Consider the following 57,671-nt stretch of genomic DNA (forward strand, 5'->3'; position numbering starts at 1 on the left):
CCCAACGCATGGCATTTTTCATTCCATCGTTGGGTTTTGTGTTTAAGGTGGTATGGTTAGGTTCAGTGGTGGCGTTGCTCACTACTTAACGCGGCGTTAGCTAACATGAGAGCAAGCTTGAATATGAGTAAGAAAAAGAACAACATTATGTCAGCGCATGTCATCTTTACAATTTTACAAACGAACAACAGAGAAAGACAGCGAGACAATTTAAAAAATGTCCACAAAAACGAGACGTAGTGATTAATTATTATGATATTTCTGAGCAAAAACATTCATGTAGAAGCATAAAAAATATCGCTACAGAATCGTATCTTTTTTCATATCTTCAAGATGATGGTAGCTATAATCACGATGTTGACAATGCGTTGGAGTCACTAGAAACAAAAGTAGCCAAGGCATTTGATTACCTGAATGAGCTGTATTTTGAAATCATAGATCAAAAGGCAAGCTCCATAGAAGTGATTGATGAGCATATTGATATTATTTTGGAGTTTGTTTCATGGCAGTGGAAGCGCGATCCTCTATTAGTAAATCGGCTCGTTGAGGACATATCTGATAGGCTTAATACTTCTCTTGGTGAAGCAAAAGCTCACGCTTTAGATGTCTTAGCTAAAGTTGAGAAAAATGATGATAGGCGTGTCATCGATTGGCTTAAAAAGAGAAACATAATGTTCATTATGTTGGGGAATGATGATGAATTTATTCTACCCGACAGACCTTTTGTAAGGTTTAACCCTAACAAGGGGGAATACGATGGGCTAGCTATAAACGGAACTGAAATCTATTTCCCTATATCTCCTAAAATTATGCTCACGTTACTTCATGATACGCCAAACAAGTTTATACATATGGTGTTTGATTCAAGCCTAGTATTAGAGCTAAATCAATGTTTAATATCAAAAGCAGAGAAGTATATCTTTTACTCAGATCGAAGAGATTTCGAGCAATCTTGGAAATGTTAGCTAACAAGTATTTAAGAGTGATTCCCAACTCTTGGTATTCTCCATTCCATCGTTGGGTTTTGTGCTTACGGTGGTTTGGTCAAGTTTTGTGGTAGCGTTGCTCACTACTTAACGCGGCGTTAGCCCTAAAGCATCATAGCTAACCTTGAATTTCTAGTAATGTGTCCTCATGTTCATATAAACAATTAAGAATGAAAGGAATTAAGAATGAAAGGAATTAAGAATGAAAGGAATTAAGAATGTATGAGCTAGGGCAAGTATTGAAAATCCAATATACAGGTTTTAAACATTACGGAATTTATGTTGGTAACAATACTGTTATCCATAATTCTAAAAAATATCATCGCGTCGAAGAGATAGCTCTAGATGCTTTTGCTGACAACAGAACCATACAGAAAAGCTCAATTAAGGCAGAAAACCCAGCTTTAGCAGTACAAATAGCACGAAAATACTTAGGTATTCCTTACAGTTTGTTTTCTGAAAATTGTGAGCATTTTGTTCGAACTGCATGTGGACTAGTAAAAGAGAGTACCCAAGTACAGAAATACTTAATTTCTGCTGTTGGAGTAGGTGCGTTGCTCAAGTCTGATAATACTGTAGTACAAGCGGCTGGGGGTGCAGCTGCGTTAGCTTCTATGCTTACACCAACAGAGCAAAGTCCAGTCAAAAATGTGGCTGTAGCTGCTTGTTTAGCCGCTGGTATTGCGTTCTTAGCGTCCAAATAGGGCTAAAAAACTGTTTAAGAGTGATTCGCAACGCGTAGCGTTTTTGCTATGCGTTGCGTTTAGTGTTTAAGGTGGTATGCGGTGGCTTCGGTATTGCGTTGCTCACACATATGGTCTCCCCCAGTTTTGCAAGTCCAGTAGTGTGATAAAAACGCAGGTTAACTACCATATATACGGCCTGTTTGAACGGCTATTGCCTTGGCTAAGATGAGGCAGTCGAACATGTCGTCTTAATCACCTTATCGACTTAAAAAGCCGGTGTGAGCAGAAGGTTTTCAACATGTAGGATTTATCCTGTTATTCATCTCACTATGTACTTTGCAAAGGGTGGGTGATAGTCGTTGTTTTATGTTGGTTGATACTCTTCATTTTTGGTGATGACTGCCCATGCTATTCGCATGAGTTTGTTTGCTAAGGCGACAGCAGCGCGGTTTGGGCCTCGTCGTTCTTGGAGGTCTAACATCCACTTACTGAGGCTATCGGATTTAAACTTAGCACGCCTTAATGCCGCTCTCGCCCCGTGTACAAGTAACGAACGGCTTCGTCTTCGGATTTTGGTACGTAGATAGGAGTGAGTTGCTCCGCTTTAAATAGCGTGGCCAAGACTAGTGAGTAAACGATATGTCCAGTACCCGCATGGCCCAGCTTCATAGACAAAATGGGACGATGCTTTCGGATACGTTGATTGAAGCTGTTGAGGGAGTTTTACCAACGCAGATTTATTGGATTTAATACGCCCACGGTGTTGAGGTTGTGCGCCTCTATGTTCTTTCAATACAGCGACTTGGATAAACGATTTATGCGTATCTAAGCCAATGAAAAGTATGCTATCGTTATTCATGCTAGCCTCCAAATTGGGTTGTTTGATCACACTAATTATGGCTCTGGCTTTAAGCTAACCCACGATATTGGAGGTTAGCACTTCGTGGGGACATTATGTCTATTCGCACCGAAAAATGAAGCTTCATAGGAGGAAGTATAAGTGGACGATTTTTACATAGATCCAAAAGGATTGGCGGCATACTATGAAGTTCAATGGCTTGATAAACTTCGCTCAAGTGGAGTATCTGAACAATTAGAGAGTAAATCTAAGTACGTACCTGACTCGTTTATCTCCTCAAACCACACACAAAATGTGGCCAAGTTTATTATTGATTCTCTAGAAGCGGAAAGTATTAATCCTATTAACGCATTAGAGGTTGGGGCCGCTTTGGGGCGAAATAGCTACGAGTTAGTTACTAACATACCAAGCATTAGTTCTGTCACAGTCGTTGAACCGTCTCACCGTTTGCTATCAAATTTCAAACAAATACTTATTGACGGGACTAAATGTGAATTTCCTTATATCAAGAGCTTGGAAGAGTTGGGGTATTTGGACTTTGATGTTTCAACAATAGCAAAATCGTGTGATCATGTATCATTTACTTTAGTTGAAACACCTTTCGAGCCTGGTGTGGTTACGAAAGAGTTTGATTTAACAGTTTGCCTCAATGTACTGGATCAATGTGAATCCCCTAAAATTTTAGTAAATGCATTAATAGATGCAACTGCTTTCAATGGAGTGTTAGTTTTATCATGTACTTATCAGTGGAACAAAAAGCATTTAAAAGAAGAAAGTGAAGCTGTAAATGATATAAACGACTATTTTGGAGACGGTTGGGAAAAGCTATCTGAAGATGAGCATGAATATAAGATAAGATTTAACGAAAGGTATTCATTACTATTTCTTTCCCATATAGTCGCTTACAAAAAAGTTAGTGGCTAATATTTGGTACAAGTAATGTCGTCGGTTTCAAGCTGATATACTACGTGGATTTCTCATCGTGATGAGCAGTGCCTACCTTACTTGTTTTGTCGTGACACCTGTTTTCCGTCTATGCTCGTGGTTCAATAAAGCGGATGCCTTATTACCATCCTAACGCCGTCGGTGTTTGTGCCACACTCGGTGCTTTATCTAATGCGATAACACTAATTATGGCTTTAAGTTAACCCACGATATTGGAGGCTAGCACTTCGTGGGGGCATTATGTTTATATTCTAGGAGAGATTGATGCAGCTTTATGAAAATAGACCAGACGTACTAGAGATGGTAGTTGATGAAGATCTTCTTTCTTCTCTCAAAGTACAGCAAGTCGAATATCCGTTTGGCCTCAGTAAAGAAAGGTTCTGCTATTTCGATGGAGTGCTAATTGGTTGTCTTTCTGCTAAGGCAACAGATTACAGTGGTTACTACAAGGGATTGAAAGTTGAACATATTGGTCGTTATGTTTTGACTCTGGCTCCTGTCATTGAAGTTAATGAGTATTTGGAGAAACCAACACTTTCATCGTTTATAAGTTCACTATCCAAACTACTGGCTACAACAAGGGGCTGGGATTTAATATGTGAAGCAAGTTGTGATCAAGACACGGTTGAAGAGGTTGAAAATGTAGGTGCTGAAATTGCTCCTGTGCTTCATGCGTTAGCGTGTTATTTCAACGGTGAAAAATATGAATGCCCAACTTTTATCATTCGTGCAAGGAATGTAAAAAGTAATTAAACAAACACGAATATTCGGCAGTTTAGATTTTAATTAGCTCCGTGATTAAGGTGTTAAAGATGGGTAAGTGAAGTACGCGCTGTTTATTGCAGGCGTTATACATTAAGAGGAAAGATCATGGAATTCATCAAGAAATTGTTCGAGAAGAAGGGGGATCAGGAAGATATAAATATCTTCGAAGGAGAGGAGCTTGGAATGAGGAACGCCATCCAAGAAGCTCAAAAGCACTTTCCTCAGTTTATTGAAGAGATTAAGCTCGAATCTCGACGCATAGTACCTGCATTTGAAGAATGTTTTATTAAGTATGCCTTTAAAGCGGAAAAGCAAGGATTAGCTTATGAGCATATGTTTGTAACAGAGCTGTATCACGATGGCTCCCAGCTGACGGGGGTATTAGCTAGCTCCCCTGAATATACCGATGCCGTAGTTGAAGGAGATAAAATCATCGTTAAGCCGGAAATGGTTTCTGATTGGTTATTTGTTCTTAATGGTGAGGCTAAAGGCGGCTTCACTTTTGTGTATATGTGGTATTGTTTTTCTAAAGAAGAAAGGCAAATGTATGTAAATGAAGCGCCTTTTTGCTATTTGGGTTTAACTGTATAACAAGGTACTCAACCTGACACCAAAAGCTCCTTCTACCTAAATAGACGCATGAACATTCGGCGTTTTTGATTCTAACAGGCGTTATGTGTAATAGGGATATTTATGTCAAAACTAATATTGAAAGGTTTTATTCTAGTTCCTGAATCGGATCTTGACGTTGTCAAAAGTGAGTTGGTATTGCATAAGCGCCTTACTCTCGAAGAGCCGGGTTGTATAACGTTTAGCGTCACTGAAAATTCAAATAATCCTCTTCGCTTTGATGTCTATGAGGAATTCACAGATAAATCAGCATTTGAATATCATCAAAAGAGAGTCAGAGCATCCCACTGGGGTAAAGTAACGGTGAATGTTAAACGTCACTATGAAATTCTTGAGTAAACGCATACAAGCCGCTTAAGATTCTCCCATAGTAACAGTATATGGCGGTTTATTGGCTATGCAGCTAAGTAATTTATTGCGCAGAAGTTTTTACGTTCAATGCTCCTTCCTTTATGATTGATGTCAAAAAGAAAGAAAATATGTTTTGCTAAATCGATGCCGATGACTTTCTGGTGAATCATGATCTTCTCCCTATGCTTTGGATCTTAACACTCCCAGCATGGCTGATGGTCATGTGAAGTGGTAGAGGAGACTATCTCATTACCTTAGTACGGCATTAATCACTGAATTCGCAACATTACACCTTTTCATTTTACGGAGTAATAAACATGGGATTTTTCGATAAGTTAAAGTCTATAAAAAATGTTATCACTGGTGGTGCAGCAGAGGTTTACATTGATTGTGAAAAAATGTCCTTCGATGAACCGTTTCGTGTTGTCATTAGAGCAACAACAGATGACGCACCAGTTAAAATTAGTCGCGTCTACCTAAAAGTGGTTGGTAACGAAGAAGTCAACGTTCCTGATGTGGATATTGAATTTGAAAACAATGGTCAAGTTCACAGAAAAGTAGAGAATGTACAAGCAGAGCAGCAGACAGTAAACCTGGAAATAACCGTCGCCGAAGAACAGGAGCTGGCAGCAAACCAAACCTTTGAGTGGGAAGTTGAAGTAGAACTTCCTTCAAATGCTCCACAAGTCTATAAAGGCCATTTTTGCCAGCACATATATGTCGCACAAGCAGGGTTAGACTGCTTCGGAAATGACCCTGACTCGGGGTGGGTTGAACTCAGCGCTTAACCCTACGTGATCAAGGTATTAATAGGAAAATATTACAAGCAGCTGTTGGTACTGCGAACTTTGCAATCCGTGTAATATTGGCGTCCGTCACCTGTAATATGTCCTATTCTCCCAAACGTAATGGGTTTGTCTCTAGAATAACAAGATGAGAGCTTTCCATGGAAAAGAGCGAAGAAAATATGAAAATCAGAACTTCTAAAGAAGTGGCTGAGCGTGCCTTGGGAATTATTGCTTCTATAGGAAAGGTGCACTTCCCTGAAGAAAATCAAAGATGGATCGAAGAGAATAGTATCAAACAATATTTATCTCCTTTGGAGCAAGAATTCATCGAAGACCCTAATCCAGAACATCAAGATCTAGTTAATTTTTCTTGGAAGGCGGAGGCTCTCGTATCTTTACTTTGGTGCTTAAAAGGCTTGGATGAAATTCCAGCTTTCGATGAGCAGTTCGATATTTGGAATAATGATTTAGTTATTAAAGCAGTAAAAAATACCAATGAGTTTCTTGCAAGATCCGAATTAAGAGCAGATCAAGATTTGGAGCAAATGGAATCATTCTTATACCATCAACATTGGCGAGTTAGAGATCGAGATCTGGGCTTTAATGTTGACCAACCAGATGAAAATGATCCAGATATTGATGAGCTTAACTCCGGTATCGTTTATGAACGACGTTATGGTATGAGTTGGGTATCAGGCTTTGGTAAGTCATGGGATGAGGTTCCAACAGACACATAATAAACGACGAGTTTCTTGGGTATTATCATTCTTACTTATCTAAAGGCTGGATTTAACCTTATGGTGTAACAGTCAACAAGCAATTCTTAAATAAGAAAGCCTAATAAGTTGCTTAAAGCGTACCCCTCTGTTTGGCATTAACCCAACGAATTCAATAGCTAAAAATTTTATAAGACCTTTGGGTTTGTTGAGGTGGGGATGGATGAACAACACGGTGATATGCTGCAGAAATAGGGTTATAAACCGAGTTTTAGATATTTTGACGTTCATTTAAGGTTGTTTTTCAAGCCGAGTCACTTTTATACTCGGCTTGATTGCTTGAAAAGTGTAAGTATTTAACCTAAATGAAAATTAACCATTGTAATAATGCTGCTACAGTACCGTAACATAAGCTTACCGATACTGCAGAACATAACTATATTAATCATGCCCTATGGTTTTAAATCGATCATCAACTAAAGTTTGTAAATATGAACAATATTCATCATTACATTGTTCATCTGTATCTATCCCTTTAATTATGAATATAGCTCTAGGCCCGTGAGCCCCTTCAATATCCGAGTAGGATAATTCATATGCGTTAACTAATATCTTTTGAGTGCTAAGTGGAAGTGTTTTTAATGCTTTAAGTTGAAGCATTAAATTATCTTTATCTAAAGTATTCCACATTGCTTGGGCTAATAATGGGTAATTGTCGATATCAAATAGTCCTGCGAGGTTTGATAAAGTGATCTGATACCATTGAATCGCATTTTCTTTTGAAAATAAGCTTTCCCAATGATTCATTATTTTTTCCATCTCATTTCTTGATACTGAGTATCGACCAGTGCAATATAAAGAGTCACCATTTTCTCTTTTTAGATAAGATGAGTGAAACATCCTATTGTAATGCTCATGGTTACTTGGAAATACCGCTATAAATTCTTCAAATGTAGCATTTCCACCTAATATCACTTCATCATTAACATAAGCTTCTAATGGAGGAGGGCAAGTTGAGTCACCAGAATTAATTATTGTAGAGTAATTGATTTGGGTATTAGCAAAAGTCAATGGAGTAAAAAATAGGCTACTTATTATAGTGACTTTTAATTTCTGTTTAATTTTTTTTATCATTTTAATGCCTTCGTATTTTGATTGGTGTCTGTAACTAATACGTACTTCTTATCATTATCATCGCTACCATACTCATAAGTGTCATTCATTTCGGTATCAGTGATTGAAATTTTCAGTTGAGGATAAAAATCAGTGTTATAAGTTGAATCTCCACCGTCGTAAGTGTTTAAATTTTTTTGAATAAGTAACTTTTGATGTACGCTTATTTCCTTTATAAAGTCATCAACAGTATCTTTGCTAGTACCAATAAATGGGTGTTCAAACTCGGAGTGAAGAGTTTTGGTACCATCTGCCTTTTTTTTAGCTTTATCTACAATAACAGTTGAGGTGCCTTTTTTTCCTAAAAGTATACAACCTTCGAGACTCCAAGGATAATTACCCCGATGAATGTTTATAGTTGTACGGGTTCCAAATGCATCTTTTGCTACTTTTTTATCGGTATGAACTAGTCTGTAGGGCATCCATTTGGCTCCAGGGTTTTTTATCATACGATAAGTTCCTATTGGTATATATGAGTCGGAGCCAGATTCTGTTGGTGTGTAATCGTCAGCTTCTAATGTGACCCCTTCAAGTAATACTTTATCGTCATTATATAAATCGATAAACTTGAACTCGCCTAAGGTACCGCCTTGCTTTGCTCGAACTGTTATATCTTTGTCTTTATTGCCTATAAAATCATTAATGCTACTGTGCCGACGATAGAGCTTTTTTCTTGAAATACGTAATTCATAGCGTATGCAACTCCAGCCGTCTTGTAACGCTTCATCTAGAGCCAATAAGGTGTTTTTACCTACAATACCATCGGCGCTTCCGATAGAATAGTCAGCATGAGTCTTATGGCTTGGTTTGTAAAGTTTCTGAAACAATGTAAGAGTTTGTTTTGTCATTGAGCCGAAATTTTCAGTTGCTTCAGTAACCCCTAATTCAAAACCTAGTGTTATCAAGGCTTTTTGAATTGCCTTTACTTCGGGTGCTTTGTTGCCTTCTTTAAGTAATATTCCTTTGCCTTTTGCAAGCATTTCTAATGCATCAGAATTGGATAGTAGCTCTGATGTTAAAACTACTTGGTTGGTTTTTATAACAGGTGTATTTTTATCTACTTGGGTAAAGCTAATGATCGGTAATACATTGAAATGTGTTTTGTCACTTGCAGTGCACTGTGCGTTTGAAAATGCATAAACTTTTTTGTCTGTAGTTACATCTTCTGCAGGTAGCGTGCTACGCTTTTTAAAAGTTTTAATGTCTTGGCTTTTTGTATTTACACTCAGTTTATCACCTACCGCTAACGTTGTTGGATCACGGTTGTAATGTTTGTTTAACTCTAATAATTCCTTAGGAGAAATACTGTATTTGGCTGCAATCTTTGACCAAGTTTCACGTTGGTTAGTTTCTGGGTCAATTTGACAAGTGTGAAACTTTAGCTGGGGAGTGTCTTCCAGCTTTGTCTCAATAATTATTTTTTCACCAATATTAATGGTGTTTGGATTTTTTTTATATTTTGGATTGAGCGAAATTAAATTACTAAGAGTCACGCCATGTCTATGGGCTATTTTTAAAAGTGTATCGCCTTCTTTTATAATATAAACTATGTTATCGCCATCTTGTTTTTCTTTATTAAGTATTGGTGCGGTGCGTGTTGAAGCAACTTCATTCATATCCAGTAAACAAGCGTGTTCATCTAACCAGAGAGGAGTGAACTCAGTATCTAAAAATGCCTTGGTTACTTTTTCTTTCTTAAACAACAGATGCTGGCGTTCAATTACTTGCCCATTAATTTTAAAAGGAAGCAAAATGGTCGTTAATTGAATAGACAATAGAGAGTCACTGAGTACTTCTTTTGTTGACTCTGTAGGAGAGAATGCCCATTTTCCATCGCCTTGAATTTTGTATTCACGGACAAATTCATCATCGATGAAATGGTAAAAGTATCCTTCCGTAGGCCAACCTAAACGCTCTCCAATTTGAACTGACGGTTTTACAGGGATAAAGGATTCAGAATGCGATAGATCCTCTTTTTTTACTGGTTTTACATTTTTGTAACTAAGGCCAGTACTTGTTGTTCCTGCAAACTGGTAGTGTAGTTCTTTGGGTTCATTAACATAAACAGCCGTGGAGAGTATTATGCTTGTTGAATCTTGGTTTGGTGACTCTGCCCAAGAAGTGTTGGCTGCCATTTCTTGGTCAGTAGAAGCTAAGAGGAAAGACTTTATTTTATAATATTTAATTTCAGAAGATGAGCAAACCAACTCAATGTTATATTGATACTTAGCCTCTTCTTCGTTTTTTACTTTAACTATTGAAGGTGACAGCTCTGTCGATTTAGTTTTAAAGCTACCTTCAGGATCTGTTAAAAACTCAGTATATTGTGGTTTGCTATGGTATCTCATTAACTTTTATATATCCGATAAAATAAAATGATTTTATAGTAAAGGATGGTTTCAGTGTGTTCGTTTGTTTAGGTAACTTTACGGAAATGATAGTTAATTTTCGTAAGCGGCTAATTAGTTTTATGTACTACGTGAGAGCATGATTTAATAGGGAGCCTGTAATAGATATCTTCGTTCAGCTACGTAAGAATATACTGACCATCCATGTAAGCGTTGATTCAGGTGTGTCATAGCTCAATGGAGCCTTTTCTACCATGTTATTGGATAGCTCGTACTTATAGCATTTGATAAGCGAACCAGTCCTTTTATAAAGACAAATTGACAACCGACCATATTTATATAAAAGTGGTTGTATGAAATTTAATCCATTGCCACTTAATAATCGAATTATCATCATTCCATAGGGATGGTGGGGTTCTGGTATGCTTTGGATAAATCGCCCCACCCTAGAAGGTGGGTTTTCTATTTCTACCTTTTGGGAATGAGTCTCTTGGAGGTATTTAAATGAAAAAGGTAGCCGTTTTTGGAAAGCCGGGTAGTGGAAAATCAACTGTAAGTAAAGCGTTGGCACGAGCAAATGCTTTACCGCTTCATCAATTAGACTCGATCGTTTACAAACCAAACGGTGAGTTCGTGGCACGAGAAAAATTTGATGCTGCCCATAGCGATATTTTGAGCTCTGAATCATGGGTTATTGATGGCCTCGGTCCAATCAGTTCCTTTAAGGAGCGTTTAGCAGCCGCAGATACTCTTGTGTACATAGATCTACCATACTCTGTTAGCTACTGGTTTGTGACCAAGCGTTTTCTGAAAGGCCTCTTTGTAAAACCTGAAGGTTGGCCTGATGGAAGCTCAATACTAAAGGGCACATTAAATAGCTACAAGACACTCAAGCTGTGCCCTAAGTTCTGGAATGAGGACTTCTCATCTAAGTTAATGGAATACTCTAGCTGTAAAAAAGTCTACATAATCAAAACAGTGTCTGAGTTAAATGACTTTTCGTTAGTGTGCGAGAAATGACACGTTATGTTTATGTATAAAGCAGTTAAGGGTAATGCGCTTTAATAGGACGTTATATTTAGTCAGCTATATACATAAGAAAAATTGCGGAATAGCTTCAAAGTGTTCGAAAATAGTAGATTCATTATTCAGGTGAGACCATTATACGCGGCTTTTTGGGTATGATTTGTTAGTGTGGAGAGATATACCTTATTGCAGACATCAGTTGAAAGGGGCATGTATGAATCTGTTTGACGTTATTGCTGGAATAGAGTCTTTCGATGAAGAAGCAACTATCTTTGTTGAAAATGAACCGAACAAAATATCAAGCCAATCGGAAGCCGAAGTCATTTACCTTTCGGATGGAGAGTTATATGAAGATCTTGCTGTGGTTGCAGAAAGGCGATGTAAAGGAAAAAGTTACTTCTTAGAAGTTTCTATCGTTCTTGAAATCAATGAAGACTGGGCTGCAAATCATTATGGTATTTTTCCCACTCGTGAGCAGTTAGTAGCGTGTGCTATTTATTATGCAGAATTTGATTCGTACCCGAGAGAGTTTTTTAATTAACCGTGAACCCAAAGGCCAAGAGGAAAAATGTTTTTTGGGAAAATTTAGTGAATGGATTAAAGGTTGTTCATGGAGATTACTTTAGCTCGCGAAGAGCATAAGGAAAAAATTTGGAATTTATTTGTTAATACGATGAAGCCGTATGTAGAGAATATTTGGGGCTGGGAAATCGATTGGCAAATCAATAACTTTCAAAGTAGCTATAAAACATTAAATACGTCTCGCCTGAGAATTGATGGGTTTGATGTTGGTTATATTCAGTATGAACTGCGAGAAAACGCCACATACTTAAAAATGCTGATTATTGCACCAGAGCATCAAAATAAAAATCTCGGCTCGCGTGTTTTGGATTTGGTTCAGAATTTTCAAATTGGTAAGCCTTTGGAGTTGAGGTGCTTTAAAATTAATACGCGGGCAATTAAGTTCTACTTATCTGAATCATTTGAACAAATAGCTGAGGAAGACAACTTTATCGTTTTTCGTCGTGAAGCTACTGCATAATATTCAAATGAGAGCGGAGCCTAAGGTAATGATTTGTGAGTATCTCAATCGAAACATTGCTTTATTGCTATTCATGTTAACGTTCGTTTGGTTGCTTATTCTGTGAATTGGGCTTTTGCTAACCCACGATATTAGCAATTTATCACTTCGTGGGGGCATTCTGCCTAGCAAAAATGATAGAGGTGAAAGATGAATAATGAAGAATTGGTTATGAGAAACAACATAGGTGAGACTCTCCTTATTACTTTGTATATGAAGTCAAGGGAGTCAAAGCTGGATAATCCAATTATCAGTGATTCAATGGCATGCGATTTGGTAGAGAAGCTGGATTATGATTTCGCAAAATTCAATAAGGCCATTGCAAGCTCTGTAGGAATAGCCATCCGTTCACGTTATTTTGACGACAAGCTGAAAGCTTTCATAAACAGCTCAGAGAACCCCGTGGTTGTGTTGTTGGGAGCTGGACTCGACAGCCGTTACGAGCGCATCGGTCCAATTGCACAAAAGGCGACTTTTTATCAGCTAGATATTCCAGAAGTCATTCAAGCAAGGGAGCAGCTGATACCACCTCATGAGAATGAAACTTTGATTGCTTCTTCCATGTTCGAAACTGAGTGGATGGATGACATCTCGAAAGCTCATCCAAAGGGAGAGTTTTTGTTCATCGTTGAAGGTGTGTTGATGTACTTTGAGCGAGATACAGTGAAGAAATGGTTTCAAGATATGGCGGCGCGTTTTCCACAAAGCGATATTTTGTTTGATGTTGTTAACGTTTGGCTAAGTAATAATTCACACAGACATGACTCGCTAAAGTTAATGAATGCCAAGTTTATTTATGGTTCTGACGACGATGGGGAAATAGCATCATGGGCGAGTAATCTAGAGCACGTTTCTACAAAACTGTATCTTGATTTCCCAGAATGGAAGCGCGTTGGCCGGATAAAAGTGTGGCTAATGAAATTGATCCCGACGCTGAAGTATTCAGGAAGAATGTTGCACTATAGAATCAAGTGAATGGCGTAAGTGCGTGATCCAAATTCAGCATATAGAATGTCGCACTTGGTAGTTGAATTCGTACAACAGTCGGTGTACTTAAGGTGGGTGAGCCTTCATATGCGGTTCAAATATAATCGCGCTGACATTTTCGGGTGGAACGAGAATAATGGATAAAATCCAATTGCAAAGTAAGACCAAAGCTTTAAAAGGTACAATTGAAGCCTATTGGTTCGAGAATACAAATATCGGTTTAAAGAACACTTTGTTCCACCGTATTACCATTCCTTTATCTGCTTTTGACTCAGGTTTAGATTATGAGGCTCAGCCTGTGAACACTTGTATCGTTTTAGACTGGTATGAATTGGGGTTGGCTGAACCTGAGCGACTTGATGGCTTGAGCTTAACTCATGAATCCTACCCCGGCTCAGAAGGGTCAATTTATGTTGGAAATGCACATAATTGGTGTGATGTTAAGAAGTTTAACTTAACTCAAAAAGGTGATGGCGATTATGTGGCTGCGGTTGAGCTAATCGTGGAATTTGAGAATGAGGGAGTTGCCGAGAATGAACCGTTTATTTTTGAAGTCTGTCTTGAATTAATAGAGGCTTAACAAATTCCTCTTTTTGAGTTACGGTGTCACCAACCATTTGTTGCTAATGAATTTATACTCTCTAGTGTTGAAATTTTGGGTTTCACAGTTACTTGGGGCTCATATTTTCATTTATTGAATACACCATTTAGTGGTTTTAGGCTCATTCTGTTTGGGGAGGTTAATTCGTATTTTCAGAACATTTGGCGTTTTTGGCTCTCAGAGATATTGGCGTTGGGAATTAAGTTAAAGCGCGGTTTTATAGAGCGTTAGGAGAGAGGTAGTTCGTGCAAAAGTTATTGGATATGGAAGAAAAAATAGTTTTATCAGTGAGAGACTTTGCCAGCTCGCTTAATGCGGGAGGTAAAGTGGTGGCTGATATGTCGGCACTAGTTAATGTCACTAATCAATTACCATTGGCAAATTTGGATTACTGGGAAAGGTTGATTCGATCTGAATTTTCCAGTGCGTCTGCATGCTCTGCTCAATCAAACTGGAAATTTTTCTCACAACCCCAGCAGTTATTGACTTGGTTGGATTTAATTAGTTGGGATGGGTATAAGCGAGAGAAAACCTTGAGAACACTTTCTGGTTCTGCACCTAATTCTTTTTTCTTTTCTATGGCTCTACGGAGACTCAATGATTGGGTACCTCAAGTTCGTTTGGCTGCAAGAGAGCAATTGCCTCTGATCGCACAAGAAACTGATCCTAAAGCGGTGGCTGATGCCATCAGTATTGCAGTTGTCAGTTGGAGTTCATGGGGACGAATTGAAGATGCAGATAAAGAGGCTTTTCTGCAAATAATGAATAGGGAGGAAGTTGCTGAATCACTCAAAACTAAATTGATCGTGTCTGCCTCGGGTCCTATGCCATTTGTATTCTCTCAGCTAGGCAGAACCAACATATTAGATGACAGTCTTTATGAAATAGCACGGAACGCCATTCAGCCTGCTTTAAGAGCAAAAGCTTATCGGAGTTTATTCGAAAAACGTTTAGTTTGGAGTGAAGGTCGAAAGTGGGAGTGGACCGATATCCGTTATTGCCAGGGCAGACAAAAAGCAGTCACCTCTGAGCGAAAAATAACCGTTTCTATCCCGTTTCTAGATTTATTGAGAGATTCTTCAGCAGATCCTTCCTCAGTGGTTCGAAAGGTTTCAGCTGAATTTCTAATACGAGAATTGGAAAGCCTTGGTCATGAATCCAAGGTTTATGCAGACAAATTTGCAACTGATAACGCTACATCTGTATCTGAAAGAGGCCATTTTGCATTGAAACAATTGGAAAATATGGCCAGTAACAATGCTTCTTCATAATTTTTAAAGGATCAAGCGATGAAAATACATGAATGCGTCTCTTTTATCTTGATGAGTGGTTCAAGGGTGCTGCTAGAAAAGCGCAGTAAGCACAAAGAAACGGATCCTGGTTTAATCACCATACCCGGTGGTCATATTGAGGACGACGAAACTCAGATTCAGGCACTGTTTCGTGAACTTGATGAAGAGCTCAATGTGATTCCTACTGAATATAAATATTTATGCTCACTTTATCACCCTACAAAAGAGTTACAGTTGATCCACTATTTTGTTGTAAGCGGTTGGAAAGGTGAAATTGTAGTTCAAGAAGCTGATGCGATTCAATGGCATTCATTAGGCTCTGCTCCCGTTGATATAGCAGCAGACAGTGTTGCTTTGAAGGAGGTCGAGCGGGTTAGTCACTATCTTTGAAATGGTTTTAACAACGCCATAGTGCCCGTCATTAATTATTGGTGTTGCTTTTATCATATTGTTTTTTGGTATCGAAAAACTAGGCATTGTAATTTAGAAAATACTTTACTGATCTGAGAGTTTGTCATCAATGGATACGTATTGTGGTAATATTCAACTCTCACCATAATGATAGAAGAATAGATAAATGAAACTGAGAAACTCTGCGATATCACTTTGTGTTCTTTTAACGGCTTGCTCTCCAAATGAAGAAATTGTTCAACAGTCAGACAAACAAACAGTAACCTGCCAAGATAAAGATATTAGCGATGTTTTTACCATCAATAAGCGTCAATATCTCGTTGTAGATAACGAGTCAATTCGAGATAAAGGCAACATGAATGCCTTGCTTAGTGGTGATATTCGTTTTTGTACTTCGAAGGTCACCGATATGGATAAGATCTTTTTTGAAGCTAAAACCTTTAATCAAGACATTGGCAATTGGGACACGTCGAATGTTACCACGATGAGTGAAATGTTTTACTGGGCTAGAGCTTTCAACCAAGCAATTGACCAGTGGGATACCTCGAAGGTGACAGCAATGCATAAAATGTTTGCTGGGGCTAAAGCTTTTAACCAAAACATCGGAAGTTGGGATACTTCAAATGTCACCACCATGAGTGAAATGTTTTATTTGGCTAGAGCTTTCAACCAAGACATTGGCGGTTGGGATACCTCGAAGGTAACTACAATGAATGAGATGTTTGCTGGAGCTAAAACCTTTAACCAAAACATCAGTAACTGGAATACTTCAAAAGTCGTCGAGATGTCTGGAATGTTTTATGATGCAAAAACGTTCAACCAAGCGATTGGCGAGTGGGATACCTCAAGTGTCACCGATATGTCTTGGGTATTTAATAAGGCTGACATTTTCAATCAACCCATTGGTCAGTGGAATACCTCGAATGTGATTAAGATGATTGGTATGTTTAGTGAAGCTAAAGCTTTCAATCAAGACATTGGCAATTGGGATACGTCGAAGGTCACTGATATTTCGAGGATGTTTTATGAGGCTAAGGCTTTTAATCAAGCGATTGGCAAATGGGATACCTCGAAGGTGATCAAAATGACGGAAGTATTTGCTGGGGCCGAAACTTTTAACCAAGCGATTGGCGAGTGGGATACGTCAAAGGTCAACAACATGAGTGCAATGTTTTGGGGAGCGAAAACGTTCAACCAACCACTTGCTGAGTGGAATACCTCAAAGCTCACTAAAATGTATGGCATGTTTTTTGGCGCTAAAGCGTTCAATCAGGCCATTGGTGAGTGGGATACGTCAAGCGTTACGGATATGAGCGGGGTGTTTTATGGGGCTAAATCTTTCAATCAAGCCATCGGTGAGTGGGATACGTCGAACGCTACGGATATGAGTGGGGTATTTCAATTTGCGACCGCCTTCAATCAAGCGATTGGTCAGTGGAATACGTCGAAGGTAACAGAAATGGATGCGATGTTTGAAGGGGCGAGTACTTTCAATCAGGACATTGGCCAGTGGGATACCTCGAATGTCACTGTTATGTCGGAGATGTTCAAAAAGGCCAGTGCTTTCAATCAAGATTTAACTAAGTGGGATGTAAGCCGAGTGGAGTCTCGTACTAGCTTCGAAGTGGAGAGTGCTCTAAAGCAAGAGCAACTACCACATTTTTCTAAATGATAGCCACTCAAAGCATAGTTAGTTTCAAGGTCGCGATAAAGCGGCCTTTTTTTGACAGAATAAAAAGGTAGAGGTTTGTGGGTGCCTATTTTCCAGAAAGCTATAACTTAATAACTTCTCAAATTAGTTGCCACCTACTGGTAATAAATCGATGATTTCTCCGTCTTTAATTACAAACATATCTAGCGTTATGCGGGCATTATTGTACTCGTTCCATGTTGCAATGTGTGTTTCTGCAAAATCAACAAATACTTCATCAGGAGCATCAAGTGCTATCGCACGTAAAACGCCCCTTGTCGGTACTGAGACTAGGAGTGTTTCCGCATCTAGAATTTCATGCAGTGCCCGCATATGCTTTTGAGATAGGATAGCTTCACTACTGAAAGACGTTGATATAGCCTCCGCTTGCTGGTTTCCAGTACCAACGAGTTGGAAATCAATGTCTATGGATTCTAAGTTTTTGTAAGCATTGCTAACGGCTTTATCAAAGTTAATTTTAGGCTTGTCTGAATGCATTAAAAAAATATATTGATCAGGGGTGTCAATGGCGAAAGCAATAACGAGTTCTGGTTCTTCATCACTTCCGATAAAGTTTTGATAAACGGCTCTTCCTGGTAAACCAGTCCAACTGCCCGGTTTAATAATTGGAAAATAGTTTTCTTCAGAGACAAGCTTTAAGCTTTCAAGTACGCTTTTTGGTGCTGGTGGTATTGTGTCAGGATTATTATTACTGGCTGTTTCAGAAAAAGCGAAACTAGCAAACCCAAAGCATAAAATAAAAAGCAGTTTATTCAATTGAGATATCCTTACAAATGACTTTTTTATAAATTAACCAAAAGTTAATCATACTATGAATGCTTGGCTTTGGGTACGTGGATGGTGGTTGACTATCTCTTGGCTGCTTCTTTAAGCGTTAGCCTGCTAAGTAACAGTGTAGTAACTGTTTATTTATACAGTCTATAAGGGTATGCTCCGTGTACCTAAAAGGAGTAATATAATGTCAATAAAATATGAAGAAACCGTTCCAAGCCCTGTTGAATTTTGCAATATGCGTATCAAGGCCAGCTTGTCACCAAAATCTTTAGAGGCAGCCACGATAGCATTGCCAAACAGCCTTTATGCTATTTCAATAAGAGACGGTGACACTCTAATTGCGATGGGGCGTGTAGTCGGCGATGGGGCATGTAACTTTGAAGTTGTGGATGTTGCTGTCGATCCAGATTATCAAGGGCAGGGGTTAGGGCGGCAGATAATGGAATATATCGATAATTATTTATCGTCAGCCGCTCTAGAAGGGTCCTATGTTTCCATGATTGCTGACGAACCAGCTTTTTATGAAAAATTGGGATATAAGCTTGTGTCTCCTTCGAGTCAAGGAATGACAAAAAAGTTTAAACCTCGTACATAACCAAGCTTTCAAGAGAGGCTATTACTTGGCATTTTAGATTAAACATGCCCATGTAAGTAATGGCGTTTGTCTTCGCTTTTTATGGCGTAAAACTATTAGTATTGAGTGTTAATATGGAAACAATTGAAGAATTTAAGAGCAATATTGTTAAAAAATACCAGTCATTGGGGTTACAAGCGCTAACTTCTTATCTTGATGATCAACGGACATTTTTTTCTGAACATGAGATCAGAGTAATTGATTTCGAATTTAATCCAGAGCATGACGGTGAGCTGATCATAAATTTTTTAGTGACAGGAGAGGAGGCGTGGGAAGAAAAAGTTAAGAAAAACAGTGAATACTTTACGGCAGACTGGGAATTTTACTTATTTAATGTCGACATTGTTCCTAGCGAAGAACTCTCTGAAGTATTACGTTTTGAACTCTCCCCATATATTGAGAATATGTCTTATGAAGACATACACAATTTTTATAGTGAGTTGTTCCTTGTGTTAGTGGATGTGCTGAAGGCAGACTCGGTAATGTCTGTGATAAAGACATATAACTTAGCTGAAGATTTTAGAGTGCAATTTATCGATTCGAGAGACGATGAGGATTACCTAGATTCAGCAAATTTTTGATTTTAGAACGCTCAGGCTGTATCCGTTATTTAATCATCTAAATCTTCATTTTTAGGGTGAAAAATAGTGTTTTTGAGAATATAAGATACTGACGGACGCAGCTCTATCCCATTTTTTAGGAAAGTATCACAGTCGAAAAAATTTTAAAAAATAAATTTCATTCATTAGCTTTGGTATTGTATCTCTTATTCTTCACTTCCATTCTCATTAAACGTGACCTCAATATCATTATCTTAGGTGGATCTCGATGACCACTTATTTAGGTGTTCCTGATTGAGTAAATACGTAAAGTTACCTTGATATATCTACTTTCGAGGGTTTTCAGGTGATCTTGCTAACTGTATTTTTACTCTTATTTTATACATGAAAGGATTGATTAGTTATATCCACTTCTTTAATTGTTATTATTATTTATAAATAGTTTCCACTTTAGCTGATTGGAAGATATCACTTTATTTGTAATGAAAAACATTACTTACGCGCATTGCAATTGATTTCATGCCGAGTATAATTCCGGACAACTGATTATTTTTATATAACTTATAACCATTTATTTATATAGTTTAAATTATATATCAGGTCGCGTTTTATGATGTTGTTAATGTTTTTAACACGAGGAGTGGAAGATTATCACCTGTTAAAAAGGTGAGTATTTTTGCTATTTAGCTTTCGAACGGTAATCGTTTAAAAAGTGCGATAATAAATTATCGGTCTTGGTTTTGTTAAATAAAAGTAATGTTTTTATTCTTTGTGTTATTTGTCATTTAAAAATCAGTCCAGGCAATAATTATAATTGCTTGTTCATTGTTGTTTTCTAAGGATAGGAAGGTGAAGATATGACCCCGGAGTTAATCATTAATGGTTTAACAACACAAGCGAACAATGAATCTGAACTACTTATCAGTATCCATGATTGGGTAAGAGACAATGTTGAATTTGGGTTTACTGTTGATTTTGAAAGTGTTACACCAAATAAAACAGTGCAGCATAAAATGGGGCATTGTAATGCGCAAGCTGACTTATTTAGATATTTATTAGTGCTGGCTGGTTTTGATGCACGTTTGTCTTTTGTTTTTATCAACAAGTCGATATTGAAGCAGGCAATTCCGAGAGAGGTTTACTTTTTTCTTCCAAATAATTTATTCCATGCCGTGACTCAAGTCAAAGTGTCTGATGAATGGATTTCGACTGACAGTTATATTTTCACTAAAGAGCAGTTTCAGTTACAGCAGAATAAACTAATTAAATCTGGAGCCAGTGAAGGGTTTGGTATTCACCAAAAGTCTGTATTTGAGTGGGATGGTAAAACTAATGCTTTTTCTCAAGCGGATGACTCATTACCGCTTTATGAAAATATATTTGCTGACTTAACAGAAGCTAATGCCAGTAAAAACAACAACAATAAATTGTTTGGTATTCATTTTAATCACCTTCTTAAACCGATCTCGTTATCTGGAAATCAATACTTTAAAAAATACATTAACCAGTATTTAAATTAAATAATAACGTTAATATTTATTAGATTACTCAAGGCTGTTTTAAAAGGCAGCCTTTTGAGATGTTACTTATTATTAAAAATTGTTGTTACTGTCCACGAAGTGGATAATTTTAGATACACACCTTATATAAAAATATGAATTAATTACTTTCAGTTGATAGCCCATTATCAGCTTTTTATTTGTCAATACAGTGACGAGAAAATGGAACATTCACGATGGAAAATAAAATAAAAAAAACACTGACCCATGCTTATAAGCGTTCATACTATCCAGAACACTGGAAAATGGATCTTGAAGATGCTATTAATTTAGTGCGCCAGGGACAATATTATAAGCTACCAGTGATACGAAAAAGCGATATCCGGGATCACTGGGACGAGTTGATTGAATACGGCGATTTTACCGATATTGTGAGCTCTTCGGGCACAACAGGTCGCCCTGTTGATATGCCTGTTCATCGCCTACAAGAGCAAGTATGGATCGATTCTATTTCGAGAGTGCTGACGGAGCTGGGGGCTGAATCGGGTGATCGTATGCTGCAATTACTCAGTAATAATGACATGTTCACATTGGGCCCCTTGGTATGGCAAGCCTCTAAGAAAGTCGGAGTTGGCACGTTCCGTTGTTCTCCACAGCGTTTAAGTCGTGTAAATAGTGTCATCAAATACCACAAGCCTAATTTTGTCGTAGGAAATCCTATGGTGATGCTAGAGATGGTGGAAACATTAGGGGATGATTTCCCTGCAAAAGAAGATCTGCCTGATTACGCTTATTTTGGGGCTTGCTCGTCATTCGATGCCAATAACCAGCCGACGCCCGTTGCACGAAAAGTCATGGATTTATGGGGGATAAAAGACGCCCTCAATGAATATGGGTGCAGTGAGGTTGGCTCTATTGGTCATGAATGTTTGAGTCATACTGGGTTTCATATTAATAGTGATTTTGTTCATGTTGAGTTGATTGATACGGAAACGGGCTTACCTGTACCAGAAGGACAGCCAGGTGAAGTGGTTGTTACGACGTTAACACAACCGAGAGGTTTCATCGCTGTTCGTTATGCTACGGGTGATATTGCGGCTTGGTTAGACAGTAAACCATGCAGCTGTGGGCGTCATGGTTTAAGAATGGGGGCCATCATTGGCCGCGTTGATCATCAGCTTAAAATTAAAGGGCAGACTTTGTTTCCTGACTTAGTGCTAGGCGTGACAGACAAAGCCCCGGAAGTTACCGATGCGGTGCTTGTTAGGTACCAAGATCACTTAAAAGCAGAGCAAGTCGAACTGTGGCTTGAATCAACACAAGACCATCAAGCGGTGTTAGACAAGGTGGAAGCTGAGCTGATCTCTCATGTCGCGGTGTGTCCACATATTAGAATGTTAGGCCAAGGTGCGATTAAAGGCATCAAAGAGCAACATATGGCTAAGTCTAACGGCGTTAAAATTCCACGATTAATCGATATTGAAGATCCTAATGAGTATGTCTAATAAAGCGTTTTCTCCGTTGATCTCCGGGCATGAAATCAGCGCAAATTTAAAGCTAAAACTGGAATATAAAAATCCGTCACTGTCGATGAAACATCGTTGCATTCCACAAGCGCTCACTGAAAAGTTTACTAATAACGCGTTAGATGGGTATAAGAATCTAGCTATTGTGAGTGCTGGTTGTGCGGGTATTAGTTTAGCGTGGATAGCCAAACGATTAGGTTTTACTGCCATGGTAATTGTACCTAAGGGTACGGTGGTGAGTGTGATCAATTACTGTAAATGGTTAGGGGCGGAAGTGATTGAGTCAGAGCCAGCTAAAATCCCGCATGTATTAGAAAGAATCATGCATGATGGAAGTACTTACTTTTTTGATCAGCTAAATGACACGAGTTTGCCAGATCACTATCGAGCTGTTGGTTCTGAATTACTTGAGCAACATAAAGAGATGGATGCCATAGTTGTTGCAGCCGGGACGGCGGCATCTGCGATGGGGATTGCTGATGCGGTAGCAGGTGCTGGTGTCAAAGTGTATGTGGTTGAGCCAGATGAATCGCGTGTGTTAGCTGGGCGCCCTTGGCAGCATCACTCGATTCCTGGCCTTGCTCCTCCAATTAAAACGACACTGTTTGATAAAAGTAAGGTCGCTGACTTAATCGGAGTGAAGTCTGAGCAAGCGTGGTCCATGAGTCAGCAAGTCCAGCAAAAAATCGGTGAGTCGGTAGGGCCTTCGTCGGGAGCGACGATACTTGCCGCTCAGCAACTACTTAATCAAGGAAAAGCACATCATGCTGTGGCTATCTGTGCCTCACATATTGCGATTTCCTTATAGAAAAATGAGTTCCTGCGCTTAAATGGAGTTGTGAGATGACACATTTAAGCGCCATATATTTTCAGTTGAATTTAAACACGTGGTCGAGATATGAATAATACCGATTTTAAGCTTGAAGTCATCGATGAGATCGAAGACTGCCCTTATTGTAAAAATATTCTCTGTCATCATGAGTTAATGACATTGAGGCTAAAGAAAAAATTTAATTCCGATATTTTAATTGAAAAAAAAGAGCAGTATGAAACCGCATCAGGGTGGATAAATCGTAAAGTAGTTTTGCACAACAATAAAAATAATCTTTTATATGCAAATATAGAAATCAATAAAAAAACATTAAGTAATAACATTGTAGAAAAACTGGTCAACTCTAATGTTCCATTTGGCTCTGTCATTTCTGATAACGATATTAATGTTAGATTTGTAAATAAAAAGATATTTAAAACCACATCATTAAAGCATTCCCCTAATAATGGCGTATGTCAACATGAATGTCTTTATGGTAGAGCCAATGATATTACCGATAATGAAAATAATACGTTAGCAAAGGTTTATGAATATGTCTTATAATAGCTCAAAGTTTGACGTGTTAGTGATGGTTATATTTTCATTGCTTTATTTTATGGTTAACATTGTTTTTCCATACTATGTGAAAGGAATAGTCACCATTTTGGTTTTCAATGTAATACTTATTTTCCTATCTATCCTTTATCATATATCAAGAAGTAATCAACAATGATTTATACGCTAATATTCTATTCAGCCGTGATCATAGCGGTTACGCTGTATTCAAAATTTAAATTCAAGTCTAATTTCTTTCATGCTGGTCATGATATCGGGCCAGTGGTTCTTTTGTTAACTCTATTTGCCACTAACATGACCGCGATATCGATCATTGGTGCTCCCGATAAGAGTTTTTCAGGTGGCTTTAATGTATTCATTACTTTAGGTTGTGCGACGGCGCTTATTGTTCCTTTTTTATTTAAAATATTGGGAACACAAGTCTGTGAGCAATCAAAATCGACGGGGTTTGTTACTCAACCTGAGTTGGTGTACTTGAAAACAGGTTCTTCACTGTGCCGTTATATTTTTATGATTTTGTGTTTGTGTTTTCTTGTTCCTTACATCATCGTCGGGTTAAAAGGTGGAGGAGAAATCGCTTCGGTATTCTTTGAAGAATATGGTATGACTGTTGATGCGAAAGTAACAACAGGACTGGTGGCATTACTTATTTATGTTTATGTGATTATTGGTGGAATAAGAGGTACGTCGTTAATTAACTCTGTTCAAGCATTTATCTTTATTTTTGGATCTATTTATATTTTTTCTTTTTTGATTCAAAAAAATGGAGGCATTACCGATACAATCAGCAAGCTTGTTTTGATAAAGCCGGACGTGTTTAATATAGAAAGCCGACCTGGAATAATGGAGATTGTTTCTTTTTATATTATCACTTTCTCTGTGGGTGCTTTTCCTCATATTTTTAATCATTGGTGTACCGCAAAGTCAGCCAAGACGTTTAATTCAACTCTCATCTTGTACCCAGTGTGCGTGGTTTTGCTTTGGATCTCTTGTGTGAGTATCGGGATTGTGGCGAATTTAGAATTATCGGAACAACCAGATAGCCCGATCATTATTGCTTTAATTTCTGTACTGGATCAAGAGTGGGTGAGTGGCATTATTGCTATTAGTATTTTAGCCGCGATTATGTCGTCGCTGGATTCGCAGTTAATCAGTGTTGGTGCTTTAGTCAGTAAAAATATGACGAGGTATTCTCTTTCTCATGAGTGGATCTTATTAATCTTTCTTGTGGCGTGTTATTTGATCTCCATTTTTTCTGATCAATCTATCTTTCAGTTAGGTATTTGGTCATTGATTGGTTTTTCTTCATTAACCCCCATATTGTACGTGTGTTTGACACAAGAGAAAGTGGAATCAAAGCTGATGACCATTGCATTATTATCACTGTTGTTTGCTTGGGTCACGCTCCTATTGTTGGATCAGGGGGTGGCGTCTGCCATCGTATTATTCGCGTTGTCTTTGACATTCAGTGGTTGGCTTAAATACAAACACAATCGAGTACTAAAACAGGGTATGGAGGTGTGCGCATGAATCACTATGACTGCCAATGTTTAGAGCACTTGCCGATCCCTAAAACCCTTTTTTCCGAAATACCCGTGTGTCCTGATGTGTCTGAGCATATTGAGAACAGCAGAAAAACGATTAAAGACATCATTACGGGTAAAGACAAACGATTATTGGTGATCATAGGGCCATGCTCTGTGCATGATGAAATCGCTTGTTTAGAGTATGCGGAGTTATTGCGCGGCATTAGTGAGCGTTATAGTGACTCTTTGTTCATTGTGATGAGAACCTATCTTGAAAAACCAAGAACCACATTAGGGTGGAAAGGGTTTATTTCTGATCCTGATCTAGATGGTTCTAATCATTACCTTGATGGTTTACATCGCTCACGTTCACTACTTTATAAAATTAACAAGATGGGATTACCCGTTGCCACCGAAATTCTTAATCCTTATTTGCTCCCTTATTACTCTGATCTGATCAGCTGGGCTGCGATAGGGGCGAGAACCACGGAGTCTCAGCCACATCGAGAAATGGCCTCGGCCCTACCTTATGCGGTAGGTTTTAAAAATGGCACCGATGGCAATACTCAGATAGCGATGGACGCGATTGGATCTGCCAACCATAGTCATACCACTTGTGGCCTGAATTCTTTTGGTCAGCTCTCGTTGTTGCGCTCTAAGGGCAATGCTTATGGGCATATGATCCTTCGTGGTGGTAAAGAGCCAAATTATCACAAATCTGACGTGAATGATGCTTATGCGAAGTTAAGCCAGCAGCGTATCAATACCCATATTATGGTGGATCTGAGCCACGGTAACAGCCAGAAAAACCACAAGCAACAGTTGGTGGTTGCTGAGTCGGTATGTCAGCAAATTGAGGCGGGGAGCATGGCTATATCCAGTGTCATGGCAGAAAGCTTTATTCAAGGCGGCAATCAAGATCTTCAGAAACCATTAGATTACGGCTTGTCGGTGACGGATGCTTGTTTGAGCTGGCAAGACACGCTTACTTTGCTTCAAAGGTTGAATAAAGCCATGTGTGTCAGACATCAACGGCCTCACCAGTGGCCGATTTCGACTGAACGTTTGGCTTCGTAGAGAGCGCTTATTGTTCATAATGAAACAAAGGAGCGCCTGATCACGGCGCTCTTTTTTGATCGTAAATTGGTTATATGCGTGTTGTTTGCCTTTAAAGGGCAAGTTGTTCGTTTGTATTAGAAGTCCTTTTCGTATTAACCCCCCTTCGACATAGCCTGTTATGACAGACTCATATTTCGAGTGGCAACACGTCAGCTCTTATATAAATAGTAAGAATACTTTGAGTGCTAAAATTGCTCCCCATGGTGCTGTTCCTTATATTCTAATGAGAATAATATTCATTTAGTATTTTGCTGGTTTTTTTACGAACTAAGCAATAGAGATTTATCTAATGAATAACCTCACAGTGGTAGGAGCCGCAATTGCTGGACTCCTGGGTACTTTGCCTGCTGTTGCAATCGAAAACGTTGATGAGACGATGATTGTACAGGCAGCCCGAGTAGAGAAAGATATTAAAGATATTCCGCAAAGCATGGATTTTCTAACGTCGGAAGACATGGAGACGCAGCGTTATCGAACCGTTGCGGATGCCATAAAATCGATTCCGAACATGACGCTATCGGATATTGCTGGAGATTACAACTATGTTCAAGTGCGCGGGTTACCACGTAACTTAGAGCAAGCCAACGTTCCTATTTATGTTGATGGAGTACCGCAAACGAGCCTGTATGGTCTGAACTTATCCTTGGTCGATGTGGAGTCCATAGAGTTCTTACGAGGGCCACAGGGAAACATATATGGCAGTAATGCCCGAGACGGTATTATCGTTATTACGACGAAAAAACCGGACAACGAACCCACTGCTCGTGTGAAGCTTGGTGTTGCTAATTACAATGAAAAGAGTGCTCAGCTCTTAGCGTCTACCGCCCTTATCGAAGATGAACTTAGTGCGAAAATCGCCGTGAGCCAGCTAGAACGCGATGGCTTTGTGGATAACACTCATCTAGGTAAATCGGTTGATGATAAAAAACAAAACAATGTCGCGATAAGTTTGTATTGGACCCCAAGCACAGATTGGTCCGCTACTTTGTATATGGATTATGGTGAAACCGATGGTGGCGCTTACCCATACGTACCTGAGACGTCAAAACCCAACCGAGGGGATGATCTTAAGACGGCGTTTGATGTAGAGGGATTATTTGACCAAACCTCCAAAGGGATGGCCTTAAACGTAGACTGGAATTTGACGCCTGAGTGGATGTTAAGTTCTGTTTCTGGCTATCGAAAGATTGATACTTTTGGCCGTTTTGACGCTGATCTGGCCGTTACAGCGGATGCCGCTTCAACTTTGGTCGACACTTGGATAAGAGAAAAAGATTATTTTCAAGAGTTCAGACTTGCCTCGACACCTAATGAACTGCCTATTGATTGGGTTGTCGGCGCAGCCTATTACAAAGTCACGGAAGACAACAATAACCAAGCGGCAATGAAAGTGTCTAATATGGCCTTGACGAAAACGGCAGGTGAATTTGAGCGAGACACTTATACCGCGTACGTTGATGCGATTTGGCGTTTTGCACCGACATGGTCATTAAACCTAGGTGGTCGCTATACAAAAGAGAATTATGAAATAGATTCTTCCTTCTACAATATGTTTTTAAGCCCAGCTCAAACTCAAGGTGACTATAAAACGGACTATTCTGAGTTCATGCCTAAAGTCGCCTTGTCAAAAGACTTCGGACGAGATCACACGGTTTATACCAGTTATGGGGAAGGGCTTTTGAGTGGTGGTGGCAGTTGGATGGCTGAGGAAACCACGGCTGCTGGAGCGCGCTTAGGCTACGGAAAAACGTATGATCCTGAAACCAGTAAAGTGGTAGAAATCGGTTACAAAAGTTATTGGCTTGATCGCACCATCATGACCAATATCAATTTGTTTGATGCTCGTGTAGAAAACTTCCAATACGCATACCCTGATGCTGGTGGTAATACACGCATTGCCAGCATCCAGGAAGTTCGATCTCGAGGCATTGAGGGTTCTATTTCAGCCTTACTTACGGATGTTTGGCAAGCGGCACTAAGGTTTGGTTTCAATAACGCGAAGATTGCTCAAGTGGATGGTTATACCGGTGCCAGCATGGCAGAAGGTAATCGAGTGCCGTATGCGCCTGAGCATAACGTCCATGTTGAAACAACCTACTTTGCTGACATTAACGATGATTGGAGCTTTACTCCCTCTATGAGCGTGGGCTATTTCGGCGATGTGGCTCAAGACGGACGAGGTGAAAAATTCCAAGACCCGTATTTTGTCGTCAATGCCAACTTTGATTTTTCATACCGTGACGATTATTCGATCCGTTTATGGGGAGCGAATTTAACCGATGAACGCTATCAAACCTACTCTGTCAATTGGGGCGGTACTAATAACAGCACCTATGGAGAGCCGCTCAGGTTTGGGTTGGATTTAGAAGCCAGATTCTAACCAAGCAATTTAATGAGTGTACATACGCTTATTTGATTTTCAGGCAGCATATCATGTGCTGCCTTTCTCGTGTTAAAAAGGATTTATTATGCAAAAAGGTAATTCTCATCCTCTGAAATGGTTGTTTCATCAATGTAAAACACAACAATGGATGCTTTGGTTCGCCATTTTATTTTCGCTTACCGCAGCCGTCCTTGCTCTCGGGCCTTATTATGTTGTTTATTTAATTGTCGATAAACTGATCGCGGGAGAAGGGTGGGATCAACTTTGGTCGTTGTCGATTATTGTGCTTTTTATCATGGTGGCACGTTATTTATCTCTATTGATATCCGTTTATTTGGCCCACCACTGTGCTTTCCATATTCAGTACAATATTAGGCACTCGGTTGTAAATCGTCTTTCAAAAACTAGGCTTGGTTTTTTTAGTCGAAAAAACAGTGGCGAGCTGAAAAAGAACCTGACGGAAGACATTGACCGTATCGAGGTTTTTATAGCACATCAACTTCCTGATTTGGTGTCTTCTTTTATTATTCCATTGGCGACGTTCATTTTATTAATGGTGATTGACGTCAGAATGGCGCTAATAGCGTTAGTCCCCATTCCGCTCGCGATCTTATGTCAGGCAGTACTGTTTAAAGATTATCAATCGAAGGCTGAGCAATATCATGAGTCCGTCGAAAAACTAAACAGTTCTGTGACAGAGTTTATTAGAGCCATGCCGGTTGTGCGTCTGTTTGGTATTGGTGAGCGGTCGTACAATCAGTTAGATAATGACATACAGCACCATAAGAACTACATCGAATCATGGACCAAAAGCGCGGGTTGGCCTTTTGCCTTATTTAAAATTGTTCTGAGCTCTGGGCTTGTTTTTCTTGTACCTTCGGGCTTGTATTTTTGGTTTCAGGGCTCGTTAAGTGTTTCCAGCTTTTTACTGTGTATTTTGCTCGGTGTGGGTATGTTAGAGCCGCTGTTTAACCTGACGTTATTGAGCACTTATCTTGGGCAAGTGTTTGAAGGTGTGGCGCGTTTAATAAAAATCGTCAATTTGCCTAGGATGGAAGACACAGCGAGTCAATCCGAAATGCGTCACCATGACATAGAATTTAACAGTGTCGACTTTTGCTATGAAGGGAAGCAACAAAAAGCAATCAATAATGTAAGCTTTACGGTACCTTCAGGAAGTCTAACTGCCATTGTGGGTCATTCCGGGGCGGGGAAAACCACCTTAGCTTCTCTTCTCGCGGGCTTCTGGCCTGTGGCTGGTGGCGAAATTTTGATTGGTGGGCAGTCACTATCAAAGATGTCTGAAGCGCAGCGCATGGATGCTATCGCGATGGTTGACCAAGATTCCTTTGTATTTACTCAGTCTGTATCGAGTAACCTTTCGATGGGTAAAGACTATTCAATGGAGGCCATTGTTGCGGCGGCAAAAGCAGCCAACGCCCACGATTTTATCTCTCAGCTTCCCAATGGGTATGACACGGTGATTGGCAAAGATACACGACTTAGTGGTGGTCAAAAACAAAGATTATCGATCGCTCGTGCGATATTGAAAGATGCACCCATCATCATTTTAGATGAGCCGACTTCACATTCCGATGCCACCAACCAAAAACTTATTCAAAGTGCATTGAGTAAATTGATGACAGGAAAAACAGTGATCATCATTGCTCATCGTTTAGCCACGATTCAGAGAGCGGATCAGATACTTGTTATGGACGATGGGAAGCTTATCGAACAAGGAAAACACGACCAGTTGGTCGCACTTAATGGTTTGTATGGCTCAATGTGGCGTAAGAGCCAAAAGACTCAAAACTGGTCCGTAACGAATAAAGCAAAGCATGAGGAGATGGGTTGTGCTTAATCAAATAATGCGTTTATCGGGTTGCTCGAGGGCAACGATTGGGAAAAATATCGCCGTCGCGATAGCCGATGCAGTCACTATGATTGTGCCAAACTTTTGCGTGTTCTTTATCCTCGCTGAAATGTTGGAGTCTACATCCTCTCTCAATCATCTCCTTTTTTACTGTGTTTTAATTGTGGTGTGCTTGGTGGCCCGATTAATTGCGGTGAAATTAACCTTCATTACGCACAGTGAATTTAGCAGTCGCTCGGGTTACGAAATGCGTAAAAATATGATGGAAAAACTCACCCGCATCCCTCTAGGTTCATTACTCTCAATGGACTTAGGCACACTTAATAATACGTTATTAAAAGACGTTGAATTTACCGAACATACCTTGTCACACGTTATTAGCTATGTGCTCGGTATTGTGTGTGTTCTTAGCTTGTTAATGGTGGGTCTATTCATCTTTGACTGGCGTTTAGCATTGAGCATGCTGGTTGGTTTTCCTATCGCCATCGTCATGTTTGTGCTTTTGTCTCGTTTAAGCCAAGAGGGTAAAGGCAAGCTGTTTCAAACCGCAGATAAATTGGGCAGTGCAATCTTTGAATACATTATGGGCATACGAGTACTTCGAGCGCATGGGCAAGCCGATGGAGAGTATCTCAAACTTGACGAAAAAATGAAAAACGCACGAGACGCCCACCTAAAATATGAAATGAAAGCCAGTTTGGCACCAGCTGCCTTCATTATTTTTTCCGAGGCAGGTTTTGCCAGCTTGATCATGTTTGGGCTTTATTCCATAGGGACAGAAACGCTCTCTGTTACTGTTTTTTTACTGTTTTTACTCGTTTCAATGCAATTTTATCGCCCACTTACTCAGCTTGCTATTTTACTGACTCAGTTTCAGTACTTTAAAGTTTCTATGTCTCGCATAGAAGGGGTATTGGAACAAAAAGAACTGATCGAAGAGACGGAGGTAGCATCAGACCGTTTAGGGCATGAGGTGAAATTCAAGAATGTGCATTTCAGTTATGAAGGCACGCCGCTTTTCAAGCAGATGAACGTTACTTTTCCTGAACAGTCTGTAACGGCGATCGTCGGACCGTCAGGATCTGGAAAATCAACAATGATGAGTTTGATTGCTCGTTTTTGGGACACGGACGAAGGCGTTATCACGATTGGTGGAAAGAACGTAAAAAGTATGAGTCAAACCGAGATCTCCGAACAGATAAGTATGGTTTTTCAAGAGGTTTACCTTTTCGACGATACCATCTATAACAACTTGGTCATGGGGCAGGAAGTTTCATCAACACAATTGGAGCAGGTTTGTCGCCAGGCTCAATGCTGGGACTTTATTCAGCGTCTCCCTGATGGGTTACAAACGGTTGTCGGGGAAGGGGGAATGAGATTATCGGGGGGCGAAAAACAACGAATTTCTATTGCAAGAGCATTGTTAAAAGACGCGCCTATTGTGTTGCTTGATGAGGCGACGGCGGCGTTAGATGTGGGGAATGAGGCATTGATACAACGCGCTATTTCTTCTTTGGTAAAAGATAAAACAGTCATACTGGTTGCGCATAATTTATTGAATGTGATCTATGCGGATCAAATTGTCGTCTTGGAGAATGGTGAAATAGAAGCGATTGGAGCCCATGAACAGTTGATAAAATCATCAAACGGGTATCAAACCTTGTGGAATGACCAGTTGGATTCGCAAGGGTGGGAAGTTTAATGTTTTGTTTTCATTGGATTATTCTGATTTTTTGCGATCTGTATAAATTTAGACTCAATTGATAATGCTTATCATTTATAGTATTTTCCTATGATTACTCAATAGAGAATAAACGCTAAGAGATATAATCATGGCCTATGTAAAAAGTAACGTTCAATCTGCCTTTAAAATGTGTGAAGGATTTGAAGGGGGGGGCGAAAATCGACTTGCTGATTATGCAACCACAAAAGTCGAACTTGATGAAAACATGTGTTTAGGCCATGGCTACATCGTTGAACTGGCCCCCGGGCTAAATATTACCTATAGCGATGTTACTTTTCATCACCCCACCAGCTTTAAAGAGGCAGCACAGGACTATTTTGGTGCTTGCCTCGCAATAGAAGGTGAGGTTGAGGTATTGGTTTCTGGAAAGTCGGAATCGATAATCATTGATAAAGACAAGGCACTGTTTTTTGTTTGTCATCAAGGGGAGCTGGAGTTTCGTTATGGCACTTCTCGAACAAAATTTATAAACTTTTGCGTCCCTAAGTCAATGATGCAGCTATTGTTTGAGGATGGTTCGGATGAACTTTCTGAAATTAATCGATTCGAGTCTGTTCAGGTGACTTCGGATATTGTGAAAAACGTGGAAGAAATTTTACGTTCTAAATTAGGGAAAGCGGCCAATACGCTTTATCTGCAAGGAAAAGTATTAGAGCTGCTTGCCCTTATTTATCACAATATGCACCGAGAAGTTAACGTATGTTGTGGAATGACACCACGAGACATGGACTGTATTCAATTAGCCGCTCGAATCATGGAAGAGCGTATGGATTCGCCTCCTTCATTAATTGAGTTGTCTCGCCAAATCGGTATTAACGATAACAAGCTCAAGAAAAACTTTAAGATGGTGTTCGGTGAGACTGTCTATGGATTTTTGTCTAATAAGCGAATGGCTAAGGCAGGAGAGCTTTTAGCAGTAGGGGATCTTTCTGTACAAGAAGTGGCGAATATTGTGGGGTTTAAACATGTAGGGCACTTTTCGAAAAAGTTCAAAGAACAGTACATGTGTAGCCCAAAACATTACCGACGAAAATCGGTTCACGTAGGATAAAAGAAGGCTCAAGCATTGCTTGAGCCTTTTTTCTAAGCGTTGGCTAGCTCAGGTTTGTGAGCAAGCTTTGTTAATTGAAGGTAGCTTTGAGTCCCTAATAAGAGCGCCGCAAAGGTAAGTCCACAGGTGAGCAGTAGCCAAATGTGTTCGATGTTAGGTTGCTCAACGAACCAACCTTTGACCCCAATGAAATAGCTGATAGGGATAATCACAATCCAATAGACAAATAATACGGTCACAAGGGGGCGAACAAATTCTTCAAGGCCTCGTAAGATACCGGCGGCCACCATTTGTATTGCGTCAACGAGCTGAAACATGGCAATGAAAATGATCAGGCTCGAAATGAGGGTTATCACTTCTGGGTCTTCGCTAAACCAAGGCGCAATTTGTTTACCAAACACCAAGATTAGCACCGTCATGATTCCACCATACAGCGTAGCCATGGTGAGCGCGGCGATACCAGAGCGTTTAGATTCAAACGGCAGAGACATTCCCCTGTATTTGGAGACCTGAATGGTCGCGGCACTGCTTATTGCTACCGGAATCATGAATACGACCATGGCAACATTAATGGCGACTTGATGCGCCGCGACCACTTTTGTGCCAAGTGCCGAAGCAAAGAAAGCTAATGCTGTCAGTGCCAAGACTTCTAAGATGAGTGCAATGCCAATGGGTAAGCCTTCTAGCATTAGGTTTTTCGCCTCTGAGCTCTCGACGCTTCGATTTTCAGTATTGATGGACTTAAGCGATTTTCTGGAAAGGGCGCATAAACAAAAAAGAGCACAATACGTTGTGATTGCTGTTGCAACCCCGCAGCCTAATCCTCCTAGTGCTGGTAATCCTAGGTGACCATTAACGAGCACAACATTGAGTGCACTATTGAGCACTAATAATAGAGCACCAGTGAGGGCGATTGGCAGCATTTTCCCTCGGCCTTCATTGAAAAATCGATAAAGGATCATGTAAGTCAGGCCCGGCACAGCAAAGGCGACAGCATGAAGATAGTTCTGACTTATTTTCGCAACTTCCTGATCCGAGATGATATAGGGTGCAGAGAAGGCAAAAAGCTGCAAAGCAAGGAACCCAAGTACAGAAAGCACAGCGGCATTACGCTTTCCCAGAGCTAACAGTGTCGCGCAAGCTTCATTATCTTGTTTGGCATCGGCCGCTGAAAATTTGGGCACCAAGGCGTACATAATGCCAGTGATGAGAATGGCGATCGGAGTCCAAATGTTACTCGCCAGTCCGACTGCTGCGAGATCCTTATAATGGTATTGCCCAGCGAGAAGGGTGTCGACGAGCCCGAGCGATGCTTGGCATATTTGGATAAACATTAGTGGCAAAGAGAGTTTAATGATCTCTTTATAAATCGGTGGCTTTTTGTTCATGTGTCAATCCATGGTTAAGTTATGTTACGAGATGTCGGTATTGTGGCATGCAAGGCACAATGTTTTTGTCATTATGCGGAGCAATATATTCACTGTACGGATTTGATAATGGATATCATTAGCATTTAAGTGATATTGGTTTAACCTGATGCTCCGTTTAAAACATTCTTGGGACATCTCACGTGTTAGTAGAACAAACTTCTCCGCTTGAAAGAGAGCAGGGTGCCCATTATTTCTTACTTCCTGTTGGGCGAGACGTATCGGATTTGTCGGCATTAGCCTCACGACCGATACAGGCTTTAGACAGCAGAAGTTCACAGGAATATGTTTCACACCTGCTTTCTGTTGGCGCTTCAATGACTGGGCAAGGGTACGTCGAATGCAACGTTTTGATGAATGAACAGTGGTATACCGGTTCAGTCGAATGGTCACTTCGTCAGCAGACAATAAAACAGTTTCGTTTTGAACCCATAGCTTCACCAAAGAAAACCGTTCGTACGGTAGTGAACTTTGATGCCGTAAACTCAAATGAGCTTCATGCGTTGCTAGGCTTTGATGCGGATGCATTGGTTGTGTCGTTAGGCAGTGATCACGGTATCCACTTCACGAATGGTTATGATGCGAAAGAGATAGAGTTGTTCATTCAGCATTGTGAGAATGAGGATCGACTTGGCGAAGTATTCATGGTGGGGGATACGAGAAAAAGCAACCTAGATCATTCGCTGTATTCAACTTTTCGTACCCAAGCGATCAACAATCCTAATAAATTGGCAATTACGTCAACCAAAGTAAAATGGACATACGCTGAACTGTTGGCTGAAACGGAAGCGTTGATGTCTCAGATCACGCCATGCCTTAAGTCTAACGCGCCAATTGCGCTTTATTTGGAAAGAGATGTCTATCAAATCGTAGCGACGTTAGCGTGCCACGCGTTGGGCTGTACCGTTGTTCCTATTTACTACGACACACCGCTTGAGCGCGTAACGCAGCAGTTATCATTCGTTGAGTGTCAAAGCATCATCACGTCTTTTGAAAAAGCGAGTGAGCTAAACAGTAAAGAAGACGTGCTTATTATCGAGCATTTACTTGAGGCGAAAAAGCAAGGCTCTAGTACTCATGCGAGCTCGATGCCATTACAGTCTCTAACGCTCGAAAAGCCGAACTATGTGTACTTTACTTCAGGCTCTGAGGGCATGCCCAAAGGGGTCTCGCTCCCTGGCCAAGCGATCGCTAGAATCATCGACCAACCTCGTTTTCTAGGTCCGATGACAGAGCAAGTATTTAGCTACATTGCTAACCCTGCCTTTGATGCGTCGGCTTTGGAGTTGTGGGGAGCGCTGTATAACGGTGCGACATTAGCGATCCTAGACAAAGATGAAGTATTGGATGTTGAACTTTTGTCTCGAAAATTGAGTGAGTTTAACGTCACAACCTCTTTTTTCACTTCTGGTTTGTTTAATCGTATTTCCGATGCGGATACGTCGATCTTCAACTCTTTATCTTACGTGATGTTTGGAGGAGAGAAGGTGTCAGTTTCTCATGTTCAACGAGCGTTGAGTCAAGCGCCAAAGACCCAGTTTATCCATTGTTACGGTCCCACTGAAAACGGCATCTTTACTACGACACATGTGGTGGAGCCTGACTCAACTCAATCTTTGAAAGACATCCCAATTGGAAAACCAGTCACAGGAACATACGTTGCTCTTTTAGATAATGATTTTAAGCCAGTACCACAAGGTAAAGTGGGTCAGCTGGTGTGCTTTGGCCAAGGCTTAGCAACGGAATATGTGGGGCTTAAGGAACAAACTGAAGAGAAGTTCATCGATTTCAAGGGACAGAGAGGCTATTTGACTGGCGATTATGCCCGTGTATCCGCATCGAAAAACATCGAGTTTGTTGGCCGTGTCGATTCTCAAATCAAGCTGAATGGTTTTCGTATTGAGTTGAGTGAAATTGAAAGTGCCATAAGGTGTCATGCAGAGGTATCGACTGCTTATGTTCGCATGAGTACGCAGAAACGCCAAATCCAAGCTTTTATTACCAGTGATTCTGAAGTGGACCTCGATGAGGTTCGCCACACGCTGTCAAACATGCCGCATTACATGCAGCCTTCTGATATTCGTCGTGTTTCGAGTATTCCTCTTAACCCAAATGGAAAAGTCGATCAAAAAGCGTTAGATGCCATTATTGATCAAAACATTATTGATCAAAAACGAGTGGTTGAGCTTATTGAAGCGGCATCGCCGACCATGCGCACCGTCTTATCCCTTTATGAAAAACTGCTCTGTGCGTCTGTCACTGATATTGACTCGTCATTGTTCGAACTCGGTGGTAACTCACTTCACCTAATGCAGCTCTTAACGGAACTGCGCGAGACGTTTTCTCACAACATTGAGCTGTCATTTTTAGCTGAAAACTCCTCACCTGCGGCAGTATGCGATTGGGTTGAGTTGCAACTGTGGAATCAAACACAAGACGACACGACGGAAGAATGGACGTTTTAACTATGAATCACAAAGATACCTTTTCTCTTTTAAAGCAGCTTAAAGCGAAGGGCATTAAGCTGAGGGCGTTGAATGGGCAGTTAAAAGTGTCTAGTCAAAGTGGCAAGTTAGATGCCGAAACGGTGAATTTGCTCAAAACCAATAAAGATCAATTGCTGAATTATTTAAGTGACAAAACATACAAGGGAGCGATCAGATCTTCTGTTGAGCAACGACTTGAGCCTTTTGATCTTAATGAAAACCAACAGGCTTACTGGTTAGGTCGTAGTGCGTCTGTTGAGGGCGGCGGTGTTGCTATCCATCTGTATTTTGAAATAGATGCGACGGAGCTGGATATTAATAGACTGCATAGTGCTTGGGAAACCATGGTACAACGCCATGACATGCTTCGCGCGGTGGTGACGTCCGATGGCCAGCAAAAGGTTCTCAAAGAAGTGACGGTTCCGCCTTTTCGCGTGATTGAGCCTGAGCCGAGTTTTGACGCAGCTTTGCTCGATACACGTAACCGCTTGTCTCACGCTAACTATGATCTCACGAAATGGCCTCAGAACACGTTTCAGGTTGTCACCTCTAGCGATAAGAAAACGTTATGTCTGAGTATTGATTGCTGGTGCATCGATGGGTGGAGCTATCAAATCCTCTTCCAAGAATGGTTGCAGTTATACCGGGATGAAGTGGCATTACCCGCGATTGAATTGAGCTTTAGAGATTATTGTACTCATCTAGACGGTGAGCAAAGTTCAATACAGCAGCAAGACTATATCGATAATATGGCGGGGAGTTTACCTCCAGCTCCGAGCTTACCTGAATGTTCACGCTCGCAGTCCATGCCGAGATTCCAGCGTTACGAACATTGGTTATCGGGTGAGAAGATGCAGCAGCTTAAGAATTGGTGTTCAAATAAAGACGTAACGCTAGCATCAACCTTGCTGACCTTGTATGCGGAAGTACTGCACTTATGGTCAAGTAATGATTGTTTTACCGTCAATGTTCCGCGCTTTAATCGCAACTCTGACGATTCAAGAGTCAATCATATTATTGGAGAGTTCGCGACATTTTCACTGGTTGGGTTCGACTTTAATGCTGAAATGGATCGCGTAAGCCGAATTAAGTGCGCTCAGAAAATGGTGTTAGAGAGTGTCGAAGCGGGCGTGTCTGGCGTCGATATTTTACGAAAAAGAAATGAGCGTTCGCAAAGTGTTCAAACCATGCCTTTTGTATTCACCAATGCTCCAGAATGGGTGACTCAAAGCGGCGAAAAGCAGTCATTCATTGATACTCTTCAACAATTAGGGCAATTGGAATACGCCATTTCTCAAACGCCTCAGGTCAAAATTGATTGTCAGTACCATGAGAGTCGCGAAGGGCTTTATTTGTTTTGGGATGTCAGAGAAGACCAATTCTATCCAGGCCAAATTGAGCAGATGTTTAATGTGTTTTTAAATGGCATTTTAGGTTTGGTTGAACAGCCAGACAAAGAGCAACGTCCTCAGGTAGACAATGTTGCTCTAATACATGAAGAACATTTATTGCAAGAGAATATCTGGGCCGATTTTTCAAACACCGTTTCACGTTACCCAGATAGCGTTGCGATTGTATGCGACGAAGGCGAAATGACCTGGGCGCAATTGAATGAGCGTGTGAATGCACTTTCTGGTCACATTGCGTCACTGGGTCTTGCCCCGAACCAACCGGTTTTGATCATGGCTGAAAAAGGCTGGAAGCAAGTTGCTGCCTTTTTATCACTGGTACACCAAGGCCACACTGCCGTTCCTATTGATTGCTCAAACCCCATCGAGCGCATTCAATTTATCTCTAGTGATACTAAAGCGCCGTTGGTTTTATGTACTGAGTTTTATAAAGAAAAGGCGGCGAACATTGGGTTGCCGACATTGGATATTGCGAAAATATCCACCAGTGATGCCGTGGCTCGACAACAATCTAGCGCAGAGAGCATGTTGATCATTTATACCTCGGGTTCAACAGGCCAGCCAAAGGGTGTAAAAATCGCTGAAGTAGCGATGAACAATGCCGTGAATGCAACCATTGAGCGATTCCAATTTGACCATCGAGACGTTTTCTTCGGGCTGACTCAGCTGCATCACGACATGGCATGGTTTGATTTGCTGGCTGCGGTTAAGACAGGTGGACAACTTGTTTACCCTGCGTCTAAGGATTATCGCGATCCGCTGGCGTGGATCCATCAGATTGAGCGTCATGGGGTAACGTGCTGGAACAGCGTGCCACAACTGATGCAAATGTTGCTGACGGCGCTCAAACAGCAGAATCCTCATGCTTTAAGCAGTGTTCGCATCGCCTTTTTAGGGGGAGACTGGATCCCACTTTCAACGTATTCGGACATGAAGGCTTCACTGCCTAGTGCTCGCTTGGTTTCTGTTGGTGGACCTACGGAAACGACCCTTTGGAATATCATGTATGAGGTGGAGACTTTTGATCAAACTTGGTCAAGCGTGCCCTATGGCAAACCTATTGCGAACAATCAGTATCGAATCTTAGATAGGCACGGAAGAGACTGCCCACCTTGGGTTGAGGGTGAGATGTGTTGCAGCGGAATTGGTGTAACGCAAGGGTATGTAAATCGCCCTGAGCTTGAGGGAGATAAGTTCTTTGAATCTGAGGATGGGGCCCGTTACTACCGTACTGGAGATATAGGCCGTTATCGCGCGGATGGTGAAATAGAGTTCATTGGGCGTAAAGATGATCAGATCATGGTGGGAGGCTACCGAATTGAATCTCAAGAGATCCATCGAGCCTTAGAGAGCCATCCAGCGGTAAATCAGGCCCAAGTGTTGGTTGAAAACGGTCAGTTGCAGGCATTTGTGGTGGGCGAACACGATCACACCATGTCCGCAGAGCAACTGGATTCTTTGCTGAGAAAGACCTTGCCTGAGCAGATGATCCCATCGGTCTATTTTGTTGTTGAGGCAATACCGTTAACGGCCAATGGCAAAATAGACAAAGCGGCTTTAGCTTCGTTAGATCGCCAGCTGCTAGTGTTTAGCCAAATTGACGCGACAGACATTCTTCTGCCTGAGCACAAGAGCGTCGCAGCGTTATGGGAGCAAGTGCTTGGTAGAACACCTCAAAAGACAAACGATGATTTCTTCTTGTTTGGCGGTCATTCACTTGCTGCCGTTGAGCTGTTTGCGCTTATGTTTCCACAAGGACACGAAGCGCATTCCGTCGTAAGTCTGTTCGAGTCGAGAACCGTGGCTCAGCAAGCGGAATTAATGGTAGAGAGTGCGGGCAGTCACGCCTTGGTTCTATCTGAAGAGCGACTGGATAAGGCTGAACTGTCTCAAAGCCAAAAGCGTATTTGTTTTGTTGAGCAAATGACGCAAAGAAAGAACCTATTCAATTTGCCGTTCAGAATTACGCTGAGTCGCGATTGTGAAGTGGAACGGCTGAAAAGTTCGTTAGAGCGAGCCTTGTCTCAATTCGATGTTTTTCAGTCTAGGTTGGAGAGTGGCCAATGGGTGAGAACGGAAAAGACCCCTTGCGTGATGTTGGAGGCTTTGCCGTTAACAGAGCGTGAAATTGATAAGCTCACCCGAGCACAAGCTTCTGAAATACTGGATCTGTCCAGTGGAAAAGGGTGGGTTGCTCAGCTCGTCAACCATGAAGAAGGACACTGTGAGTTGCTTTTGACAGTGCACCACGCGTTGTTCGATGGTTGGTCTTTGCAAATTCTGTTGAAGGCATGGCAAGACTGTTATCGTGATGAATGGTTGCACCTCGCTCAGCGTGCGGACTATTTTAACTATTGCCAGTGGGAATCTGAACAGAGTCGCTCTGACGAAGAACTCGATTTTTGGCGCTCGCAGTTAGAAGGCTTCCAAGACTCCGCGTTACTGCCTACACAGCTTGATCCTCAAAATAACGATCTGACAGCGCAGACTGAGGTGCTGTCACTGGATGCTTCGATGATTGACGCCTTAAAAGGCTTCTCAGAGCAGCATAACACCACGGAATTTGCTGTCATGATGGCTGCGTTTCAACTCTTAATTAGCCGATATCTCTCTCAGGATGATGTTGTCATTGGAACCCACGTTGCCAATAGACCCACTGTGCAAATGCAGGCCATTCCTGGTTTATTCCTGAATAACATCGCCATTCGTCAACGTGTCGATAGGGATTGGAGTGTTGAGCAGCTGGTTAGCGAGCAGACCAAAACCTTACTTTCCGCGATGAAGCATTCAAATGTTCCATTTGAACGTGTGGTCAGTGAAATGGCGGCGGGAGGCGATGGAAACCGTCATCCTCTTTATCAGATCAGCTTTGTGTTGGATAACTCACAAACTCTTGAAGGAGAGCTGGGGTGCGTGATTAAGCCAACGGCGCAGCCTGCCATTTCCACTGAACTAGAGATGAATGTGCAGTTAGGAAAAGACCAAGGTCGAGTTAATTTGGTATTTCGAAAGGGGCTGTTCACGGCGTCGAGTATGCGTCGACTATTGGAGCAATATCAGGGGATCTTGAAGCAAATGATTGCCCGTCCTTCATGCCAATTAAATGCACTTTGTTATAACTCAGACAACCAACATGGGGCATTGCAAGGGCCATTGACGCCAATCGTGAACAACAGCATCCACAAATTATGGCAACAAGTAGTTGAAACCACCCCGGAAGCACCAGCGTTGATTGGTGACGGTGTCACATGCACGTTTGAACAATTGAATGACAAAGCGGAGGCATTAGCGTGTCAGTTAGCGTTTGTCGGTGTTGGTTACCAATCACGAGTCGGTGTGCATCTTGATCTTGGAGAAGACTTGTTGGTGTCATTACTCGCCATCGTCAAGCTTTCCGCGTGTTACGTACCGTTGGCAACAAGCTTGCCTGAAGGTCGCTTAAAACACATGGTAGAAATTGCGCAATGCGAGTTGATCATTGGCCGTAATACATTTGACCAAAGTGCATTAGATTGCACTGCGTTTGACATGGCTGCACCGTACTTTGACTCAACGGATATTAAGAGCCAGCAAGGCTTGGTGATCACAGATCATTCTCAAACGGACAAACCTCTTCTGTATGTGACGTTTACGTCCGGCTCAACGGGGACACCTAAAGCGGTTCCAGCAACGGAAGTCGGTGCACTGAATAGATTCTTATGGACTTGGCAGAACATGCCTTACGCAGCAGGAGAAGTCTGCGCCCTGAAAACGTCGATCAGTTTTGTCGATTCGATCGCAGAGATATTCACTCCACTTCTAAAGGGGGTACCTCTTGCGGTGATTCCGACTCAGGCACAGTATTCGCCAGAAGCGTTTACTCATTGCCTTAAAAAATATCAAATCACACGTTTGGTTATGGTGCCATCACTGATGGAAACATTGGTTGAACACCGTCTGAATGATCCTGAATCTAACCAATGTTATCAGGCCCTTAAGCACTTGACCCTCAGCGGTGAAACCTTATCGCAGGCGTTGGCTGATCGGGTACTGTCCTTGTGGCCTCACATTGAACTATGGAACCTATATGGCAGTGCCGAAGTGGCCGCTGACGTGCTTGCGCGTCGTGTAGAGCTAGGTGGCGACTATGTAACGCTGGGTAAACCTTTATTAAATACCACGGTGTCTTTACGAGACAATTGGGGAACCCCAACACCTCATGGTGGTAAAGGCGAGGTATGGGTGACCGGCTGTCAGGTGATTTCTGGTTATCTCAATGACACCGCGTTTCCTGAAAATACGCTTGGGGAAGCAACGTTTGCAACTGGAGACATGGCTCAATTTCATTGCTGTGACGATAACCTTGAAACAACAGAAGTTGTGTTTGTTGGGCGTCAGCAGCAGTTAGTGAAAATTCGAGGTCAAAGGGTCTCCCTTGCCGAAATAAAGGAAACGCTTACTCAGCACGAGCACGTTACACAGCTGGCTGTGGTTATGGTGGACGATCATCGTATTGGTGTTATCTATACGCCTGAAACCGTCAGCGCAAAATCACTTCAGAGTATTGCTGAGCAATTTTTACCTCGATACATGCGCCCTCAAGTTTGGCATGGAGTGGCCCAAATGCCATTGTTAGCCACAGGAAAAGTTGATCTAAAGGCTGCGGGTGATTGTCTTAAGCAACAAGCCAACCAGCCGGTAGAAGCGCGAGCATTGACGGAGAGGGAGCGAGAAATTGCTCAACTCTGGCAGACGTTGACAGGTATCTATCCACACGATCCAAAAAATCATTTCTTTGACATGGGAGGTCACTCGCTGCTCGTGAACTCTCTAACAAATGTATTAAACAAATCCTTTGGTTTATCACTTCGCTTAGGTTTGGTTTATGACTCTCTGGTGCTCAGTGAAATGGCTCAATTAATTGAGACGCTTGTGACGACAAACCTCGCCAAATCAAGCATTAAAGAAACAGGTATTATCTAATGGGAATCGCGTTAAAACTATTGCAATCAATGCAAGCGGAAGGCATTTTTTTGCATCTTACTGACGATGGAAATCTGGGCTATGAAGCGCAGCGTTCGTTGACCAGTGAAGAAATCGATCGTTTGAAGGACAACAAATCGCAACTGGTGACTTTGTTAAAAGCGTCGGTGTCGAATGACGATATTTCACTTAAACCAACACCTCAATGCTCTATTTCACAAGAAAACATGTATTTGTTGTGTCAACAGAGTTCGATTAACGCGAGTTATAACTTGTGTTTTTCGCTGTGCTTTGAGCAACAACCGGACATTGAGCGCCTAAAGAACGCCTTGGCATTTATTCAGACGCAGCAACCTGCCTTGCGTAGTGGCTTTGAGCGTCAGGATGGTGATGTCGTGATGGTTCGTCGGGCTGTCGATGAGGTGCCGTTTGAATCGATTCAGCTGCCAGAAAAAGATTATGATTCTTGGCTAAACAAGGTGAGTCAAACGCCGTTTGATCTTAGCTCGCCGCCTCTATGGAAATTTGTCTTCGTTGAAACGGAACATACACGCAGGTTGGTTATTGTTGTTCATCATATTGTGTGGGATGGTTGGAGTTCAGCGTTATTTCGTGAAAAGTTAAGTCAGGCTTATGGGCAGAATTTAAGTGCCGCCGATGCGCAAGAACATTCCGGTTCTGATCGCTTTGCGCAACATCAACGTGACGCTAGCGAAAAGGGGGAATGGCAGCAAAGCCGCGAATATTGGAAAACTCTGCTTGCATCAGCCCCGATGCAGAATGAGTGGCTAACTCGGAAAACACCCAAGAACAGCCTTGCCGGCCATGTAGATCACCATATTGGTATGGATCTGCTTAATCACGTTCAGCCTCACCAACGATTTAACGCCTTGTTGTCAGCTTGGTTTTTGGCCTTAGGGCGTCAATATCGTTGTAATCGAATGGTATTAGGGGTAGCGGTCGCAAATCGTGATTGTCACAGCGAGCTGGAATCCAGTTTAGGTTACTTCAACAATGTTGTGCCCGTCATCCAAAATCACCTGTTAACAACGCCCGCTAAGCAGCTAATGGAGTCGGTTAAGGGGCAATGGCTAGAGAGTATTGCACATCAAGGTGTCCCTTTTGGTCATATTGTTAATTCAGCTCAGCGTGAGCGAAATAGCCATGAGAATCCGTTAACACAAGTTGTTATTGGGTATCAAAGTTTCGATTGGGATGAAGACTATGCGCAGCTTCCTCATACGCTAGAAGCCGCGAAGAACTCCCATGCCAAACTGCCACTATCAATACAAATGGCGACTATCAATGGCCAACTGACGATAAACGTGGAGTACGATCCACATTGGTATGAAGAAGCAGAAGTTCATACTTTACTTTCGCGCTTTGACCGTGCGTTACATGAGTTGTCTTTGGATTTTGAATCAAAGCCTGAACAAGCTTGGATGAAAGGGGCCGAGTTACCGCAGCCTCAGAACTTGCCGAGAAATCTAGCGAAAATGTTAGAAAAGACGGCTCAAAGGTATCCAGAAAAGTTACTTACTTTCGTTACTGTGGATGGGGTTCGGAGCACGTTGACGTATTCTCAGCTCTATCACGAAGCCAAAATTACAGCAGGGCGCTTACAGCAAGGAAAAAATTGGTCTCACGCGGGGCGTCCGGTGATTGTTCTTGCAGCAGATTTACACCAATACCTAGTGAATTTTTGGGGCGTTGTTATTGCAGGCGGGCAACCTGCCACGATCAATGCTCCGCAAGTGGAAACGCAGGAAGGTTTAACAAAAATCTACGATGCGTTTGTTCAACTCAATCAAGCGCTGATCGTTTGTTGTGAAGCTGGAAAAGAGGCGATTGCCAATTTGCAGCAACAAACGGATGATGTCGAGGTTGTGGTCCCGAGTCAGCTGCCCGCGCAGAACTACGTTCAGTGTGAGATTGATGAAAATAGCCCAGGGATCATTCAACTGTCGTCTGGCTCAACGGGCAAAAGTAAGTGTATTCAACAAAGCCATCACACGATTGTTGAGTATTGTGATTTGATCACCCAAAGCCGAGAGCAACGCTCAATCGATGTCTCTTTAAATTGGATGGGGTTTGATCATGTTGGCGGCTTACTGTTTACGCACCTACGTGATACCTATCTCGGATGCGAGCAAGTCCATGTTTCAACACCTTATGTGCTTCAGTCACCTTTAAGATGGCTTGCTTTAGTTGAAGAGTGCAAAGTAACCCACAGTTGGTGCCCTAACTTTGCTTACAAAATGATGATCAGTGAGGCGGAATCTTCAGAACTGCGTTATGACCTTTCATCGCTCAAGGAGTTAATCAATGGCGGTGAAATGGTGGTTGCTGAAACGGTGCGCCGATTCATTGAGGTATTTACGCCGTGGGGCTTGAAGCCAAACGTGTTAACGCCTGCTTTTGGTATGGCAGAGTCGTGCACTGTGATTTCGACGAAACCTGTTAGCCAAGGTGAGGCTTTTTCACTACATAGCTATGCGATAGATAGCCAAGATGAATATACCCAAATTGGGCACAGCGAATTTGTTTCATTAGGTCAGGCCGTTGCCAATACCGAAATACGTATTGCGAATGAACACAATGAAGTCGTTAAAGAGTTTGAAGTGGGAAAAATGCAGCTGCGTGGCCCTTCAATCACCATGGGGTACTTTGAATCCCCAGAGTTAAATCAAAACGCGTTTGTTGGAGATGGCTGGTTTGACACCGGGGATTGCGGTGTTATTGCCGAAGGGGAGCTGTACCTGACCGGAAGAATGCAAGAGAGCATTGTGCTTAATGGCATGAATTTCTTTAATCATGATATTGAAGCCTTGGTTGGTTCGGTTGATGGTGTTGATGAAACCAGTGTGGCCGCTGTTGGTTATCAGGATCGTGGTGATTCGGCGGTTGTCTTTTATGTGGCAACGTCTCAAAGCAGTTTGCATGAGCTAGAAGATCGCATTCGCAGGCTGTTGGGTGAAAAACTTCAATTTTACCCAACGGAACTCGTGAAACTGGAATCTGAAAGTTTCCTTAAAACCACCGCAGGAAAAATTCAGCGCCGAAAAATGGTTGAACGCTGGTTGAAAATAAAAGCGCTCAATGACAATCCGATAGAGATGGTTCGGCTGCTTCCTGCCCCTATTTCTCAGCAAAGTCTTGAGCGTGTATCGCCAATGTCCATGTCAGACTTGATTGGTGGACATGCCTGCCCGAATAGGGCCGTTGTGACTGTGATGGAGAGCGACATTGAACAGCTAATGCGTGGTAAGGGGGAGATCCAGAAAACTCTCCAGCATTGGAACACCAAACAGCTTGTTCTGTTAGTTGAAAAAGCGCTCGGACCGATTGTGGAACTTTGGGTGCAGGCATTTCAGACCATGGTAATAGGTACGTCAATTCAGGTAATCACCTGTCATTCACCTCAGCCTATTCAGTCGTTGCCGAAACATTCTGCGAGTAAGCGTCTTGATTTTGATGGCGTGAATGGGTTTGAAGATCGAGAGTTTATGGTGGATTGGCGACAGGCACATGCACCACAAATGTTAAAAACGGAATCTTATTCGGTGGTCACGGGGGCGTCGGGTGGCATCGCGCATCATCTTATTCAAGAACTTGTTAATCAAGGTGAATTCGTTGTTCTGCTTTCTCGCTCTAAGCCAGAGATCACTAACACATTACTTGCTGAACAGTATCTATGGATCCGTACCGATTTTACGGGTGAGTCATCACTTGGGGAAGATTGGCAGGATTGTCGAACTGATACGCCACAATTAAAGCAGGCACCTCGACGTGTTTATCATTTGGCCGCGCAATTTCATCGTGACTCCATCGATGATTTGGATTTGGGTACTCTTTCCAAGGTCAAAGCGGTAAATGAAGGAGGGCTGAATAAATTGGTCTCGTTGTTACGCGCTTACAGTCACTCTGACTCCATTCAATGGCTTGTATTTGGTTCGTTAAATGGTGTTCGCGGTGGGCCTCAAAGCCTTTCTTACAACTTGTCACAAGCGGCAACACGAAGCGCCGTTGACATGCTTAGGAAGCAGGGTTTGTCAGCCTCTTGGCTGGGTTGGAGTGCATGGGAAGAGACCGGAATGTCAGTCGGTGAGGTGGATACCACAGCCCTGAAGCAGGCGGGATTACAAAGTCTTCAGGCTAACGACTGCATGAACATGTTGCCTAATCTTCTCACGCTTCCTGCGGGTGATTACCTGATCGGAACCAAAGCGAAGAACGCTGAAGTTCAACCTACTGAGGAGCTAAGTGCTTCAGACATTGGGGAGATCAGTCAAGCGCATCTAGCACCGCTGCGTCAAGTTTGGCAGGAGCTACTGGGGCGTAATGATATTCCTGATAACCAAAGCTTTTTTGAACTAGGTGGGAGCTCCATTTTGCTCTACAAGCTTCAGCATCTTATCGAAAAGGAATTGGGATATAAAAATGTCACGATGGCGGATCTTTTCTCTGCCCCAACCTTGCAGTCAATGGCATTGATGTTGACTCGGCTTACCCCGCAAGAGGCAACGCCACCTTTGGTCAAGGAGTCACTCGATAAAGAAACTCGTAAGACGCGTAACGCGTCAGTCAAAGAGCGATTTAAGCGACGGATGAATAAGTAATGGAACAAATGAAAATGACTCAAACGGATATCAGTACCTTATCCGACTTGGGAGCGATTGCCGTTATCGGTATGTCTGGCGAGTTTTCTGGGTGCAAAAATATTGATGAGTTTTGGTCTCTCTTGCAGTCTGGAAAAAGTGCGGGGCGCTATACTTCCCCCGATGATGCTGAGCAATTGGGCATGTCCACACAGAAAACTCACGATGAAAATTATGTGCCGTGGTCAATGCCAATAGAGGATATTGACCAGTTTGACGCCCGTGCTTTTGAAATGACGGACATGCAGGCCGAGACCATGGATCCGCAATGTCGTCGATTCCTTCAAGCGTGTTGGAGTGGGGTAGAGCATGCGGGTTATAACCCAATGCAACTCAAAACGCTCAACGCCGGGATCATTGCTTGCAGTAACCCAAATGGTTATTTAGGAGAAACGGTTACCGCGCATTTAGATGCAAACCATCACGCCAAAGCGTTGCAGGTGTTAACTGGTAACAGTAATGATTTCTTAGCAACATGGGCTGCCTATAAGCTGAATTTAACGGGCCCCGCATTGACCGTTCAGACGGCATGTTCGAGCTCATTGGTTGCTATCGCGAATGCTTGTTTACAGCTTCAGACTTATCAAGCGGATTTGATGATTGCAGGGGGAGCAGCCCTGACTTTGCCTCAAGAAGTCGGTTACGTTCGACAGCAAGGCAGTATTTTGTCTCAGAACGGACAGTGCTCACCATTTAGCCAAGAAGCGTCTGGTACGTTGAATGGCAATGCGGTGGCGACGGTGGTGCTGAAGCGTGTGGAAGATGCCGTTGAAGATGGCGACCATATTTGGGCTGTGATTCGCGGTGCAGGTATCAACAATGATGGGCGAGCCAAGATGGACTTTATGGCCCCGGGCGTTGAAGGGCAATCAGCCGTCATGAACAAAGCGTTGCAGCTGGCGGATTTGTCGCCGGAGCACATCCAGTTCATTGAAACACATGGAACCGGGACTCAACTTGGGGATGAAATAGAAGTACGTGCGCTTAGCGAAGTCTATGGTGATTCAAACTCCATCAAATACCTTGGGGCGGTAAAAAGCAATATAGGCCACGCCAACGCAGGTGCGGGCATTGCTGGCTTTATTAAAACCGTGCTGTCTCTTTACCATGGAAAAATTGCACCTAATGCGGGCAATACCGATCCTAATCCGACTTTGAACCTTGACGCGTTTCATTTTGCGTTACCACAAAGTGTGCTGAAATGGCCTGAGTGCGATGTACGACGAGCCGCGATCAGCTCACTGGGTTTTGGTGGCACTAACGCACACCTTATTTTAGAGCAAGCTCCTTATTTGCCAGCTGATGAGCAGCCCCAACAAACGGAAGCTCAAGGTGCCAATCTATTAACCTTGAGTGGTACAAGTAAGGTGTCATTAATGGCGCAAATAGCTTCGTGGCAAGCTTGGCTCACTGAACATAAACCAAGCCAGTCCGAGTTGCGTGCTGCGAGCAACGCTTTATTGTGGAATCGTCATCATTTTAGTTATCGCACTGCCGCAGTCGGACAGAATTGGCAAGAGCTGACAGCGTCGTTAACTGATGGCGGCTTAAAGCAAGGTGCGAGTCAGTTAGTGCTTGCTTTTACGGGGCAGGGAGCACAGTGGAAAGGAATGGGGCGTTACCTGTACCAAAATTATCCGACGTTTAAATCCGTGACTGATCGATGTGATGAGTACCTTGATGCGACATTTGGAATTTATCCGGCGGCTTCGGTATGGGAAGGAGACGTGGATTTCGATCAGGCTTTTTCTAACGCTGGTGGCGCACATTATTACCAGTTCTGTTATCAATTTGCCTTAGCGAAAGCCATAACGGCTTCAGGCGTTCACTATGACACTGTGGTTGGCCACAGCCTTGGAGAATTCGCTGCAGCGGTAATCTGTGGTGTGGTTACTTTGCAAGAGGCGGTGTCTCTGGTATGCCAGCGTGGCTTGGCCATTGAAAAGCACTGTAAGGGTGACGTGGGAATGATGGCCGTACGTCTTGACCGAGAGACGCTGCTGACGCTTTTACCAGAATCGCTTGATCTTGCTGTTGTTAATGGTGAACAGCAATGTGTGGTTGCTGGTTTGAATTCTGATCTTCACGAGTTTGAGTCTGAGCTAAAGCGTCAGAGTCATCAGTCAAAGCGGCTTAAGACCACCCATGGCTTCCATTCCAGACAGATGATGTCGGCATGTGAAGATTTTCGCCTAGCGTGTGAAAAGGTTGAATTCCAACCGGTACAGGGGGACTGGATCAGCTCTCTAACCGGTCAAAAATTGGTTAGTGTGGATGCGGATTATTGGGTTAGGCATCTTACTCAGGAAGTACGCTTTGACTTAGTGATCGACAGCTTATTGGACAGCGATATTGGCATGATTGAATGCGGTGGCACTAGCGTGTTGGGTGATCTCGTTCAAGCCAAGCTCACCAAGCGTTCTGTCACCACGGTATTTACGCGGGATGAAGAGCATAAGTTGTTAGCTGAGTCGCACGCCATCGCTTTTTGTTGCGATCGTTTGAATGGCGAGTCAAAGCGTTACCCTCAAGCGAACATTCCTGGTTACTGCTTTGATACCACCCGTTTTTGGAGCGACCAAGCGCCACATACGGTTCGCTGGCAAAGTGAAATAAATAGCAAAGTGGTGGCACAAGATGAAGTGGAAGAGGTGGCCGACGATGAACTTACCGCTTGGCTTAAATCTTTGTGGTACGCCGAGTTAGGTGAAGGGGTCACGATTCACGATGACAGCGATTTTTATGCGCTGGGGGGAAATTCACTGGCTGCGATTCAAATTTGTGATCAGCTTGAGAAACAGCTCGACCTTTCATTTCCGATCAGTCGCTTTCTAAACCAACGCACCTTCGGCCAATTTATGAATACGTTAATGACATTAGCAGAAGAACAACCAGAAGAGATGGAGAACATCCAATGACGCAGGCATCAAGCCTTACCAAGGCGAAACTTCTTAACCGACTTAAGCACCACCAACCTAAGGTTGAGACGGTCACGCCAGACAGGGAGGCACGTTACGAACCGTTCGCCATGACTGACATGCAACAAGCGTATTGGTTAGGTAGGGGAAACCATCTCGACGGCGGCGATGTTGCCATGCATTTGTATTTGGAGTTTCAAAATGAGTCTTATGATCTCGAACGGATCGAGTGGGCTCTGAATGAAGTCATCGCTCGGCATGACATGCTGCATGCCGTGGTGCTTGATTCGGAACATCAGCAAGTTTTGCAAGACATTCCTCAGGTTAAGGTTGAGCTGTTAGATTTTAGTGTTGAGCCTGACCGTTTAGAAATGTTACGTAAAGAATTGGCTCATCGAAAATCAGATCTTACTCAGTGGCCACAAAACCAGGTTGTGGTCTCAAAGATTGCTGAAGACGAATACCGATTACACCTGAGCTTAGATTTATGGTGCATTGATGGTCGAAGCTATCAGATTCTTTTAAAAGAATTCGCCTTTTTGTATCAGCACGGAAGTAACGATGGTTTGGGTTCCTCGACACTGACGTTCAGAGATTATGTTGTGTATCAACAATCCCAGCGTGAAACGGACATGGCTCTGAAAGCGAAAGATTACTGGAAACAGCGTCTTGAGACGCTTCCGTCAGCACCGAGCCTGCCAGCTAAGCGTAATGGAAAAGAAGTTGGAGAGGGGTTTCAGCGTTTTCTTACTACGTTATCGCAGGCGCAGACTCAACAATTAAAAGCGTATGCCCAGCATCATGGAGTCACGTTAAGCAGTGTTTTGATGACGGTTTACAGTTTAGTGTTAGCCAAGTGGTCTGGTGACAATGGGTTTACATTGAATATTCCAAGATTTAATCGACCGAGTGTACACCCTGACATTAATCAGGTAATTGGTGAGTTTGCGACTTTTTCATTGCTTGAAGTTCGTTTGGATAGCGAGCTGACATTCGCCGAGCAAGTGAAAAAGCTTCAGAACCAGATGATGAAAGACATGGAACATTCATCAGTGAGTGGCATGGAGTTGCTGCGCGCTCTTACGCAAAAACATGGCAGTGTTGCGAATATGCCTGTGGTGTTCACGGCTTCGCCTGAGTTAGGCCAAGAACAAAAGCAATTTGAGGATGAGATTGCAATCTTCGGCTCTATCAAACATGCCATCTCTCAAACACCACAAGTCGATTTAGATTGCCAATACTTTATGTTGAAAGATCAACTCAATGTGAATTGGGATGCGCTGGTTCATAAGTTCGAATACGGTGTGATTTCGGCGATGTTTGATGAATTTGAGCGATTATTGTCTGTGATTTCATCGAACAATGCCAATTGGAATGCGTCGCTGAAAGCGTGTTTACCAGACGCTCAGCAGGCCATTTGGGATCAAGCGAACGATACGGTGACGCCTTATGAGCTTGTCGACTGGTGCGCTGTGCTCAAAGATCACGCACGTCGCCAACCGGAGAGCGTCGCATTGGTGTGTGGCCCAGATGAGATCACATGGTTGCAACTGTATACCAAAGTCAAGACCATGGCTGCTAACCTACAGGCAGACAATCCTCAATCTGGTTTGGTTGCGTTGTTTTTACCAAAGGGCCCAACCCAAATTATGGCGGCATACGCGTGTGTGATTGCAGGCTACGCCTACCTACCGATCGATGTTGAAGCCCCTAATGAACGAATTAGCTCGATTCTTTCAGAGTCTGGCGCTGATCTGCTTGTGCATCAAACAGAGTCAGGGTTTTCTGAGTTAGAGATACAAAAAATCCATGTGGATGCACTGGGTAAGAGCGCGGGTGAGCCACTATCTCGAAAAGACATCGGCGCTGACGATTTGGTTTATGTGATTTATACCTCAGGTTCGACCGGCACACCAAAAGGGGTTCCGATCAAGCAAAAAGGGTTAAGCAATTTTGCACGGTTTAATCAAAGAACCTTTGGTCTCGATCAGACTGATCGCATTATGGCGTTGAGTGCCATCCATCATGATATGTCCGTGTTTGATTTATTCAGTGGCTTGTTGGCTGGTGCGACGCTGATCGTTCCTGACGAAGCCCACCGCCGTTTGCCAGAAGAATGGCTGCAATTGGCGAATACACAGAAAGTGACGGTTTGGAATGGTGTTCCTGCGGCTGCCCAAAAGTTAATTACCGCCGCCAATACACAGGCGATCACGTTGGAGAGCTTAAAGTTCATGATTTTAGGTGGTGATTGGGTCCCTACCGACACACCAGATCTGCTTAGGTCTGTTGCACCAAACTGCCAACTGTACACTGTCGGTGGCCCTACTGAGATCTCCGTTTGGAATATCTTCGCTAAAGTATCTCATCATGATGGGGATTGGCCTTCTTTGCCTTATGGACGACCAGCTGATAACAGTGGTTACTTGATCCTCTCTAATGATGGCGAGCTTGCTCCGATGTGGGTGGCTGGTGAAATGTTGTGTACAGGTACGGGGGTGTTTGACGGTTATTTGCATCGTCCTGATCTTAATGAACACGCATTTATCTCACACCCTAAATATGGCCGTCTCTATCGCACGGGTGATATTGGCCGAATTCGACCTTGTGGAAATATTGAGTTCATTGGCCGAACGGACAATCGAGTAAAACTTAACGGGCACCGTATTGAGTTAAGCGAAATTGAGCAAATTGCCGCGAACGTTTCGGGTGTGATTCAAAGTGTCGCGCTTATTATCACAGGGGAGCATGGTGATCGACTTGCCTTATGTTATCTCACCGATAGTTCTTCAGATGATACCCTTGAAGCGCGCTTAAAACAGCGTATGTCAGCGTCATTACCAGTGGCACTGATGCCTCAGAGCTGGTTGGCCCTAAGTGAGTGGCCTCTTACGGCTAACAATAAAATCGACCGGCAGCAATTGTGTGATTGGTGCAGCAGTACAGGGCAAGACCAACAAGCGATTGAAGGTGCGCTGCCTGTACTTCTTGCCCAGCTATGGCAGCAATTGATTGATGAGAATGTGCAGTACATGAGCGATAACTTTTTCATGTTAGGGGCTGACTCTATTACAGCGACACGTTTGTCGAGTTTGGTTAACGATACCTTTGGTGTAGAAGTTTCACTCGCCGACATTTTTCTTTCCCCAACGATTCAACAACAATCGATTCTGATTGGTGAAAAACTCGTTCAAGCAACACGTCAAGGAGACGAGTAGCCATGTCCACTATCGATATACAACAACTTAATACTGAACAGCTTAATGCACTGATTAAAAAGGCAAAAGCCAAGTCCAGCTCAGTGAATAAGGCCCAATACACAGAGAAACAGCTTGGGGAAAGTTATCCGATAAGTCCTTCTCAACAAAGTGTTTGGTTAGTGTCTCAAGATGCAAAAGCCAGTGCCGCGTATAACATCATGATGCACTTGTTGGTGAAAGGCCCGCTCGATTTAAGCAAATTCAGTCATGCTCTTGAAGGTGTTGTTCAGCGTCATGCGACACTAAGAACGGGATATCGTTTCGACCCGAATTTGGGTCAAGCGGTCCAGTTTTTGTGTGAAACAGAACCGAAACCCTTAAAGGTGCAACGTTTCGATGATTTATCCGACTGGCTTGCTCGCGCGTCTTGCCAGGACAACCAACCACTGGATTTTCAACAAGGTGAGGTGTATCGCACCGCGGTCGCTCAACTGAACGAACAAGCGCATATCTTGAGCTTGGAGTTTCATCACATTGCGTTTGATGGCTGGTCTACGGGGATTTTACTTAACGAACTAAGAGCGTTTTACTTAGGCCAAGAAGCGCATCTCGATGTGATCACCAAAGATTACATTGACGTTGCTGGCATGAACCAAGAGGTTACGAGTAAAGCGGCACTTAATTATTGGCAACATAAACTTTCAAATGCCCCTGTTACTAGATTACCAGCGGATGTATTGCCTTCATCGGACACTAAAGCGTTTCAAGGTGCGGTGGTTCGGCACAATTTACCGGATAGCTTAGCGAGTGCTTTGTCGGCTCGCGGTCATGCGCTTGGTATGTCGAACTTTATGCTGTTTAGTGCAGCGTTGCAGTATCTGGTTGGGCGTTATAACGATACGCAAGAGTCTGTAATTGGATCCTACGTATCAGGGCGAGATAAGGCAGAAAGTCAGCCGTTAATAGGCTGTTTTGTCAACAATATCGTACTTCGTCAGGCGTGGAGTGAAACGGATAGTCTACAAGCTTTCTTGGATCTCTCTAAACGCACGGGTCTAGAAGCATTAGCGAATCAATCTGCCCCTTTTCCAGAAGTGGTGAAATCGGTTGGTTGGCAAAGTGAAGGGCATCCTATTTATCAGGTTGGTCTGGTCATGCAACCTGAGCAAGTGTCTCTGGATAACTGGGGGGAGTTGGAAATCAGTGCGTTAGAGGCTGAAAGCTCGTACGCTCATATGGATCTGGAAATTTACGTCTGGCCAAAAGGGGACGGGTTTGAATTGGTATTGAACTACGACAGTTCAAGATATACCAAGCAGCGAATGCAATGGTTAGCGGATCACTATGAGCAAGTATTGAACTCGTTTGCAACCGCGTCACTGGATCAACCGTTACAAGCTGTTGAGATTGTTACTTCACAAGAACAGGCAATACTGAATACGTTAGATCGCCGAAGCACAGATCATCCAGATATGTTGTCTGAGCTGACGGCATGCTTGGAATCTATTAGTGATAACCACCCAGCGATGGTGCTAGATGGGCAGGGGATCACCTATGGTTCACTCAAACAACGTATCTCATTGTGGTTGGAAACCTTTAGAAACCACCAGCTTCAAAGAGGGCAGCGTGTTGCCTTTTGGGGAGAGAGAAGCTTGGATCAGCAGGCCGTGCTTGTGGCTTGTTCTGTGTTTGGGGTGACGTATGTCCCGTTGGATCGCTCACTGCCTGAAGCTCGTTGTCAACAGATCATCAACGATGCTTGCCCAGCCTTACTGATTTTTGAAACAGGTAAACAGCCCACGGCCGCGTTTTCAACCCAAGCTGAGATCATCACGCATGACGCATTCACCGTACCTGTGTCGAATGTCACTGAGATGCTAACCACCATTTCGCCTAGAACATCACAGGAAGAGTTCGCTGTGTTGTACACCTCAGGTACGACGGGTGTACCGAAAGGCGTATCTATCTCCGTCGGTGCGGCGAACGCTAGGCTGAATTTTGCGTGTAAAAAGTTAACGACATTATCAAATGATCGTGTGTTACAGCGAACGCCTTTGGGCTTTGTCGACGCATTGTGGGAAGTGCTCGATACGATAATGGCTGGGGCGACGAGCATTGTGGCACAACAGCATGAGGTGGCATCTGGATCTGCTTTGGCTGAGCTGATCAACACCCAACACATCTCGAAATTATATGCTGTACCGAGCCTCTTGAGAATGTTGTGCATGGGGGAGCACTCTTTTCCGACCCTGAGGCACATCTATTCTACGGCGGAGCCTTTTTCTCTGACGTTGTTATCCGAGGTTAAGGCAGCTTTCCCTGAGGCTGAGATCTTTAATCTCTATGGCTCAACCGAAGTGAATGATATCGCTTGGCATAAAATCTGCGCCGATACGGTTCAACATGGGTACCTAGGGCAAGTGGTCGAAGGGGCTCGAATTGATGTTGTGGATCAGTTTGGTCGCCTTATGCCCATTGGTTGCCCTGGGGAAATTGTGCTTACTGGTCAGCAGAAACTGCTTGGCTATACCCATGATCCATTGCCAGCTGCTGAGTCTGATGATGGGCAGGTGGGAGCATTCCACATGCGTGATTTGGCGACTGTTTTGCCTTCAGGGCAAGTAAAGCTAATTGGGCGCAAAGATGGCATGGTGAAAATTCGTGGCAACCGAGTTGAGGTGCTCGAAGTTCAGATGAACTTGCGTGAATCGACAGAGGACAGTGGCGCTGTTGTGTTCTTTTCTCGTCAATATTCGACACTGATTGGCTGTTGGAGCGGATCTCATAGCCCACAATCTATCCGCGAACGATTATTGGACAAGCTGCCAGCTTATATGGTGCCGTCTCAACTCTACTGTTTAAGTCAGATCCCTTTACTGCCACATGGCAAAGTGAATATGCCAGCGTTAGAGCAACTGGTTGAAGCGGAGCGACATTTGATCGAGTCGCAAGCCCCAGCTGAAAAAACAGAACATGAAACAGCATTAGAAGATATTTACGCTCGTGTATTGCAAGTGAGCGCTTGTGACATTGATAAGAATGTCTTTGATCTTGGTTTTTCTTCCTTGGAACTGAATCAGGTTCAACATCAAGTAAATACCACATTAGGTAAGGAAGTCGACGTCGTGACATTACTGAAATATCCGACGATTCGCTCTCTTGCTCAGCATCTTTTTGGT

Annotated in this window: 37 protein-coding genes and 2 pseudogenes (1 of these 39 running past the window's edge); 34 read left to right on the forward strand and 5 right to left on the reverse strand. The window is 42.5% G+C overall.

Annotation, left to right across the window (positions count from 1 at the left end; translation table 11 throughout):
• Window positions 1-152: 152 nt before the first annotated feature.
• Both MHO82_RS10700 and MHO82_RS10705 read left to right on the forward strand, forming a co-directional pair.
• A pseudogene (locus MHO82_RS10700) lies at window positions 153-965 on the forward strand (DUF4238 domain-containing protein); the annotation flags it as partial.
• Window positions 966-1,204: 239 nt separating this feature from the next.
• Window positions 1,205-1,690: a lecithin retinol acyltransferase family protein gene (locus MHO82_RS10705; RefSeq protein WP_239183938.1), complete on the forward strand. Its 486-nt coding sequence runs from the start codon at window positions 1,205-1,207 to the stop codon at window positions 1,688-1,690.
• 525 nt (window positions 1,691-2,215) lie between these two features.
• Here the strand turns inward: MHO82_RS10705 and MHO82_RS10715 are convergent.
• A pseudogene (locus MHO82_RS10715) lies at window positions 2,216-2,531 on the reverse strand (IS110 family transposase); the annotation flags it as partial.
• Between the two features lie 141 nt (window positions 2,532-2,672).
• On the opposite strand from MHO82_RS10715, the gene MHO82_RS10720 reads away from it, so the two are divergent.
• The 6 genes from MHO82_RS10720 to MHO82_RS10745 all read left to right on the forward strand — a co-directional run bounded on the left by MHO82_RS10720 (window position 2,673) and on the right by MHO82_RS10745 (window position 6,747).
• Window positions 2,673-3,455, forward strand: a complete 783-nt coding sequence (locus MHO82_RS10720; RefSeq protein WP_239183939.1) for a methyltransferase-like protein 9 — start codon at window positions 2,673-2,675, stop codon at window positions 3,453-3,455.
• 285 nt (window positions 3,456-3,740) lie between these two features.
• Entirely contained in the window at window positions 3,741-4,229 is a 489-nt protein-coding gene (locus MHO82_RS10725; protein WP_239183940.1) for a hypothetical protein, read from the forward strand.
• 117 nt (window positions 4,230-4,346) lie between these two features.
• Window positions 4,347-4,832 (forward strand): DUF2314 domain-containing protein, encoded by a 486-nt coding sequence (locus MHO82_RS10730; protein WP_239183941.1) that lies wholly within the window; start codon window positions 4,347-4,349, stop codon window positions 4,830-4,832.
• A 102-nt stretch (window positions 4,833-4,934) separates the two neighbouring features.
• Window positions 4,935-5,210 (forward strand): antibiotic biosynthesis monooxygenase, encoded by a 276-nt coding sequence (locus MHO82_RS10735; protein WP_239183942.1) that lies wholly within the window; start codon window positions 4,935-4,937, stop codon window positions 5,208-5,210.
• Between the two features lie 329 nt (window positions 5,211-5,539).
• Entirely contained in the window at window positions 5,540-6,010 is a 471-nt protein-coding gene (locus MHO82_RS10740) for a hypothetical protein (protein ID WP_239183943.1), read from the forward strand.
• A gap of 158 nt (window positions 6,011-6,168) precedes the next feature.
• Window positions 6,169-6,747, forward strand: coding sequence for a DUF4272 domain-containing protein (locus tag MHO82_RS10745; RefSeq protein WP_239183944.1), 579 nt, complete (start codon window positions 6,169-6,171; stop codon window positions 6,745-6,747).
• Window positions 6,748-7,167: 420 nt separating this feature from the next.
• Here the strand turns inward: MHO82_RS10745 and MHO82_RS10750 are convergent, their stop codons facing one another.
• Complete coding sequence (locus MHO82_RS10750; RefSeq protein WP_239183945.1) at window positions 7,168-7,860, reverse strand: hypothetical protein; 693 nt, start codon at window positions 7,858-7,860, stop codon at window positions 7,168-7,170.
• Entirely contained in the window at window positions 7,857-10,247 is a 2,391-nt protein-coding gene (locus tag MHO82_RS10755; protein WP_239183946.1) for a DUF5675 family protein, read from the reverse strand. Before MHO82_RS10755 ends, MHO82_RS10750 begins: the two co-directional genes overlap by 4 nt.
• Window positions 10,248-10,751: 504 nt before the next feature.
• On the opposite strand from MHO82_RS10755, the gene MHO82_RS10760 reads away from it, so the two are divergent.
• The 8 genes from MHO82_RS10760 to MHO82_RS10795 all read left to right on the forward strand — a co-directional run bounded on the left by MHO82_RS10760 (window position 10,752) and on the right by MHO82_RS10795 (window position 17,317).
• Complete coding sequence (locus tag MHO82_RS10760) at window positions 10,752-11,267, forward strand: adenylate kinase (protein WP_239183947.1); 516 nt, start codon at window positions 10,752-10,754, stop codon at window positions 11,265-11,267.
• A gap of 220 nt (window positions 11,268-11,487) precedes the next feature.
• Window positions 11,488-11,814 carry a hypothetical protein gene (locus MHO82_RS10765; RefSeq protein WP_239183948.1) on the forward strand — a complete coding sequence of 109 codons (327 nt, stop codon included), beginning with the start codon at window positions 11,488-11,490 and terminating at the stop codon, window positions 11,812-11,814.
• 69 nt (window positions 11,815-11,883) lie between these two features.
• Complete coding sequence (locus MHO82_RS10770; RefSeq protein ID WP_239183949.1) at window positions 11,884-12,315, forward strand: GNAT family N-acetyltransferase; 432 nt, start codon at window positions 11,884-11,886, stop codon at window positions 12,313-12,315.
• Between the two features lie 210 nt (window positions 12,316-12,525).
• Entirely contained in the window at window positions 12,526-13,329 is an 804-nt protein-coding gene (locus tag MHO82_RS10775; RefSeq protein ID WP_239183950.1) for a class I SAM-dependent methyltransferase, read from the forward strand.
• Window positions 13,330-13,477: 148 nt separating this feature from the next.
• Window positions 13,478-13,921 (forward strand): hypothetical protein, encoded by a 444-nt coding sequence (locus MHO82_RS10780; RefSeq protein ID WP_239183951.1) that lies wholly within the window; start codon window positions 13,478-13,480, stop codon window positions 13,919-13,921.
• A 266-nt stretch (window positions 13,922-14,187) separates the two neighbouring features.
• Entirely contained in the window at window positions 14,188-15,213 is a 1,026-nt protein-coding gene (locus MHO82_RS10785; protein WP_239183952.1) for a hypothetical protein, read from the forward strand.
• A gap of 18 nt (window positions 15,214-15,231) precedes the next feature.
• Window positions 15,232-15,624, forward strand: coding sequence for an NUDIX domain-containing protein (locus MHO82_RS10790; protein ID WP_239183953.1), 393 nt, complete (start codon window positions 15,232-15,234; stop codon window positions 15,622-15,624).
• A 187-nt stretch (window positions 15,625-15,811) separates the two neighbouring features.
• Window positions 15,812-17,317, forward strand: coding sequence for a BspA family leucine-rich repeat surface protein (locus tag MHO82_RS10795; RefSeq protein WP_239183954.1), 1,506 nt, complete (start codon window positions 15,812-15,814; stop codon window positions 17,315-17,317).
• A 123-nt stretch (window positions 17,318-17,440) separates the two neighbouring features.
• Here the strand turns inward: MHO82_RS10795 and MHO82_RS10800 are convergent, their stop codons facing one another.
• Window positions 17,441-18,112 (reverse strand): hypothetical protein, encoded by a 672-nt coding sequence (locus MHO82_RS10800; protein WP_239183955.1) that lies wholly within the window; start codon window positions 18,110-18,112, stop codon window positions 17,441-17,443.
• A 202-nt stretch (window positions 18,113-18,314) separates the two neighbouring features.
• Between MHO82_RS10800 and MHO82_RS10805 the strand changes: the two genes are divergently transcribed.
• The 12 genes from MHO82_RS10805 to MHO82_RS10860 all read left to right on the forward strand — a co-directional run bounded on the left by MHO82_RS10805 (window position 18,315) and on the right by MHO82_RS10860 (window position 33,432).
• The gene (locus MHO82_RS10805; protein WP_239183956.1) at window positions 18,315-18,725 is read left to right on the forward strand and encodes a GNAT family N-acetyltransferase; all 411 of its coding nucleotides are present in this window, start codon (window positions 18,315-18,317) and stop codon (window positions 18,723-18,725) included.
• 113 nt (window positions 18,726-18,838) lie between these two features.
• The gene (locus MHO82_RS10810; protein ID WP_239183957.1) at window positions 18,839-19,345 is read left to right on the forward strand and encodes a hypothetical protein; all 507 of its coding nucleotides are present in this window, start codon (window positions 18,839-18,841) and stop codon (window positions 19,343-19,345) included.
• An 836-nt stretch (window positions 19,346-20,181) separates the two neighbouring features.
• Window positions 20,182-20,844: a transglutaminase-like domain-containing protein gene (locus MHO82_RS10815; protein ID WP_239183958.1), complete on the forward strand. Its 663-nt coding sequence runs from the start codon at window positions 20,182-20,184 to the stop codon at window positions 20,842-20,844.
• Window positions 20,845-21,059: 215 nt separating this feature from the next.
• Window positions 21,060-22,328 (forward strand): AMP-binding protein, encoded by a 1,269-nt coding sequence (locus MHO82_RS10820; RefSeq protein ID WP_239183959.1) that lies wholly within the window; start codon window positions 21,060-21,062, stop codon window positions 22,326-22,328.
• Window positions 22,315-23,157 carry a pyridoxal-phosphate dependent enzyme gene (locus MHO82_RS10825; RefSeq protein WP_239183960.1) on the forward strand — a complete coding sequence of 281 codons (843 nt, stop codon included), beginning with the start codon at window positions 22,315-22,317 and terminating at the stop codon, window positions 23,155-23,157. The genes MHO82_RS10820 and MHO82_RS10825 overlap by 14 nt, the downstream gene beginning before the upstream one ends.
• A 90-nt stretch (window positions 23,158-23,247) precedes the next feature.
• The gene (locus tag MHO82_RS10830; RefSeq protein ID WP_239183961.1) at window positions 23,248-23,724 is read left to right on the forward strand and encodes a hypothetical protein; all 477 of its coding nucleotides are present in this window, start codon (window positions 23,248-23,250) and stop codon (window positions 23,722-23,724) included.
• A 165-nt stretch (window positions 23,725-23,889) separates the two neighbouring features.
• Window positions 23,890-25,266 (forward strand): hypothetical protein, encoded by a 1,377-nt coding sequence (locus MHO82_RS10835; protein WP_239183962.1) that lies wholly within the window; start codon window positions 23,890-23,892, stop codon window positions 25,264-25,266.
• Window positions 25,263-26,339, forward strand: a complete 1,077-nt coding sequence (locus MHO82_RS10840; RefSeq protein WP_239183963.1) for a 3-deoxy-7-phosphoheptulonate synthase — start codon at window positions 25,263-25,265, stop codon at window positions 26,337-26,339. The genes MHO82_RS10835 and MHO82_RS10840 overlap by 4 nt, the downstream gene beginning before the upstream one ends.
• 331 nt (window positions 26,340-26,670) lie before the next feature.
• A complete protein-coding gene (locus MHO82_RS10845) occupies window positions 26,671-28,761 on the forward strand; it encodes a TonB-dependent receptor (RefSeq protein WP_239183964.1) in 2,091 nt (696 codons plus the stop codon).
• A gap of 88 nt (window positions 28,762-28,849) precedes the next feature.
• Window positions 28,850-30,625, forward strand: a complete 1,776-nt coding sequence (locus tag MHO82_RS10850) for an ABC transporter ATP-binding protein (protein WP_239183965.1) — start codon at window positions 28,850-28,852, stop codon at window positions 30,623-30,625.
• Window positions 30,618-32,339: an ABC transporter ATP-binding protein gene (locus MHO82_RS10855; RefSeq protein WP_239183966.1), complete on the forward strand. Its 1,722-nt coding sequence runs from the start codon at window positions 30,618-30,620 to the stop codon at window positions 32,337-32,339. Before MHO82_RS10850 ends, MHO82_RS10855 begins: the two co-directional genes overlap by 8 nt.
• A 130-nt stretch (window positions 32,340-32,469) precedes the next feature.
• Window positions 32,470-33,432 carry an AraC family transcriptional regulator gene (locus MHO82_RS10860; RefSeq protein ID WP_239183967.1) on the forward strand — a complete coding sequence of 321 codons (963 nt, stop codon included), beginning with the start codon at window positions 32,470-32,472 and terminating at the stop codon, window positions 33,430-33,432.
• A gap of 32 nt (window positions 33,433-33,464) precedes the next feature.
• Here the strand turns inward: MHO82_RS10860 and MHO82_RS10865 are convergent, their stop codons facing one another.
• A complete protein-coding gene (locus tag MHO82_RS10865) occupies window positions 33,465-34,820 on the reverse strand; it encodes an MATE family efflux transporter (RefSeq protein WP_239183968.1) in 1,356 nt (451 codons plus the stop codon).
• Window positions 34,821-35,002: 182 nt separating this feature from the next.
• Here MHO82_RS10865 and MHO82_RS10870 point away from each other — a divergent pair, with 182 nt between their 5' ends.
• The 6 genes in view from MHO82_RS10870 to MHO82_RS10895 are tightly spaced (at most 2 nt apart) and all read left to right on the forward strand, a layout consistent with a single transcriptional unit that may run on beyond the window.
• Window positions 35,003-37,324, forward strand: a complete 2,322-nt coding sequence (locus MHO82_RS10870) for a non-ribosomal peptide synthetase (RefSeq protein ID WP_239183969.1) — start codon at window positions 35,003-35,005, stop codon at window positions 37,322-37,324.
• 2 nt (window positions 37,325-37,326) lie between these two features.
• Window positions 37,327-43,716 (forward strand): non-ribosomal peptide synthetase, encoded by a 6,390-nt coding sequence (locus tag MHO82_RS10875; RefSeq protein ID WP_239183970.1) that lies wholly within the window; start codon window positions 37,327-37,329, stop codon window positions 43,714-43,716.
• Window positions 43,716-48,335 (forward strand): condensation domain-containing protein, encoded by a 4,620-nt coding sequence (locus MHO82_RS10880; RefSeq protein ID WP_239183971.1) that lies wholly within the window; start codon window positions 43,716-43,718, stop codon window positions 48,333-48,335. The genes MHO82_RS10875 and MHO82_RS10880 overlap by 1 nt, the downstream gene beginning before the upstream one ends.
• Entirely contained in the window at window positions 48,335-51,292 is a 2,958-nt protein-coding gene (locus MHO82_RS10885; protein WP_239183972.1) for a type I polyketide synthase, read from the forward strand. Before MHO82_RS10880 ends, MHO82_RS10885 begins: the two co-directional genes overlap by 1 nt.
• On the forward strand, window positions 51,289-54,510 hold the full coding sequence (locus tag MHO82_RS10890; protein WP_239183973.1) for an amino acid adenylation domain-containing protein: 3,222 nt from the start codon (window positions 51,289-51,291) through the stop codon (window positions 54,508-54,510). Before MHO82_RS10885 ends, MHO82_RS10890 begins: the two co-directional genes overlap by 4 nt.
• 2 nt (window positions 54,511-54,512) lie before the next feature.
• Window positions 54,513-57,671, forward strand: the 5' portion of a protein-coding gene (locus MHO82_RS10895; protein ID WP_239183974.1) for a condensation domain-containing protein. The gene runs 75 nt beyond the window's last position; the window shows 3,159 of its 3,234 coding nt (coding positions 1-3,159); its start codon is at window positions 54,513-54,515; its stop codon lies beyond the right edge, outside the window.

It is taken from the genome of Vibrio sp. Of7-15, from assembly GCF_022347565.1.
In the GTDB taxonomy this organism is placed as follows: Bacteria; Pseudomonadota; Gammaproteobacteria; order Enterobacterales; family Vibrionaceae; genus NORP241.

Bases quoted from the DNA above. Each gene is read 5' to 3' on its own strand.
- MHO82_RS10860 (WP_239183967.1), top strand. From the start codon at position 32,470: ATGGCCTATGTAAAAAGTAACGTTCAATCTGCCTTTAAAATGTGTGAA.
- MHO82_RS10820 (WP_239183959.1), top strand. From the start codon at position 21,060: ATGGAAAATAAAATAAAAAAAACACTGACCCATGCTTATAAGCGTTCA.
- MHO82_RS10730 (WP_239183941.1), top strand. From the start codon at position 4,347: ATGGAATTCATCAAGAAATTGTTCGAGAAGAAGGGGGATCAGGAAGAT.
- MHO82_RS10890 (WP_239183973.1), top strand. From the start codon at position 51,289: ATGACGCAGGCATCAAGCCTTACCAAGGCGAAACTTCTTAACCGACTT.
- MHO82_RS10805 (WP_239183956.1), top strand. From the start codon at position 18,315: ATGTCAATAAAATATGAAGAAACCGTTCCAAGCCCTGTTGAATTTTGC.
- MHO82_RS10705 (WP_239183938.1), top strand. From the start codon at position 1,205: ATGTATGAGCTAGGGCAAGTATTGAAAATCCAATATACAGGTTTTAAA.
- MHO82_RS10735 (WP_239183942.1), top strand. From the start codon at position 4,935: ATGTCAAAACTAATATTGAAAGGTTTTATTCTAGTTCCTGAATCGGAT.
- MHO82_RS10790 (WP_239183953.1), top strand. From the start codon at position 15,232: ATGAAAATACATGAATGCGTCTCTTTTATCTTGATGAGTGGTTCAAGG.
- MHO82_RS10865 (WP_239183968.1), bottom strand. From the start codon at position 34,820: ATGAACAAAAAGCCACCGATTTATAAAGAGATCATTAAACTCTCTTTG.
- MHO82_RS10770 (WP_239183949.1), top strand. From the start codon at position 11,884: ATGGAGATTACTTTAGCTCGCGAAGAGCATAAGGAAAAAATTTGGAAT.
- MHO82_RS10750 (WP_239183945.1), bottom strand. From the start codon at position 7,860: ATGATAAAAAAAATTAAACAGAAATTAAAAGTCACTATAATAAGTAGC.
- MHO82_RS10760 (WP_239183947.1), top strand. From the start codon at position 10,752: ATGAAAAAGGTAGCCGTTTTTGGAAAGCCGGGTAGTGGAAAATCAACT.
- MHO82_RS10830 (WP_239183961.1), top strand. From the start codon at position 23,248: ATGAATAATACCGATTTTAAGCTTGAAGTCATCGATGAGATCGAAGAC.
- MHO82_RS10765 (WP_239183948.1), top strand. From the start codon at position 11,488: ATGAATCTGTTTGACGTTATTGCTGGAATAGAGTCTTTCGATGAAGAA.
- MHO82_RS10885 (WP_239183972.1), top strand. From the start codon at position 48,335: ATGGAACAAATGAAAATGACTCAAACGGATATCAGTACCTTATCCGAC.
- MHO82_RS10780 (WP_239183951.1), top strand. From the start codon at position 13,478: ATGGATAAAATCCAATTGCAAAGTAAGACCAAAGCTTTAAAAGGTACA.
- MHO82_RS10795 (WP_239183954.1), top strand. From the start codon at position 15,812: ATGAAACTGAGAAACTCTGCGATATCACTTTGTGTTCTTTTAACGGCT.
- MHO82_RS10810 (WP_239183957.1), top strand. From the start codon at position 18,839: ATGGAAACAATTGAAGAATTTAAGAGCAATATTGTTAAAAAATACCAG.
- MHO82_RS10850 (WP_239183965.1), top strand. From the start codon at position 28,850: ATGCAAAAAGGTAATTCTCATCCTCTGAAATGGTTGTTTCATCAATGT.
- MHO82_RS10825 (WP_239183960.1), top strand. From the start codon at position 22,315: ATGAGTATGTCTAATAAAGCGTTTTCTCCGTTGATCTCCGGGCATGAA.
- MHO82_RS10840 (WP_239183963.1), top strand. From the start codon at position 25,263: ATGAATCACTATGACTGCCAATGTTTAGAGCACTTGCCGATCCCTAAA.
- MHO82_RS10835 (WP_239183962.1), top strand. From the start codon at position 23,890: ATGATTTATACGCTAATATTCTATTCAGCCGTGATCATAGCGGTTACG.
- MHO82_RS10755 (WP_239183946.1), bottom strand. From the start codon at position 10,247: ATGAGATACCATAGCAAACCACAATATACTGAGTTTTTAACAGATCCT.
- MHO82_RS10775 (WP_239183950.1), top strand. From the start codon at position 12,526: ATGAGAAACAACATAGGTGAGACTCTCCTTATTACTTTGTATATGAAG.
- MHO82_RS10725 (WP_239183940.1), top strand. From the start codon at position 3,741: ATGCAGCTTTATGAAAATAGACCAGACGTACTAGAGATGGTAGTTGAT.
- MHO82_RS10875 (WP_239183970.1), top strand. From the start codon at position 37,327: ATGAATCACAAAGATACCTTTTCTCTTTTAAAGCAGCTTAAAGCGAAG.
- MHO82_RS10845 (WP_239183964.1), top strand. From the start codon at position 26,671: ATGAATAACCTCACAGTGGTAGGAGCCGCAATTGCTGGACTCCTGGGT.
- MHO82_RS10815 (WP_239183958.1), top strand. From the start codon at position 20,182: ATGACCCCGGAGTTAATCATTAATGGTTTAACAACACAAGCGAACAAT.
- MHO82_RS10880 (WP_239183971.1), top strand. From the start codon at position 43,716: ATGGGAATCGCGTTAAAACTATTGCAATCAATGCAAGCGGAAGGCATT.
- MHO82_RS10740 (WP_239183943.1), top strand. From the start codon at position 5,540: ATGGGATTTTTCGATAAGTTAAAGTCTATAAAAAATGTTATCACTGGT.
- MHO82_RS10745 (WP_239183944.1), top strand. From the start codon at position 6,169: ATGGAAAAGAGCGAAGAAAATATGAAAATCAGAACTTCTAAAGAAGTG.